At 59.6% G+C, this 56,447-nt stretch carries 54 protein-coding genes (1 of these 54 cut by a window edge); 26 read left to right on the top strand and 28 right to left on the bottom strand.

Features of this window, described 5'->3' with window-relative positions:
• Positions 1–154 carry the 5' end (the start) of a hypothetical protein gene (locus AC3WMT_RS17100; RefSeq protein WP_103305486.1) on the bottom strand. It extends 560 nt beyond the left edge of the window, so only the first 154 of its 714 coding nucleotides appear in the window; its start codon is at positions 152–154; its stop codon lies beyond the left edge, outside the window.
• A gap of 501 nt (positions 155–655) precedes the next feature.
• Here AC3WMT_RS17100 and AC3WMT_RS17095 point away from each other — a divergent pair.
• On the top strand, positions 656–1,282 hold the full coding sequence (locus tag AC3WMT_RS17095) for a response regulator transcription factor (RefSeq protein ID WP_007916656.1): 627 nt from the start codon (positions 656–658) through the stop codon (positions 1,280–1,282).
• 89 nt (positions 1,283–1,371) lie between these two features.
• Here the strand turns inward: AC3WMT_RS17095 and AC3WMT_RS17090 are convergent, their stop codons facing one another.
• The 8 genes from AC3WMT_RS17090 to metG all read right to left on the bottom strand — a co-directional run bounded on the left by AC3WMT_RS17090 (position 1,372) and on the right by metG (position 8,402).
• Entirely contained in the window at positions 1,372–1,551 is a 180-nt protein-coding gene (locus AC3WMT_RS17090) for a PA3496 family putative envelope integrity protein (RefSeq protein ID WP_103305487.1), read from the bottom strand.
• A 107-nt stretch (positions 1,552–1,658) separates the two neighbouring features.
• On the bottom strand, positions 1,659–2,297 hold the full coding sequence (gene nth, locus AC3WMT_RS17085) for an endonuclease III (RefSeq protein ID WP_103305488.1): 639 nt from the start codon (positions 2,295–2,297) through the stop codon (positions 1,659–1,661).
• A complete protein-coding gene (locus AC3WMT_RS17080; protein ID WP_103305489.1) occupies positions 2,294–2,875 on the bottom strand; it encodes an Rnf-Nqr domain containing protein in 582 nt (193 codons plus the stop codon). The genes nth and AC3WMT_RS17080 overlap by 4 nt, the downstream gene beginning before the upstream one ends.
• On the bottom strand, positions 2,872–3,477 hold the full coding sequence (locus tag AC3WMT_RS17075) for an RnfABCDGE type electron transport complex subunit G (RefSeq protein WP_103305490.1): 606 nt from the start codon (positions 3,475–3,477) through the stop codon (positions 2,872–2,874). Before AC3WMT_RS17075 ends, AC3WMT_RS17080 begins: the two co-directional genes overlap by 4 nt.
• Positions 3,474–4,457, bottom strand: coding sequence for an RnfABCDGE type electron transport complex subunit D (locus tag AC3WMT_RS17070; RefSeq protein ID WP_103305491.1), 984 nt, complete (start codon positions 4,455–4,457; stop codon positions 3,474–3,476). Before AC3WMT_RS17070 ends, AC3WMT_RS17075 begins: the two co-directional genes overlap by 4 nt.
• Positions 4,444–5,661, bottom strand: coding sequence for an electron transport complex subunit RsxB (gene rsxB / locus AC3WMT_RS17065; RefSeq protein ID WP_103305492.1), 1,218 nt, complete (start codon positions 5,659–5,661; stop codon positions 4,444–4,446). The genes AC3WMT_RS17070 and rsxB overlap by 14 nt, the downstream gene beginning before the upstream one ends.
• Positions 5,658–6,227 (bottom strand): Rnf-Nqr domain containing protein, encoded by a 570-nt coding sequence (locus tag AC3WMT_RS17060; RefSeq protein ID WP_103305493.1) that lies wholly within the window; start codon positions 6,225–6,227, stop codon positions 5,658–5,660. Before AC3WMT_RS17060 ends, rsxB begins: the two co-directional genes overlap by 4 nt.
• 123 nt (positions 6,228–6,350) lie before the next feature.
• A complete protein-coding gene (gene metG, locus AC3WMT_RS17055; RefSeq protein WP_103305494.1) occupies positions 6,351–8,402 on the bottom strand; it encodes a methionine--tRNA ligase in 2,052 nt (683 codons plus the stop codon).
• 366 nt (positions 8,403–8,768) lie between these two features.
• Here metG and apbC point away from each other — a divergent pair, with 366 nt between their 5' ends.
• Entirely contained in the window at positions 8,769–9,863 is a 1,095-nt protein-coding gene (apbC, locus tag AC3WMT_RS17050) for an iron-sulfur cluster carrier protein ApbC (protein ID WP_103305495.1), read from the top strand.
• Positions 9,864–9,994: 131 nt separating this feature from the next.
• Here the strand turns inward: apbC and AC3WMT_RS17045 are convergent, their stop codons facing one another.
• On the bottom strand, positions 9,995–10,753 hold the full coding sequence (locus AC3WMT_RS17045; protein ID WP_053123391.1) for an SDR family oxidoreductase: 759 nt from the start codon (positions 10,751–10,753) through the stop codon (positions 9,995–9,997).
• A gap of 160 nt (positions 10,754–10,913) precedes the next feature.
• On the opposite strand from AC3WMT_RS17045, the gene AC3WMT_RS17040 reads away from it, so the two are divergent.
• From AC3WMT_RS17040 to groL, 4 genes are all read left to right on the top strand, one after another.
• Positions 10,914–11,645 (top strand): HugZ family pyridoxamine 5'-phosphate oxidase, encoded by a 732-nt coding sequence (locus AC3WMT_RS17040; RefSeq protein WP_103305496.1) that lies wholly within the window; start codon positions 10,914–10,916, stop codon positions 11,643–11,645.
• 65 nt (positions 11,646–11,710) lie between these two features.
• Positions 11,711–12,187: an FxsA family protein gene (locus AC3WMT_RS17035; RefSeq protein ID WP_103305497.1), complete on the top strand. Its 477-nt coding sequence runs from the start codon at positions 11,711–11,713 to the stop codon at positions 12,185–12,187.
• A gap of 260 nt (positions 12,188–12,447) precedes the next feature.
• Positions 12,448–12,741, top strand: a complete 294-nt coding sequence (locus AC3WMT_RS17030; protein ID WP_003227685.1) for a co-chaperone GroES — start codon at positions 12,448–12,450, stop codon at positions 12,739–12,741.
• A gap of 49 nt (positions 12,742–12,790) precedes the next feature.
• Entirely contained in the window at positions 12,791–14,437 is a 1,647-nt protein-coding gene (groL, locus tag AC3WMT_RS17025) for a chaperonin GroEL (protein ID WP_103305498.1), read from the top strand.
• A 283-nt stretch (positions 14,438–14,720) separates the two neighbouring features.
• Here the strand turns inward: groL and AC3WMT_RS17020 are convergent, their stop codons facing one another.
• Positions 14,721–15,464, bottom strand: coding sequence for a phosphatase PAP2 family protein (locus AC3WMT_RS17020; RefSeq protein WP_103305499.1), 744 nt, complete (start codon positions 15,462–15,464; stop codon positions 14,721–14,723).
• Positions 15,465–15,684: 220 nt separating this feature from the next.
• Here AC3WMT_RS17020 and colR point away from each other — a divergent pair, with 220 nt between their 5' ends.
• The 5 genes from colR to AC3WMT_RS16995 all read left to right on the top strand — a co-directional run bounded on the left by colR (position 15,685) and on the right by AC3WMT_RS16995 (position 19,413).
• Positions 15,685–16,368: a two-component system response regulator ColR gene (gene colR / locus AC3WMT_RS17015; RefSeq protein WP_103305500.1), complete on the top strand. Its 684-nt coding sequence runs from the start codon at positions 15,685–15,687 to the stop codon at positions 16,366–16,368.
• On the top strand, positions 16,358–17,641 hold the full coding sequence (locus AC3WMT_RS17010; protein ID WP_103305501.1) for a sensor histidine kinase: 1,284 nt from the start codon (positions 16,358–16,360) through the stop codon (positions 17,639–17,641). Before colR ends, AC3WMT_RS17010 begins: the two co-directional genes overlap by 11 nt.
• Before the next feature lie 152 nt (positions 17,642–17,793).
• Positions 17,794–18,462, top strand: coding sequence for a class I SAM-dependent methyltransferase (locus AC3WMT_RS17005; RefSeq protein ID WP_103305502.1), 669 nt, complete (start codon positions 17,794–17,796; stop codon positions 18,460–18,462).
• 4 nt (positions 18,463–18,466) lie between these two features.
• The gene (locus tag AC3WMT_RS17000; RefSeq protein ID WP_103305503.1) at positions 18,467–19,183 is read left to right on the top strand and encodes a lipopolysaccharide kinase InaA family protein; all 717 of its coding nucleotides are present in this window, start codon (positions 18,467–18,469) and stop codon (positions 19,181–19,183) included.
• 2 nt (positions 19,184–19,185) lie between these two features.
• Positions 19,186–19,413, top strand: coding sequence for a hypothetical protein (locus AC3WMT_RS16995; protein ID WP_034153490.1), 228 nt, complete (start codon positions 19,186–19,188; stop codon positions 19,411–19,413).
• 165 nt (positions 19,414–19,578) lie between these two features.
• On the opposite strand, the gene AC3WMT_RS16990 is transcribed toward AC3WMT_RS16995, so the two are convergent.
• The 10 genes from AC3WMT_RS16990 to AC3WMT_RS16945 form a co-directional block, all read right to left on the bottom strand.
• Positions 19,579–22,614, bottom strand: coding sequence for a multidrug efflux RND transporter permease subunit (locus AC3WMT_RS16990; RefSeq protein WP_103305504.1), 3,036 nt, complete (start codon positions 22,612–22,614; stop codon positions 19,579–19,581).
• Positions 22,615–22,627: 13 nt separating this feature from the next.
• Positions 22,628–23,776 (bottom strand): efflux RND transporter periplasmic adaptor subunit, encoded by a 1,149-nt coding sequence (locus AC3WMT_RS16985; protein WP_103305505.1) that lies wholly within the window; start codon positions 23,774–23,776, stop codon positions 22,628–22,630.
• Between the two features lie 283 nt (positions 23,777–24,059).
• On the bottom strand, positions 24,060–25,160 hold the full coding sequence (locus AC3WMT_RS16980) for a DUF1513 domain-containing protein (RefSeq protein ID WP_103305506.1): 1,101 nt from the start codon (positions 25,158–25,160) through the stop codon (positions 24,060–24,062).
• 14 nt (positions 25,161–25,174) lie between these two features.
• Positions 25,175–26,239, bottom strand: coding sequence for an imelysin family protein (locus AC3WMT_RS16975; RefSeq protein ID WP_103305507.1), 1,065 nt, complete (start codon positions 26,237–26,239; stop codon positions 25,175–25,177).
• Between the two features lie 26 nt (positions 26,240–26,265).
• Positions 26,266–27,693, bottom strand: a complete 1,428-nt coding sequence (locus tag AC3WMT_RS16970) for a di-heme oxidoreductase family protein (protein WP_103305508.1) — start codon at positions 27,691–27,693, stop codon at positions 26,266–26,268.
• Positions 27,694–27,985: 292 nt separating this feature from the next.
• On the bottom strand, positions 27,986–29,332 hold the full coding sequence (locus tag AC3WMT_RS16965; protein ID WP_103305509.1) for an imelysin family protein: 1,347 nt from the start codon (positions 29,330–29,332) through the stop codon (positions 27,986–27,988).
• Positions 29,333–29,554: 222 nt separating this feature from the next.
• On the bottom strand, positions 29,555–31,606 hold the full coding sequence (locus tag AC3WMT_RS16960; RefSeq protein ID WP_103305510.1) for a putative bifunctional diguanylate cyclase/phosphodiesterase: 2,052 nt from the start codon (positions 31,604–31,606) through the stop codon (positions 29,555–29,557).
• Positions 31,607–31,983: 377 nt separating this feature from the next.
• On the bottom strand, positions 31,984–32,580 hold the full coding sequence (locus tag AC3WMT_RS16955; protein WP_103305511.1) for a superoxide dismutase: 597 nt from the start codon (positions 32,578–32,580) through the stop codon (positions 31,984–31,986).
• A 176-nt stretch (positions 32,581–32,756) separates the two neighbouring features.
• Positions 32,757–33,359, bottom strand: coding sequence for a LysE/ArgO family amino acid transporter (locus tag AC3WMT_RS16950; RefSeq protein ID WP_103305512.1), 603 nt, complete (start codon positions 33,357–33,359; stop codon positions 32,757–32,759).
• A 5-nt stretch (positions 33,360–33,364) separates the two neighbouring features.
• Entirely contained in the window at positions 33,365–33,766 is a 402-nt protein-coding gene (locus tag AC3WMT_RS16945; RefSeq protein WP_103305513.1) for an ACT domain-containing protein, read from the bottom strand.
• Positions 33,767–33,862: 96 nt separating this feature from the next.
• On the opposite strand from AC3WMT_RS16945, the gene AC3WMT_RS16940 reads away from it, so the two are divergent.
• The 4 genes from AC3WMT_RS16940 (at position 33,863) to AC3WMT_RS16925 (ending at position 37,790) form a co-directional block, all read left to right on the top strand.
• Positions 33,863–34,756 carry a LysR family transcriptional regulator ArgP gene (locus tag AC3WMT_RS16940; protein ID WP_103305514.1) on the top strand — a complete coding sequence of 298 codons (894 nt, stop codon included), beginning with the start codon at positions 33,863–33,865 and terminating at the stop codon, positions 34,754–34,756.
• A 54-nt stretch (positions 34,757–34,810) separates the two neighbouring features.
• Positions 34,811–35,803 carry an NAD-dependent epimerase/dehydratase family protein gene (locus AC3WMT_RS16935; RefSeq protein WP_103305515.1) on the top strand — a complete coding sequence of 331 codons (993 nt, stop codon included), beginning with the start codon at positions 34,811–34,813 and terminating at the stop codon, positions 35,801–35,803.
• Between the two features lie 126 nt (positions 35,804–35,929).
• A complete protein-coding gene (locus AC3WMT_RS16930) occupies positions 35,930–36,784 on the top strand; it encodes an ATPase (RefSeq protein WP_103305516.1) in 855 nt (284 codons plus the stop codon).
• A 157-nt stretch (positions 36,785–36,941) separates the two neighbouring features.
• Entirely contained in the window at positions 36,942–37,790 is an 849-nt protein-coding gene (locus AC3WMT_RS16925; RefSeq protein WP_103305517.1) for a cache domain-containing protein, read from the top strand.
• Positions 37,791–37,911: 121 nt separating this feature from the next.
• Here AC3WMT_RS16925 and AC3WMT_RS16920 read toward each other — a convergent pair whose 3' ends face one another.
• Positions 37,912–39,429: an MDR family MFS transporter gene (locus tag AC3WMT_RS16920; protein WP_103305518.1), complete on the bottom strand. Its 1,518-nt coding sequence runs from the start codon at positions 39,427–39,429 to the stop codon at positions 37,912–37,914.
• Between the two features lie 79 nt (positions 39,430–39,508).
• Complete coding sequence (gene pobA, locus AC3WMT_RS16915) at positions 39,509–40,702, bottom strand: 4-hydroxybenzoate 3-monooxygenase (RefSeq protein ID WP_103305519.1); 1,194 nt, start codon at positions 40,700–40,702, stop codon at positions 39,509–39,511.
• Between the two features lie 178 nt (positions 40,703–40,880).
• Between pobA and AC3WMT_RS16910 the strand changes: the two genes are divergently transcribed.
• Positions 40,881–41,765, top strand: a complete 885-nt coding sequence (locus tag AC3WMT_RS16910) for a helix-turn-helix domain-containing protein (protein ID WP_103305520.1) — start codon at positions 40,881–40,883, stop codon at positions 41,763–41,765.
• A gap of 133 nt (positions 41,766–41,898) precedes the next feature.
• Here AC3WMT_RS16910 and AC3WMT_RS16905 read toward each other — a convergent pair whose 3' ends face one another.
• Complete coding sequence (locus AC3WMT_RS16905; protein WP_007912636.1) at positions 41,899–42,075, bottom strand: hypothetical protein; 177 nt, start codon at positions 42,073–42,075, stop codon at positions 41,899–41,901.
• A 221-nt stretch (positions 42,076–42,296) separates the two neighbouring features.
• Positions 42,297–43,202 (bottom strand): LysR family transcriptional regulator, encoded by a 906-nt coding sequence (locus AC3WMT_RS16900; RefSeq protein ID WP_218276682.1) that lies wholly within the window; start codon positions 43,200–43,202, stop codon positions 42,297–42,299.
• 114 nt (positions 43,203–43,316) lie between these two features.
• Here AC3WMT_RS16900 and AC3WMT_RS16895 point away from each other — a divergent pair, with 114 nt between their 5' ends.
• Together AC3WMT_RS16895 and AC3WMT_RS16890 are read left to right on the top strand one after the other, a co-directional pair.
• Positions 43,317–44,195: an MBL fold metallo-hydrolase gene (locus AC3WMT_RS16895; protein ID WP_103305522.1), complete on the top strand. Its 879-nt coding sequence runs from the start codon at positions 43,317–43,319 to the stop codon at positions 44,193–44,195.
• Between the two features lie 45 nt (positions 44,196–44,240).
• The gene (locus AC3WMT_RS16890; RefSeq protein WP_103305523.1) at positions 44,241–44,855 is read left to right on the top strand and encodes an NAD(P)-dependent oxidoreductase; all 615 of its coding nucleotides are present in this window, start codon (positions 44,241–44,243) and stop codon (positions 44,853–44,855) included.
• Between the two features lie 195 nt (positions 44,856–45,050).
• Here AC3WMT_RS16890 and AC3WMT_RS16885 read toward each other — a convergent pair whose 3' ends face one another.
• Positions 45,051–45,932 (bottom strand): LysR substrate-binding domain-containing protein, encoded by an 882-nt coding sequence (locus AC3WMT_RS16885; RefSeq protein ID WP_103305524.1) that lies wholly within the window; start codon positions 45,930–45,932, stop codon positions 45,051–45,053.
• Positions 45,933–46,160: 228 nt separating this feature from the next.
• On the opposite strand from AC3WMT_RS16885, the gene AC3WMT_RS16880 reads away from it, so the two are divergent.
• From AC3WMT_RS16880 to AC3WMT_RS16855, 6 genes are all read left to right on the top strand, one after another.
• Positions 46,161–47,798 (top strand): 5-guanidino-2-oxopentanoate decarboxylase, encoded by a 1,638-nt coding sequence (locus tag AC3WMT_RS16880; RefSeq protein ID WP_103305535.1) that lies wholly within the window; start codon positions 46,161–46,163, stop codon positions 47,796–47,798.
• Positions 47,795–49,246 carry an aldehyde dehydrogenase family protein gene (locus AC3WMT_RS16875; protein ID WP_103305525.1) on the top strand — a complete coding sequence of 484 codons (1,452 nt, stop codon included), beginning with the start codon at positions 47,795–47,797 and terminating at the stop codon, positions 49,244–49,246. The genes AC3WMT_RS16880 and AC3WMT_RS16875 overlap by 4 nt, the downstream gene beginning before the upstream one ends.
• 218 nt (positions 49,247–49,464) lie before the next feature.
• Positions 49,465–50,568 (top strand): ABC transporter substrate-binding protein, encoded by a 1,104-nt coding sequence (locus tag AC3WMT_RS16870; RefSeq protein ID WP_103305526.1) that lies wholly within the window; start codon positions 49,465–49,467, stop codon positions 50,566–50,568.
• Positions 50,569–50,752: 184 nt separating this feature from the next.
• On the top strand, positions 50,753–51,661 hold the full coding sequence (locus AC3WMT_RS16865; RefSeq protein WP_103305527.1) for an ABC transporter permease: 909 nt from the start codon (positions 50,753–50,755) through the stop codon (positions 51,659–51,661).
• Complete coding sequence (locus tag AC3WMT_RS16860) at positions 51,658–52,506, top strand: ABC transporter permease (RefSeq protein ID WP_103305528.1); 849 nt, start codon at positions 51,658–51,660, stop codon at positions 52,504–52,506. Before AC3WMT_RS16865 ends, AC3WMT_RS16860 begins: the two co-directional genes overlap by 4 nt.
• 13 nt (positions 52,507–52,519) lie before the next feature.
• Entirely contained in the window at positions 52,520–53,575 is a 1,056-nt protein-coding gene (locus AC3WMT_RS16855; RefSeq protein WP_103305529.1) for an ABC transporter ATP-binding protein, read from the top strand.
• A gap of 151 nt (positions 53,576–53,726) precedes the next feature.
• Here AC3WMT_RS16855 and AC3WMT_RS16850 read toward each other — a convergent pair whose 3' ends face one another.
• A complete protein-coding gene (locus AC3WMT_RS16850; RefSeq protein WP_103305530.1) occupies positions 53,727–54,656 on the bottom strand; it encodes an AraC family transcriptional regulator in 930 nt (309 codons plus the stop codon).
• A 338-nt stretch (positions 54,657–54,994) separates the two neighbouring features.
• On the opposite strand from AC3WMT_RS16850, the gene AC3WMT_RS16845 reads away from it, so the two are divergent.
• Positions 54,995–55,348: a putative quinol monooxygenase gene (locus AC3WMT_RS16845; RefSeq protein WP_103305531.1), complete on the top strand. Its 354-nt coding sequence runs from the start codon at positions 54,995–54,997 to the stop codon at positions 55,346–55,348.
• 43 nt (positions 55,349–55,391) lie between these two features.
• Positions 55,392–55,634 (top strand): hypothetical protein, encoded by a 243-nt coding sequence (locus AC3WMT_RS16840; RefSeq protein WP_103305532.1) that lies wholly within the window; start codon positions 55,392–55,394, stop codon positions 55,632–55,634.
• Positions 55,635–55,638: 4 nt separating this feature from the next.
• Here AC3WMT_RS16840 and AC3WMT_RS16835 read toward each other — a convergent pair whose 3' ends face one another.
• Positions 55,639–56,268 (bottom strand): flavin reductase family protein, encoded by a 630-nt coding sequence (locus AC3WMT_RS16835; protein ID WP_095121359.1) that lies wholly within the window; start codon positions 56,266–56,268, stop codon positions 55,639–55,641.
• Positions 56,269–56,447: the final 179 nt, after the last annotated feature.

The following is a 56,447-nucleotide window of genomic DNA, read 5'->3' as shown; positions in this document are numbered from 1 at the left end:
AATAGAACGGAAAGCTGATCAGGAACCATACATAGATGGCGCGATCCTCACTGTTGAGGAACGGCAAGGATATCGCTGCAGATGCTTCTGAGATGCCAGCAAATATAGCGATTACCGTCATTGGATTGGTGATTTTGTTTTTTATCTTTAACATGCTTGTGCTCTTGTGTTTGGTTTTTCTCATAGATGGGTTGTTCATGTTTTGTGAGATTGTGATAGTTGAGAGAGTGTTGTTGTATTTATAGCAAAAGTGTTTGATTGAGTATAAATATCTTGTTTCAAGTGTTTGTGGGGGGTGGAGGTGCATGAAAGTTGTGAAAGAGAGTGTTATTGCTTGATGTTTCCAGTTTGCACACGTGATCATTCTTGTTAGGTATATGTCGTCCATCCGTAATGGAGTCGGAGTGTGGAATGGCCGCTGCATGGCACAAGGGTCGTAATCTGTTACAAGTTAAAGTGGGGAATGTAACGAGGGAGTTAGTGCGTTACAGCGTCGGATTTATAGAGTGAAAAGGATTTTTTGTAGGAATTATCTTCAATGGTTGTAGGGAATGTCTTTCGATGCAAGTGCATGAGAGCCCCGACATGCCACTGCGCAAGTGACTGGGATATGGTGCGTGTTCTAAAAATTCGAACAGCGAAACTGGACTTGCCCATGAATAAAGTGCTGATCGTGGATGACCATCCCGTCATTCGTCTTGCGGTACGTATGCTGATGGAACGTCATGGCTACGAAGTCATTGCAGAAACTGATAACGGTGTGGATGCATTGCAACTTGCGCGCGAGCAGATGCCGGATATTGTAATTCTGGATATTGGAATCCCCAAACTTGATGGACTGGAAGTTATTGCGCGTCTGACCTCGACCGCCATGCCAATTAAAGTTCTGGTACTGACCTCCCAGGCACCTGGACATTTTTCAATGCGCTGCATGCAATCGGGAGCGGCGGGATATGTGTGTAAACAACAGGACCTGACTGAATTGCTTAGCGCAATCAAGGCCGTTTTGTCCGGCTACAGTTACTTTCCAAATCAGGCGTTGCATACAGTGCGTACCAGTCTGGGTAATGCCAGTGAAGCAGACATGGTGGATCGTCTGTCCGGGCGCGAAATGATGGTGTTGCAACAATTGGCGCGAGGCAAGACCAACAAGGAAATCGCCGACGGCATGTTTCTGAGCAACAAAACCGTGAGTACCTACAAGACCCGCTTATTGCTGAAACTCAATGCGCGTTCACTGGTTGATTTGATCGAGCTGGCGCAACGCAATGGACTCGTCTGAATGTTTTATCAGCTGACGGGGTCATGGGCCGATCGAGTTCAGCTAGCCGCAGAAAGTGAAAAGCCTCCGTTTCGGGAGGCTTTCAAGCATCAGAGATCAAAATCGTAATCGGCCAATTGCCTTTGCAGTCGGCGCTCCTCCAGCAGGTTATCGATTGTGCGACGTTTGCTGAGGTTGGTTTTGGCCACCTCGACAACCGGTTCCGGGTCATCGGTCTCAGTGGGGGTGAAATCGTCTTCTACGTCCAATCGCTCTTTTTCGGTACTCATAAAGCTGACTCCCGGCTAAGACTGCCTTTGGCGCTCCTTATATCGGTAATGTAGCGACGGGTAAAAAAGATTTTTTCAATCGATCAATCAATAAACCTAATGCTTGATCAATCGTCCGATGTTTTGGCTTTGTACTCGCACAAATCTTCGATCCTGCAGCTGCCGCACCGTGGCTTGCGTGCCAGGCACACATAGCGTCCGTGAAGAATCAGCCAGTGGTGGGAATCGAGCAGAAATTCCTTGGGGACGAACTTCATCAGTTTCATTTCCACTTCGACAACATTCTTGCCGGGAGCGATACCGGTGCGGTTGCTGACGCGGAAAATGTGGGTGTCGACGGCCATGGTCAGTTGGCGGAAAGCCGTGTTGAGCACCACGTTGGCAGTCTTTCGGCCCACGCCCGGCAAGGCTTCGAGCTCCTCACGCGTTTGCGGTACTTCACTGCCGTGGCGCTCGATCAGTAAGCGGCAAGTTTCGATGACGTTCTTGGCTTTGCTGTTGTAAAGGCCGATGGTCTTGATGTATTCGGACAGACCTTCGACGCCCAGCGCATGTATCGCCGCCGGGGTGTTGGCTACCGGGAACAGCTTCGCCGTTGCCTTGTTGACGCCCACGTCGGTCGATTGCGCCGAAAGGATCACGGCAATCAGCAGTTCGAAAGGCGAGGAGTAGGCCAGTTCGGTTTTCGGCTCGGGATTGTCTTCATGCAGTCGGCGAAAGATCTCAAGACGTTTTGCGGCATTCATGGGCGATGCGTTTCCTTGGAAATAGAGTTCGAGCGGGTCCACGCCTGTCGGGCGGCCAGCAACAGCCCCAACAGAATCAGCGCGCCCGGAACCAGAGTTGCCAGATGCAACCCTTCACTGAATAAAACAAGACCTTGCCGATGTTCGACGATGCCTCGGCCGAGGGTCCCCTGGCCGGCGAGCTCTCGCAACAAGGCGAGGATCAGCATCAAGGCACCAAACAGACCCGTGAGTTTGAAGCGCTCGATTCGCGTCTGTCGGAAGAATCCATTGTGTTCCAGTGCTACGCACTGCAAAGCGATCAGGCCGGCATAAAGCCCCAAGGCCTGATGCCATGGTAAAAACCAGCGTTGCGCGAGAATCTCGGCGCAACTGGTCAATGCAGCTGCGAGCAGCAAGCTGGCGAGTAAAGTGTTTGTCCCCGTCAGGCGCGACCGCAGCGGGCGCATGCACATGCCGTAAGCACCCACGACCAGGACGAACATCAGTACCGTTACCAGTGCGCTGGCCAATGAGCCGGTGGTGCCCAGCAGCAACATCAGCATCAATGAGTTCGCCAGCGTCGCCGACCGGTTCATGGTTCGTTCCCCAGTAATGGCACACGATGCTCATCGAAGTAGCGCAGTGCATCATGGATTGCATTGATCACCGCGCGAGACGTAATGGTCGCGCCAGCCATCTGATCAAACTGCCCCTGATCCTTTTTCAGCGCCCAACCGGAATCCGTCGGTTGATTGCTCGATTTGCCGGTAAATACCTGCAACCACGTATTCGGCCAGTCGCCCAAATGTCCGCCCAGTGCCGGGGTTTCTGTCTGCTTGAGGGTTTTCACACCGAGCAATTTTCCTTCAGCATCGATGGCGATCAGCAACTCGATGCTGCCCGCATAGCCCTCGGTCTGGCTGCGCAGCAACACCGCGACTGACTGGCCAGCCTTGATCGCGCGATAGCCGCCGGTCAGTGTGCTGTGGCTCAAGGCGACGTTTGCCAGGACCAGCGGCTGTTCCAGCGGTTGATTGTCATAGGTCTCTGCCGCGAGCACGTCGAGCAGTTTGCGGCTGTCGAACAGACGTTGCGCAGCGGCAATCTGCGGTGCATTACTGCGTTGTAAAAAGTACGTCGCACCGACGCCGACGACGGCCAACAGCAGCAGCGTGAGCGCGCTTGTCATCCGATTCATGGGCTCACCTGTGCTTGTCGACTGGCGGCAAACCGTTCCAGCGCCGGCACGCAGAGATTCATCAGCAACACCGCAAACGCGACACCGTCCGGATACCCGCCACAGGTGCGAATCAGATAAGTCAGCAAGCCGACACCGACGCCAAACAGTAAGCGGGCGAGAGGACTTTTGGCGCCGGACACCGGTTCAGTAATGATGAAGAATGCGCCAAGCATGGTGGCGCCACTGAGCAGGTGAAACAGCGGCGAGCCGTGTGAGTCCGAGCCCGAGCCGTTCCAGCACAACAGACTGACCACAAACAGGCTGGCGAGCATGCCAACCGGCGCATGCCAGCCGAACACTCGTCGTTGCAGCAGGAACAGCCCGCCCGCGAGAAATGCCAGGTTCACCCATTCCACACCCTGGCCGCCGAAGCGCCCGAATGCCGGACTGGCGGCGAACAACTCATCGATGGTCAGACTTTTATTGATGCGCAGACTGTCCAGCGCTGTGGCCTGAACCCAGGCGTCCGGCGCCTGAGCGGGATTGAACACCTGCTGCACCGCGTCGAACAGCGCCAGGCCGTGAGCCGGCCAATGTGTCATCGGCTGTGGAAACATCACGATGATCAAGGCAAATCCGAGCATGGCCGGGTTGAACGGATTTTTACCCACGCCGCCATACAGGTGCTTGCCAAACAACAGACCGAAGGCGATTGCGGTCACCGTCAGCCACCATGGGCAATACGCTGGCAACGCGACGGCCAGCAGTGTCGCGCTGACCAGCGCACTGCCGTCGCTCAGCGTCGGCTGTAACGATTGGCGGCGCAGACGCATGACGCACGCCTCAACGATCAACGCGGTGCTGACCGACAGAATCAAATTGATCAACACGCCCCAGCCGTACAGCGCGAACAAGGCCAGCAGCCCCGGCAGCGTAGCGAGCAGTACCTGTTTCATCGCCTGTTGCAGGCGATCGTCCGGCGCCTCAAGGGGCGACATGGTCTTGCACCTGGCGCTCGGCGTCTTGCAGGCGGGCGCGGGCCTTGTCGAGGGTTTCGGCGGGCGTGTCGGCGCGACGTTCGAGTTTGTTGAAGTCGGCGCGGGCGTAGGCCAATTCGGTTTTCAACTGACGAAGCTGGGCGTCGATCGGGCGTTTTTCCACTCGTACAAGGTCAGGCACAGGCTGATCACTTGAGTTTTCGGCGGCGTGAAGGGCTTGCTCGGCTTCACGCAGTGATTGCTCCAGCGCCGTAATTTGCTCGGGTGGCGCTTCGGCAGTCTGGGCTTTTTTCAGCTCGGCGCGCCGCATGGCCAACTGGATCTTTGCTCTTTTCAGGTCGGCGTCCTTCGCCGGGACTGGCGCGACCGGAGCGGCGGGTGTGGCGGGTGTGGCGCTTTCGAGTTTCGCCAGGGCCTGCTCGGCTGCTTCGAATTGTTGCTGCAGCACGATCAATTGCGACTGCTGCTCAAAGGTCGGCGGATGGCCGAAGGCTTTCAGCGATTTGTGCAATTGCGCGCGGCTCATCGCGACGTCAATCTTGGCTTTCTTCAGCGCAGCATCAGCCGTGGCGGCTTTTTGCGCGCGCACACGCTCCAACGCAGCCTGCACGGGGTCGAGCGTTGTTACCTCAGATTGCGTGGCTTTTTTCGCCCTGGCCTCACGTTCAGCCTGTTTCTGCTGTTCTTCTCGTTGCAGGCGCGCGTTACGGCGTTCGAAACGCTGGCGAGCATGGTCGCGTTTGACGGCGCGCGCGCGTTGTTCTTCAAGACTGAATGCCAGCCCGCCCACCACCGGCAATGTGCCGAGCGGCAGTGGATGCATTTCGATGCAATCCACCGGGCACGGCGCCACGCACAGGTCGCAACCGGTGCACTCGTCGATGATCACCGTGTGCATCAATTTCGCCGCACCGACGATGGCGTCGATCGGGCAGGCCTGGATGCACTTGGTGCAACCGATGCATTCGGCTTCGCGGATGTAGGCGACTTGCGGCGGTGCCGAACCCCGGCTGATGTCCAGTTCCAGCACCGGCACTTTCAGCAACTCGGCCAATGCCGCCACCGTTTCGTCACCGCCCGGCGGGCATTTGTTGATCGGCTCGCCGGCGGCGATGCCTTCGGCGTAGGGTTTGCATCCGGGGTGGCCGCACTTGCCGCATTGGGTCTGCGGCAGCAGGGCATCGATGCGTTGAATCAGACTCATGTTTTGATCAGTCCACTGAATCCGAGAAAAATCACTGCGATCAATCCGGCGCCGATCAGGTCGATCGGCAAGCCGCGAAAGGGCAGAGGAATGTCGTTGCCGGCCGTGCGCTCGCGCAAATCGCTGAACAGGCACAGGACCAGCCAGAAGCCCAGCCCCGCGCCAAGGCTCAATGCCGTTGCAGGCAGCAGCCCTTGATCGTTTTGCGCATTGATCAGCGCCAGCCCGAGTATGCCGGCATTGCCCAGCAACAGCGGCCACAAACCCTCGAACGGCCAGTCGGGCAGCCCGCGAGCCAGCGCTTTCAGCAGCGGTGCGATCAACAGCACGCTCAACGGCAGAAAAACGAATAGACGCAGGGCTTGCAGTTGCAATGGCAACAGCAGCCAGTGCCAGATGGCCTGACTGATTACGCCTACGATCAGCATCAGGCACAACGTCGCCAGCCCTAGCGCATGCACCTGACGGCGACTGCCCGCCAGCAGCGGATCGACGCCCAGCGGCCAGTGCAACACGAAGTTGTTGATCAGCGCGGCACTGAAAAGCGTAAGCACAAGTTCGGTCATGGTTCTGCCGGCGAAACGGGCGGGTGTCTCTTAAGGTTAGGCATTATCCGGCAGGGTGGGCCAGATATGAAAAATCCCACCGGCATGCAGGGCACGTCGGTGGGATCGATTGGTCGCCGCGTCTTACTTGATGCGTTGACCCGGCTTGGCGCCGCTGTCCGGGCTCAGCAGGTAGATTTCTTCACCGCCAGGACCTGCCGCCATCACCATGCCTTCGGAAATACCGAACTTCATTTTCCGTGGCTTGAGGTTGGCGATCATCATGGTCAGGCGACCATCGAGTTTGGACGGGTCCGGATAAGCGCTCTTGATCCCGGAGAACACGTTGCGTTGCTCGTCACCGATGTCCAGCGTCAGGCGCAACAGCTTGTCAGCACCTTCCACGTGTTCGGCCTTGACGATCAGTGCAACGCGCAGATCAATCGCGGCAAAGGCGTCGAAGTCGATTTCCGGCGACAGCGGATCCTTGACCAGTTCGCCGTTGCCTGCCGGTGCGGCTGCGCCAGTGTCGGTCTGGCTGGCGGTCAGGTCTTCTTTCGAGGCGTCGGTCATGGCTTGCACTTTTACCGGGTCGATGCGGGTCATCAACGGCTTGAATTCGTTGAGCTGGTGGTTGGCCAGCAGGGTGGTGTGGTCGTTCCAGGTCAGCGGTGCGACGTTGAGGAACGCCTCGGCATCGGCAGCCAGCAGCGGCAGCACCGGTTTGAGGAAGATCACCAGTTGGCGGAACAGGTTGATACCGGTGGCGCAGATCGCCTGGACTTCATCCTGCTTGCCTTCCTGCTTGTTCAACGACCATGGCGCCTTGTCGGCGATCCACGCGTTGGCGCGGTCGGCCAGAGCCATGGTTTCGCGCATGGCACGGGCGAAGTCGCGGGCTTCATAGGCGTCGGCAATGCTTGGTGCGGCGGCGAGGAAAGCCTCGGTCAGCTCTGGCGCGGCATTGTTGTCGACCAGCAGGCCGGCGTTACCTTTCTGAATGAAACCGGCGCAACGGCTGGCGATGTTGACGACTTTGCCGACCAGGTCGGAGTTGACCTTCTGCACGAAATCTTCGAGGTTCAGGTCGAGGTCATCGACGCCACGGCCCAGTTTGGCCGCGTAGTAGTAGCGCAAGTATTCCGGCGACAGGTGATCCAGGTACGTGCGCGCCTTGATAAAGGTGCCACGGGACTTGGACATCTTCTGGCCGTTGACGGTCAGGTAGCCGTGAACGTTGATCCCGGTTGGCTTGCGGTAACCCGCGCCTTCGAGCATCGCCGGCCAGAACAGGGCGTGGAAGTTGACGATGTCCTTGCCGATGAAGTGGTACAGCTCGGCGGTGGAGTCCTTGCCCCAGAACGCGTCGAAGTCCAGCTCCGGCGTGCGATCGCAAAGGTTCTTGAAGCTGGCCATGTAGCCGATCGGCGCATCCAGCCATACGTAGAAATACTTGCCCGGCTCGTCCGGGATCTCGAAGCCGAAGTACGGCGCATCGCGGGAGATGTCCCACTGTTGCAGGCCGGCGTCCAGCCATTCGGCGATCTTGTTGGCGACGGCGTCTTGCAGGGTGCCGCTGCGGGTCCAGGTTTGCAGCATCTGCTGGAAATCCGGCAGCTTGAAGAAGAAGTGCTGGGAATCCTTGAGCACCGGTGTGGCGCCAGAGATCGCCGACTTCGGATCCTTCAAATCAGTTGGCGCGTAGGTCGCGCCGCATTTTTCGCAGTTGTCGCCGTACTGGTCTTCGGTGCCGCATTTCGGGCAGGTGCCCTTGATGAAGCGGTCGGCCAGGAACATTTTCTTTTCCGGGTCGAAATACTGGGTGATCGAGCGCTGGGCAATGTGCCCGGCATCACGCAGCTTGATATAGATCTGGCTCGACAGCTCACGGTTTTCTTCGGCGTGAGTGGAGTGGAAATTGTCGAAGTCGACCAGGAACTCGGCAAAGTCGGCGCTGTGTTCAGCCTGCACGTTGGCGATCAGTTGTTCCGGGGTGATGCCTTCTTTTTCCGCGCGCAGCATGATCGCCGAACCGTGGGCGTCGTCGGCGCAGACATAAATGCATTGATTGCCGCGATGCTTCTGGAAGCGCACCCACATATCGGTCTGGATATATTCCAGCATATGGCCAAGGTGAATCGAACCGTTGGCGTAGGGCAGGGCGCTGGTGACGAGGATCTTGCGTGGTTCGGACATGTGGGGCTTCGCTACTTGATGAAACGGAGGTCGGCCACTATAAAGCGCTGGCGCATATTTTTCACCCTGTGCACCTGTTTCCGGATACGCCAGTCACTTAATTTTCAGCCTATGAAACCTTTCTATATGAATGGGCCCCTGTGGCGAGGGGATTTATCCCCGATGGGTGGCGAAGCCGCCCCAAAACCAGACAACTCGGTAAATCAGGCAAACCGCGTTCAATGGTTTCACGACTGCTGCGCAGCCGGTCGGGGATAAATCCCCTCGCCACAAAGGTTTTCCAGCTCGAGCAATCTGTTCGCCTCAAATCAATGTCCAGCGTACGATACCCGCCATCTTTTCCCAGTCTTGTTATCGGAGTTGCCCATGAGTGCCGTCACTCGCGCAGCGGTGGAAGCCGTCCTCAGCCAATACACTGACCCTTACCTGAATCAGGACCCGGTCAGCGCCGGCTGCGTGAAGAACATCGAAATCATCGGTGATCGCGTCAATGTTCAGCTGGAAATCGGTTACGCCGCCGGTCTGTTCAAAAGCGGCTGGGCGCAATTGCTGCAATTGGCCATCGAAAACCTCGATGGCGTTGTGATCGCCAAGGTTGAAGTCAACAGCGTGATTGCCGCGCACAAGGCCCAGGCGCAGATTCCGGGGCTGGCCAACGTCAAGAACGTGGTCGCGGTCGCCTCAGGCAAGGGCGGCGTGGGCAAATCGACCACGGCGGCCAACCTCGCGCTGGCACTGGCTCGTGAAGGCGCCAAAGTCGGGATTCTCGACGCCGATATCTACGGTCCGAGCCAGGGCATCATGTTCGGCATCCCCGAGCGTACCCGCCCTGAGGTCAAGGATCAGAAGTGGTTCGTGCCACTCAAGGCCCACGGCGTGGAAGTCATGTCGATGGCCTTCCTGACCGACGACAACACGCCGATGGTCTGGCGTGGTCCGATGGTTTCCGGCGCGCTGCTGCAACTGGTCACGCAAACCGCGTGGGGCGACCTCGATTATCTGGTCATCGACATGCCGCCAGGCACCGGCGACATCCAGCTGACCCTGGCGCAGAAAGTCCCGGTGGCCGGTGCCGTGATCGTCACTACCCCGCAGGATCTGGCACTGCTCGATGCGCGCAAAGGCGTGGAAATGTTCCGCAAGGTCAACATTCCAGTGCTGGGCGTGGTGGAAAACATGGCCGTGCACATCTGCTCGAACTGCGGCCATGCCGAGCATCTGTTCGGTGAGGGCGGTGGCGAGAAGCTGGCGACCCAATATGGCGTCGAACTGCTGGCGTCGCTGCCGTTGTCGATGTTGATCCGCGAACAGGCCGATGGCGGCAAACCGACGGTGATCGCCGAACCGGACAGCCAGATTGCCATGGTCTATCAGGAACTGGCCCGCCATGTCGGCGCGCGGATTGTGTTGCAGGAAGCGGCAACGCCGGCCATGCCGAACATCACCATCAGCGACGATTGATCCATCAGCAACACCGGTAATCCTGTAGGAGTGAGCCTGCTCGCGATAGCGGTCGATCATTCAACACTTCTGTTGAATGTTAATCCGCTATCGCGAGCGGGCTCACTCCTACAGTTGTTTTGCGGTGGATGTTAGATGCGCAACCCGCCATCCATCTCCAGAATCCGCCCGGTGTAGTAGTCGTTCTCAAAGATGTACGCCGCCGAATGGGCGATCTCTTCCGGTTTGCCCATGCGCTTGAGCGGAATACCCGACGTCATTTTCTCCAGCGCTTCCGGCTTCATCCCAAGGGTCATCTCGGTCTCGATGAAGCCCGGCGCAATGCCCGCCACGCGAATGCCATAACGCGCCAGCTCTTTTGCCCAGGTCACGGTCGCCGCCGCTACACCGGCCTTGGCGGCGGAGTAGTTGGTCTGGCCGACGTTGCCCGCGCGGGAGATCGACGAGATGTTGATGATCGCGCCGCTGTTCTTCAGCTCGACCATTTTTGCCGCCACTTCACGGGTGCACAGGAACACGCCGGTCAGGTTGACGTCGATCACCGCCTGCCACTGGGCCAGGCTCATCTTGGTCATTTCGCCGTCCTTGACCTTGAGCAGCAGGCCATCGCGCAGGATCCCGGCGTTGTTGATCAAACCGTGGATCGCGCCGAAATCTGCCGCCACTTGGGCGACCATGTGCTCGACCTGTTCTTCATTGGCGACGTTGCATAGATAGCTGCGCGCCTCGACACCTTTGGCTTTGCAGGCGGCAACCGCGTCGTCGAGTTTTTCCTGGTTCAGATCGACCAGTGCCAGCTTCGCGCCTTTACCGGCGAAATACTCGGCCATGGAGCGGCCCAAACCCTGGCAACCGCCGGTGATAATGATTACTTTGTCGTTGAGTTGCATTCGCATGCCCCGATAGCAGGTCAGAGTGGTTTTCCTTGGAGAGCCTCTCGATCTGCGCCCGATGTGGCCTGGCTGCACATGAGAGTTGCCCGAAGGTGAGCGGAACTTATCCCGCACGCCTGTCCGTTTTTTCGACGGATTCTATTTAAGGAGTCATAAATTGAGCGTTGAAGTGGCCAAGAATGCCCGAGAATTGCTTCTCAAGGAATACCGCGGAGTGCTGTCGACCCACTCCAAATCGATGCCCGGTTTTCCCTTTGGCTCCGTCGTGCCTTATTGCCTGGACGAGCAGGGCCGGCCGCTGATCCTGATCAGCCGCATCGCCCAGCACACCCATAATCTGCAAAAAGACCCGAAATGCTCGATGCTGGTGGGTGAGCGCGAGGCCGATGACGTGCAAGCCGTTGGTCGCCTGACCTATCTGGCCGAAGCCGAAAAACTCGAAGACGCCGCTGCCATTGAAGCCGCCGCCGAGCGCTACTACCGCTATTTCCCGGATTCACAGAACTACCACAAGGCCCACGATTTCGATTTCTGGGTGTTGAAGCCTGTGCGTCATCGCTACATTGGCGGTTTCGGCGCGATCCACTGGATCGATCAGTTGACCCTGGCCAATCCATTCGCCGGCAAAGCTGAAATCAGCATGGTCGAGCACATGAACAGCGACCATGCCAAAGCCATCGCGCATTACGTCGACCTGGCCGGCCTGCCGAAAACCGTACCGGCGCAACTGGCCGGGATCGACACTGAAGGTATGCACCTGCGCATCGGTCAGGCGCTCTACTGGTTGCCGTTTCAAGCGCCTTGTCATACGCCGATACAAGTGCGCGAAGCCTTGGTTTCTCTGGCTCACGCCGAGGTTTGGCCAAAAAAGACAGTGGCCGACGCTTGAATTCACGAAAGGGCGACGTCATCTAAGGCTTACTGCAAGGTATTTCTTGCGTTGAGGAAATTTTGATGCGCCCTTTTTTGTTGCTCTTTCTGCTGTTTCCGGTGCTGGAGCTCTTCGTATTCGTCAAAGTGGCAGGGGCTATCGGGTTTTTCCCGGCCCTGCTGCTGATCATTCTCGGCTCGATGTTCGGTGTGTTCGTGCTGCGCGTCGCCGGTCTGGCCACGGCACTGCGTGCCCGGGAAAGCCTGAACCGCGGCGAGCTGCCTGCGCAAACCATGCTTGAAGGCCTGATGCTGGCACTGGCGGGTGGCTTGCTGATCCTGCCGGGATTCATCAGCGATGTGGTCGGTCTGGTGATGTTGCTGCCGTTCACCCGTCGTCTGCTGGCGAACAAGATGCGCCAGCGCGCCGAAGATCAGGCCATGCGCCAGCGTGCATTCGCCGACGACCTGCAACCCCGTGGCGGTCCTGCACCGCGCCAGCCTCTGGGCCGCGAGGGTGATGTGATCGAAGGTGAGTTCGAACATCGCGACAGCAAATAACCTGTTCAATGACACGGCACCTTCGGGTGCCGTGTTCGTTTATGGGCTGCTTTTGTGATCAACATTCGCGAAAAAATTTTAGCCTCGCCCTTGTAATAAGCTTATGCGCCCCTATGTAACGGTCACCGAAAGGTTTCCGACATTCGAGTCGGACAGACTTCCGCGGTTCGCTCGACGAATCGCAACCGGCGCAGGCCGGATTTGTTAAACCCGCCGGGACTACACCGGCCGATGAAAACCACAATTAGGAGAGATCGACAATGAAGCTTCGTCCTCTGCATGACCGCGTCGTTATCCGTCGCAGCGAAGAAGAAAAGAAAACCGCTGGCGGTATCGTCCTGCCAGGTTCGGCTGCTGAAAAAGCCAACCACGGTGTGATTGTCGCTGCAGGCCCAGGCAAGACTCTGGAAAACGGTGAAGTGCGTGCGCTGGCCGTTAAAGTCGGCGACAAGGTTGTGTTCGGTCCTTACTCCGGCAGCAACACTGTGAAAGTCGACGGCGAAGACCTGCTGGTAATGGCTGAGAACGAGATTCTCGCCGTACTGGAAGGCTGATTTCCCGCTCATTTTCCCGCTACTACAAAGTATTTAAGGAATATCGATCATGGCTGCTAAAGAAGTTAAATTCGGCGATTCCGCCCGCAAGAAAATGCTCACCGGTGTCAACGTCCTGGCTGACGCAGTAAAAGCGACCCTGGGCCCGAAAGGCCGTAACGTGATCATCGAGAAGAGCTTCGGCGCTCCGACCATCACCAAGGACGGCGTTTCCGTCGCCAAAGAAATCGAACTCGAAGATCGCTTCGAAAACATGGGCGCGCAGCTGGTCAAAGACGTTGCCTCCCGTGCCAACGATGACGCCGGTGACGGTACTACCACTGCTACCGTTCTGGCTCAGTCGATCGTCAACGAAGGCCTGAAAGCCGTCGCTGCCGGCATGAACCCGATGGACCTGAAGCGCGGCATCGACAAGGCGACCATCGCCATTGTCAAAGAGCTGAAAAACCTGTCCAAGCCATGCGCTGACACCAAGGCAATCGCTCAGGTCGGCACCATCTCCGCCAACTCCGACAACTCCATCGGCGACATCATTGCCGAAGCCATGGAAAAAGTCGGTAAAGAAGGCGTGATCACCGTTGAAGAAGGCACTGGCCTGGAAAACGAACTGTCGGTTGTCGAAGGCATGCAGTTCGACCGTGGCTACCTGTCCCCGTACTTCGTCAACAAGCCGGAAACCATGGTTGCCGAGCTGGACAGCCCGCTGATCCTGCTGGTCGACAAAAAGATCTCGAACATCCGCGAAATGCTGCCAGTACTGGAAGCCGTTGCCAAAGCCGGCCGTCCACTGCTGATCGTATCGGAAGACGTTGAAGGCGAAGCCCTGGCGACTCTGGTCGTGAACAACATGCGTGGCATCGTTAAAGTCGCAGCCGTCAAGGCTCCAGGCTTCGGCGACCGTCGCAAGGCCATGCTGCAGGACATCGCTGTTCTGACCGGCGGTACCGTTATCTCCGAAGAGATCGGCCTGAGCCTGGAAAGCGCCACCCTGGAAAACCTGGGCAGCGCCAAGCGTGTGACCATCTCCAAGGAAAACACCATCATCGTTGACGGTGCTGGCGTAGAAACCGACATCCAGGCGCGTATCGCTCAGATCCGTGCTCAGGTTGCCGAAACTTCGTCCGACTACGATCGTGAAAAACTGCAAGAGCGTCTGGCCAAACTGTCCGGCGGTGTTGCAGTGATCAAGGTTGGCGCTGGTTCCGAAGTCGAAATGAAAGAGAAGAAAGCCCGCGTTGAAGACGCCCTGCACGCAACCCGTGCAGCCGTTGAAGAAGGCGTGGTACCTGGCGGCGGCGTAGCGCTGATCCGTGCTCTGGAAGCTATCCTGGATCTGAAAGGCGACAACGCCGATCAGGACGTGGGTATCGCTGTTCTGCGTCGTGCTGTTGAAGCACCGATGCGTCAGATCGCTTCCAACTCCGGCGACGAGCCAAGCGTTGTGGTCAACGAAGTCAAGAACGGCAAAGGTAACTTCGGTTACAACGCTGCGACTGGCGAGTACGGCGACATGATCGAAATGGGCATCCTGGACCCAACCAAGGTGACCCGTTCGGCTCTGCAAGCTGCTTCGTCGATCGGCGGTCTGATCCTGACCACCGAAGCTGCGATTGCCGACGCACCGAAGAAAGACGGTGGCGCTGGTGGTGGCATGCCAGACATGGGCGGCATGGGTGGCATGGGCGGCATGATGTAAGCCAGCCTTACCCCCGTAACGCAAAACCCCGCTGGCGAAAGCCAGCGGGGTTTTTTATTGCCTTCGAATTGATGCTGCTCAAGACCGAGGTGCGGCCATCGCTGGCAAGCCAGGCTCCCACAGGGATTGCCGGTGATCACAGATGTTGTGGGCAGCAGTGAATCCTGTGGGAGACCGAAGTGCGGCCATCGCTGGCAAGCCTGGCTTTCACAGGGATTGCCAGTGATCACAGATGGGCAGCAGTGAATCCTGTGGGAGCTGGCTTGCCAGCGATAGCGTCAGCTCAGACGCTGACTGGTTGTGCTTTTACCACCGCCTCAGCCTTCACCGCCGGGCGATACAACACCCAGTAATACGACCCCAGACAAATCAGCCAGCAGAAAATCGCCGTCCACACGTTGTGCGAAAAGAAGTGCGCACCCTGCATCATCCGGCTGATCGAAAACACCGAACCCAACGCAAACGCAAAAACAAACGCCTGTCGCGCCAGACGCGGACGGCGATCACGCAGCACGAAAAACAGCGCAAACAACGTGAAGCCGGTCGCGGCATGACCTCCAGGCCAGCAACGGCCGGGCTTGTCGGTAGGCGGGCGATGATCGAGCAGTTTGCTGTAGGTCTCATGGCCGCCGAACTGCTCAAGGCTCCATGGGCATTGCACCGCAGTCACGGCTTTGACCGGTGTAACGAACGAAGTCGCCAGCCCCAGCGACAGCACCAGGCAGCCGAGTTCGCGCTTGAACGGTTTGAGCCGGTCGATGAAGAACGCACCGATGAAACCGAGGATGGCGAACACCGAGAACGCAATCACCACCTGCTTGGCGCGGTCATGCAGGATGTCCTCCAGGAAGAAACTGTGGCGACCGATGAAGTCGCCCGCGACTGGGTCGTAAAACAGCCTGGCCAGATCCATGTCCAGATCGGTCAGTTCAAGCAGTACCAGAATGACCGCCGCGACGGCGGGAATGCCCAGGCACAACCAGAAGTTCAGCGGCCTTGAAACGGGACGGGCAGAGGTCGACGCCATGGGTAATTCCTTGGTCGGTAAGTGTGTTCGAAGAGCGTAAATGCGCGGAGTCTGCGCGCGATGGCGTCGCCGATTTGTTAACCGAAAGTGAAAAAAACGTTGGTTGGCGCAATGAACATCTTTATCGATAAACAACCCTACACACGCCTAGCCCTGAGCCACACTTGGCCGTAAGCTGCGCGGGCCATGACGGCCGTTACTGTGTACGGAAGAGGTGCCCATGCGAATTCTATTGGTCGAAGACAACCGCGATATCCTGGCCAATCTGGCCGATTACCTGGGGCTCAAGGGCTACACCGTCGATTGCGCCCAGGACGGTCTGTCGGGCCTGCATCTGGCGGCCACCGAGCATTACGACCTGATCGTGCTCGACATCATGTTGCCTGGTATTGATGGCTACACGCTGTGCAAACGCCTGCGCGAAGATGCCCGCCGCGACACCCCGGTGATCATGCTCACCGCCCGCGATCAGCTCGACGATCGCCTGCAGGGCTTCAAGTCCGGGGCTGACGATTATCTGATCAAGCCATTTGCCTTGTCCGAGCTGGCCGCGCGCATCGAAGCGGTGATGCGTCGTGCCCAGGGCGGTGGTCGACGTGCCTTGCAGGTCGGCGATCTGAGCTACGACCTCGATACCCTGGAAGTGACCCGCGAAGGCAAGCTGTTGAAACTAAACCCGGTCGGCCTGAAGTTGCTGGCGGTGTTGATGCAGAAGAGCCCACACGTGCTGCGCCGGGAAATTCTCGAAGAAGCGCTGTGGGGCGATGACTGCCCGGACAGCGACAGCCTGCGCAGCCACGTTCACCAATTGCGCCAAGTGATCGACAAACCGTTCGCCAAACCATTGCTGCACACCGTGCACGGCGTCGGTTATCGCCTGGCCGAGGGTCGTGATGGAGTTTAAGCAAAGCCTTTCCCAGCGGATCATCATTGCCTTTGCATTGATGAGCGCACTGGTGGCCGGGGCGTTCGCGATGGGCATCGTCGCAACGGTGCACCTGGTCGAGGAAAAACTGATTTCGGCAGGGCTGGGTGGCGATTTGCAGCGCCTGTTGCTGATGGACAATGTCTCCGACTGGAGCCATCGTCCGGAGCCCGATCAGTTGTTCTATTTCAGCGGCGGGCCCGGTGATTTCGAACTGCCGAAAGATTTGCGTCACCTCGATTCCGGATTCCACGAAGTCTTCCGCGAACAATTGTCGTATCACGCGATGGTCGAGATCGTCGACGGTCGGCGCTACGTGTTGCTGCAGGATCAAAGCGATTTCGAAGAGCGCGAGCGTGTGCTGTTTGCCGTGGTGCTGGTGGGCTTTGTGCTCAGTCTGGCGTTGGCGGTGTTCCTCGGCTGGGTGCTCGCGCGCAAAGTGATGGCGCCGGTGGTGCGGTTGGCACGGCAGGTGCGTCATCGCGATCAGTTACTGGGGCTGGCGCCACCGCTGGCACCGGATTATGCGGCTGACGAAGTCGGCGAACTGGCGGTGGCGTTTGACGCCACGCTGGGGCGATTGCGTCAGGCCCTGACTCGCGAGCGCTTGTTTACCAGCGACGTCAGCCACGAGTTGCGCACTCCGCTGATGGTGTTGGCCAGCTCCTGCGAGTTGCTGCTCGAGAATCCCGCGATCGATCAACGCGGTCGCTCGCAGGTCGAGCGCATTGCTCGCGCCAGTGAGGAAATGCGTGAGCTGGTGCAGACCTTCCTGATGTTGGCCCGCGCCCAACGCGAGGACTCCGGGGCATCGCCGCAACAGAATCTTGCGCAAGTGGCGGACAGCCTGCTGTGCGTATGGCGCGAACCGATCGAAAGCAAAGGCCTGACCTTGCAGTTCGAGCCCGGCAACCCTCCCGCCGACTGTTACAACGCCACGTTGCTGACGGCGGTGATGGGCAACCTGCTGCGTAATGCCTGCCATTACACCGAGCAGGGGTTCATTCGTCTGACGCTGACGGGCAATGGCTTTGTGGTCGAGGATTCGGGCGTGGGGATTCCCGAGGAGAAACGCGAGGCCATGTTCGAGCCTTTCGTGCGTGGCAGTGAAAAGCGCGGAGAAGGTCTGGGCCTCGGCTTGTCTCTTGTGCAGCGCATCTGCGAGAACCAGGGCTGGACGGTCAGCTTGAGCACGATGAAGCCCAATGGCTGCCGCTTCGAGGTCGATCTTGGCAATATCGGGCGCAAATAGTGGCTCCATGCTACTCCCGCCAACCTGTCTAAATCCTGTATAACGCTGTAATACTTTGCCGGTTTACCTGACATTTTTTTCACAACCGGATGACCTGACGCTGACACGCCGCTGCTTAAGGTGGCGTCATCAGTAACTCAGGAGTCCTGGTGATGGCCGGCCCGATCAAGCTCGATTTTTCAGAAAAGTACGACGATCAACATGCGCAGAAGTACCTGCGCAAACACAAAGAAAGTCTTGGCCGTCGCCTGTCCCACTGGCGTGACGAGCAGTTGGCCCGCAAGGCTCTGACACTCGCCGGTGAACCTGGTCTGGTGCTGGATCTACCCTGCGGTGCCGGACGCTTCTGGCCATTGCTGGCGGAAAAGCACAACCGGGTGATCATCGGTGCGGATAACTCCGAGTCGATGATCAAGACGGCACTGCAAGCTCAACCGGCCGACGTGGTGAAACGGGTACAACCCTTGCACACCTCAGCGTTCGACATCGCTTTGCCGGATAACGCCGTCGACAGCATTTTTTGCATGCGGCTGCTGCATCACATTGGTGAAGCCGAGCACCGCCGGGCGATTTTGCGCGAATTCGAGCGCGTCACCCGCGACAGCGTGATCGTTTCTTTGTGGGTCGACGGCAATTTCAAGGCCTGGAAGCGCAAACGAGCTGAGCAGGATCGTCCCAACCGCGACTACCAGAATCGCTTTGTGTTACCGGTTGCTACGGTTGAAAAAGAATTTGAACAGGCGGGTTTCCGCATTCAGGAACAACTGGACTTTATTCCGCTCTATGCGATGTGGCGGGTTTACGTATTACGCAAGAGGTAACAGGATGGCAGTGCAATTTGCAGCAGAAACGGAAGTCGCTCCCCAGGATCGCTTCGACTACTACTGGAGTCAGCGCGGTGAGTGGGTGGAAGAACCGAATGTTCGCCGTGGTGGTGAAAGTGGCGTGCAAAGGATCGTCGGCCGGGATGGCCAATTGCTCTATGCCAAACGCCAGACTGGACATATTTACCGTAGCTGGCTGCATCCGTTCGGCCGCCCGACCGTGCTGCGCGAACTCGATGCGCTGACCGGCGTCAGCAAACTCGGTGTGCGAGTGCCGCAAATCGTTTTCTGCGGCGCTCAGCCCGATCCGCAGCACAAGTGGCGGGCATTGTTGGTGACCAAGTCCCTGGACGGTTTCCAGGAACTGGAACACTGGCTGGCTGCTGCCGGTGGCCGCGATCAGTGCGGCGATGCGATCTATGAGCGTGTGCTCAAGGATCTCGCCGAAAACCTGGCGCGTATGCACAAGGGTCGCTGGCAACACAGCTGCATCTACATCAAACACGTTTTCGTACGGGTGACGGGCGAGGGCGAATCGGCAAAAGTTGAAGTGGCATTGATTGATCTGGAGAAATGCCGCCAGCGCCTGACCGCTTATCGCGCCGCCTCCCATGACATGAAACAACTGCGCCGCCATTCGTCGTTCCGCGACGCGGACTGGAAGAAACTCGTCTATTTTTACGAGACGGCGTTTGGCAGCGCTATCAAAGGTTTATAGCGATGAAACTCGAAATTGCACGAGGTTTGTTCCTGGTAGGGGCCTTGGCAGTTGCTTCACTGGCGGTGGCTGCCTGGGAGCAGCCCCGCATGCAGGTTGTTGGCGCGTCTGTAGACGATGCTCACTGCGCGGTACCACGGGTGGCGAAAGCCTCCGTGGCGACCAAACCCGACCATGATTTGTTGCTGTTCATGTTCGGACTTTCGCAAGGGATGAGGCCGCAAAGTTGAACCGATTGAAGCCCACATAAAAGGCCTCGCAGATGCGAGGCCTTTTTTTATCCTTGGGCAACGCAGATCTCTATGTAGGAGTGAGCCTGCTCGCGATAGCGGTGTGTCAGTCAATACCAGGGGGCCTGACACACCGCCTTCGCGAGCAGGCTCGCTCCTACAGGGTTATGCGGTTGGTTTGGGATCCGGTTTCGCCAGCAGGGTGTAGATGCACGGCAGCACAAACAGCGTAAACAACGTGCCGATCGACATCCCCGTCGCAATCACCGTACCGATATCAAACCGGCTCACCGCTCCCGCGCCGGTCGCCAGAATCAGCGGCACCATGCCGAACACCATTGCCGCCGTGGTCATCAGCACCGGCCGCAGACGAATCGCGGCGGCTTCTTCCACCGCCTCACGCGCGCTCAGGCCTTTGTCCTTGCGTAACTGATTGGCAAATTCGACGATCAGGATCCCGTGCTTACTGATCAAGCCGATCAGCGTCACCAGCCCGACCTGGGTGTAGATGTTCATGCTCGACCAGCCGAGGAACAGCGGAATCAATGCGCCACAGATCGACAGTGGCACTGTCACCAGAATCACCAGCGGATCGCGGAAGCTCTCGAACTGCGCCGCCAGCACCAGAAAAATGATTGCCAGCGCCAAGGCAAACGTCACCCACAGGGCACTGCCTTCCTGCACGAATTGCCGTGACGCGCCGCCGTAATCGAACGCAAAACCGGCTGGCGCCTCTTCCCGGGCGATCTGCAATACCGTATCGATCGCTTCACCCATGCTCACCAACGGGAAGCCGGAGATCTTCGCCGCATTGAGTTGCTGGAATTGGTTGAGCTGGCGCGGACGTGCGCGGTCGCTGACCTTGATCAGCGTCGACAGGGGCAGCAACTCACCCTGGGTGTTCTTGACGTAGTAATTGTTCAGCCAGCCCGGGTTGTCGCGATACGGCCGTTCAACCTGGGCGATGACCTTGTAGCTGCGCCCTTCGATGGTGAAACGATTGATTTCCGCCTCGCCCAGCAGAGTGGCGAGAGTGCCACCGAGGTCCTGCATCGACACGCCCATCTGCGCGGCTTTGGCGCGGTCGATGTCGACCACCACTTCCGGTTTGTCGAACGCCAGATCGAGGTCGACGAAAGCGAACTTGCCCGACTCCATGGCGCGCTTCTTGATCCGGTCGGCCACTTGCAGCAGCAGTTCATAATCGTTGGCAGTGTTGACCACGAATTCGAACGGCAAACCTTCACCGGTACCGGGCAGGGAAGGCAGGTTGAATCCAAAAATCTGCAAGCCCGGGATGGCGCCCAGTTTGCCTTGCACCTCGGGCAGAATTTGCATCTGCGTACGGCTGCGCTCGTTCCATGGCTTGAGCAGGAAGCCGCCGATCCCCGCCTGCACACCGTTGTAGCCGTTGATCTGGAACGAGGAGTAGTACTCCGGAAACTCCTTGAAGATCTTGATGAACTCGTCGGTGTAGGTGCTCAGGTAATCGAGGTTGGTTGGCTGCGGGGCGGTGGCCATCATGAAAATGATGCCCTGGTCTTCGTCCGGCGCCAGTTCCGATTTGGTGAACTTGAGGAACACCGGAATCAGGCACAGCACGATCACGGCGAACACCAGCACCACCGGCCGGGTGTTCAGCGTGCCGTGCAGCATGCTTTGGTAACGGCGTTTGAGGCCGTCAAAGATGCGGTCGAGGCGATGCGCCAGCCCGCTGGGGTTTTCCTCGTGCCGCAGCAAAAAGGCGCACATCATCGGCGACAGTGTCAGCGCGACGACCCCGGAAATCACCACCGCGCCGGCCAGGGTCAGGGCGAATTCCTTGAACAGCGCACCGGTCAGCCCGGTGAGGAAGCCGATTGGTGCGTAAACGGCTGCCAGGGTGATAGTCATCGACACCACCGGCATGGCGATTTCCCGAGCGCCCTCGAGTGCCGCGTCGAACGGCGTCTTGCCTTCCTCGATATGCCGGTGGATGTTCTCCACCACGACAATCGCATCGTCCACCACCAGACCGATTGCCAACACCATCGCCAGCAAGGTCAGCAGGTTGATCGAGTAGCCCATCATCTGCATGAAGAACATCACGCCGATCATCGACAGCGGAATGGTCACCACCGGGATCACCACCGAACGCAGCGCGCCGAGGAACAGGAACACCACGACGATGACGATCAGCACCGCTTCGAACAGGGTTTTCACCACTTCGTCGATGGACGCCTGAATGAACAGTGTGGCGTCGTAGGCGATCTCGCTTTTCAGGTTCGGTGGCAGTTGAGCTTCCAGCTCCGGCATCAGCTTGCGCACTTCCTTGATCACATCAAGCGGGTTGGCCCCCGGCGTAGCCTTGATGCCGATGTACACCGAGGGCGTGCCGCCGAACGAGCTGATCGAATCGTAGTTTTCCGCACCCATTTCCACCCGTGCGACATCGCTGAGCAGCACGCGACTGTCGCCACTGACCTTGAGCGGAATCGCGGCGAAAGCCTCGGCGGATTTCAGTTCGGTGTTGGCGTTGATGCTGGTGACCACGTACTCGCCTTTCACTTCGCCGGCGGCGGAGAGGAAGTTGTACTGGCGCACCGCGTTGGTCACGTCGCTGGCGCTGAGGCCGAAACCGGCGAGTTTCACCGGGTCGAGCCAGAGGCGCATGGCGAACACCTGATTGCCGAGAATCTCCGCCTCGGCCATGCCCGGCAGGGTCGCCAGTTTTGGCTGGATCACCCGCGACAGGTAGTCGGTGATCTGCGGGTTGCTCAAGTCCTTGCTGAAGAAACTGATGTACATCAGCGCCGAGGCGTCGGCGGATTCCTTGCTCAGTACCGGGTCTTCGGCGTCCTGCGGCAGTTTGTTCTTCACCTCGTTGGCCTTGGCCAGCAACTCGGTGAACAGACGGTCGGTGTTGGAGCCGATGCGTGCGTAGATCGAGATCACCGAGAAGTTCTGCCGACTGACCGAGGTCATGTAGTCGATGCCTTCGGCACTGGCCAGGCTCTGTTGCATCGGCTGGGTGATGTAGCCCTGAATGGTCTCGGCGTTGGCCCCGGGGTACGCCGTGGTCACGGTGATCAGGGCGTTTTCCATTTGCGGATACTGGCGCAGCGGCAACTTGCTCCAGGCCTGAAAGCCCAGCAGCACAATCAGCAGGCTGACCACGGTGGCGAGCACCGGGCGGCGGATGAACGGATCAGTAAAAGCCATGGGGATTCCTTGATCAGTCGGCGCGGGGCGGACTGTTCTGCTCGCCGAGGGTCTTGTCGTCGCTGATGGCAATGTGTGCGCCGTTGTCCAGTTTGATCTGGCCGGCCGTCACCACTTGTTCGCCGCTCTGTACGCCCTTGTTGATCATCACCAGGCCATCGCGGCGTTCACCGGTTTCGATGAAGCGCCGCTCGGCGATCAGCACCGGTTGGCCCTTGTCGTCTTTTTCGACGCTGCCATCCTCGGCTTTTTTCTGCCCGACCACGTACAGCGAATTGCCGTAGAGGGTGTAAGTGATCGCGCTTTCCGGCACCACGACGTGGGTCTGCGGATCCGGCAGCAATACTTCGAGGCTGGCAAACATGCCCGGCAGCAGTTTGCCGTCGGGGTTGGCCAGGGTGGCGCGGACGAGGATATTGCGCGTGGTGCTTTCGACGATAGGGTTGATCGCGCTGATTTTGCCCGGGAAGTTCTGGCCGGGGTAAGCGCCGGCCGAGACGTTCACCGGTTGGCCGATCGCGAGTTTCGGCACCGACTGCTCGGGCAGGTAGAAGTCGGCGTAGAGGCTGCTCAGGTCCTGCAATGTGGCAATTTTGGTGCCGCTCGCGAGGTAGTCGCCGACGTCGACCTGACGGATGCCGATGGTGCCGCTGAACGGGGCGAGGATGCGTTTTTTCGCCAGTGAGGCATTGAGCTGATTGACCGTGGCCTTGTTCTTTTGCAGAACAGCGGAGAGCCGGTCGTATTCGCCTTTGGAGATCGCGCGGCTGTCGACCAGTTGGCTGCCCCGGCCGAAGTCCAGTTGCGCCAGACCAAGGTCAGCCTTGGCGGTTTCCAGCAGGGCGGTTTCAACGGCGCTGTCGAGTTGCAGCAACGGTTGCCCGGCTTTGACCTTCTGCCCTGATTCGAACTTGAGCTCGGTGACGGTGCCGGCGACTTCCAGGCTCAGCTCGACGCCTTGCAACGCCTTGAGCGTGCCGACCGTGGGCAAACGCATCTGCCACGGGCGCTCGGTGGCGTTGGCCACGGCGACGCTGATCGGCGGTTTCGGCTTGGAGAAGCCCTGGATCATCGTATAGATCGAAAAGGCTTTGTACCCGCCCAGAACCAGGACGATCAGCAACACAACACCCAACATGATCAGCATGCGGCGACGCAGCATATTTCCAGTTCCTTGGATAAATCAGGTGAGACAGGCGGGCACATTACTCCGAGTTCAGGGGGGATTCCAACTGGCAGTTATTACAGGTGAGGACGGAGTGAAGAAGTCTGAACACAAAACCTGTGGTGAGGGGATTCATCCCCGATGGGCGGCGAAGCCACCTCAAAACCTGCAACCGCGGTCTGTCAATTGAACCGGGTGCGATGGTTTTGCGACTGTTGCGCAGCCGATCGGGGATAAATCCCCTCGCCACAGGTTATGAGTCGTACTCAGAACAGGTGGGTTATGCGATCAAGTGCAGATGGTTGTCCCAGAGCCCCGCCGGCAGTTCCAGCGGCTTGGCCAGCAGCTCATCCTGGCGGCAATCGTAATACCGGCAGCGGCCCTGACCGGAGGTCACGACAAAACCGTCCTTCACCGCACCAACGCCCGCGCAATCGGCCAGCGGTGCATCGAGGCGTACTTCGCCGCTGTCCAGATCCCAGATGAAAAAACGGTTGCCACGCGGCGCAGTCAGCGCCACCAGACGCAAATCGCTGTGTACCGCGACGCTGGCGGTGTAATGCCCCATCGACTGTAACTGATGGTCCGGCACCGGGAACGCCACGAATGGCTGCCCCGGACGCTTGATCGCCAGCAACTCCGAACGTTCGTGAGACGCGCCCATGAATTGCTGACCGGCGACGATGGTGCCGTCACTGGCGATCCCCAGATGCCGCACGCTGTTCATCTGCTGGGCGAGGGTTTCCTTGCTCAGCAAGGTGCCGTCGCGCTGCATCAGCACCAGGCTTGGCTCCATGGCGTTGAGGTTCATGTCGACGCGGCTTTCCGCCTCGGTCCGAATCCCGCCGTTGGCCACCACCAGGGTTTCGCCATCGGGCATCCACGACACTTGGTGCGGGCCGAGGCCATGGGTGGAAATCTCGCCGCTGTGCACCAGCCGCTCGCCTTCAAATTTGTACACCCCGAGCAAGCCACGACCCGGATCGGTCGTGTCGTTTTCGGTGGCGTAGAGGTACTCGCCATCCTTGTGAATCACCGCGTGGCCGTAGAAATGCCGGTTCGGCTGCGACGTCACGGTCTGCAACAACGTGCCGTCACGCAGGTCGATCAGGTAGCTCTCGGTGCCCGGCCGGCGGGCGACGAACAACGCAATCGGCAGCGTCGGGTGGTTGATGATGTCGTGGCAACGCTGGCCGACTTGCGTGGCGAACAGCCGCGTGCCGTCGAGCCGATAACCGACGGCGTAATGCTTGCCATCGGTGTCATCGCGAGCCGAGAGCAACAGCGGGCTCTGATCCTTGCGCTTGAACAGCGTCCAGCCGCCCAGTGTCACTGCTCCCAGCAGCAAACTACCTAAAGTCAGAGCCTGGCGTCGCAGCATGGCACTTGCCCTCATCAGTCACCGTCGTTGGCGTTGAAGCCCAGTTGAATGCCCAGCGCCTTGGCCAGTTCGCCTTCGTGCAGGCGATGGACGACGTTGAGGCTGTCGTAGATATCGTTGAGTTGCTGGCGACCGGCGTCGTCCTCGAGCATTTCGCCGAGCGAACGCTGGGTGCTGTCGAACAGTTTCAGCGAGGCGGCATAAGCGGCGTCGATCTTGTCCGCCAGTGGTTTTTGCTCGGCTGGCAACAGACCGCGCAGGCCTTTGTTGTCGACGCCTTCCCAAACGGTTTTGGCGGCGGCGAGGCTGGCTTCCAGCGCGGTCAGCGACGACTGGCTACGCCATGCATCGGCCTGGAACGGTTGTGGCACACCCTTGCTCTGGCGGCCCATTGGCGTGCCGAGCTTTTTCTTCAGGGTGTCGAGCGCGGTAACTTGCACACGCAGCAGATCGGCGATCGCTTCATGGGAGTCGGCGTAGCGCTGGTTCGGGAATTTGCTCATCTGCGCGAGCATGCCGTCGCTGTTGTTCCAGCTCTGCAGAATCTCTTCGGCCAGTTGCTTCTGACGTTCGCCGATGGCGATCAGCAGCGGGCAGTACTTGGCTTTCTGTTCGGCGTTGGCGACATCAGGCTTGGCGTCGAACAGGATGTATTCGTAAGCCGACAGGCCCTGAACCACTACGCTGGATTTGGCCAGGGCGGCAGCATCGATCTGCGGCTGGGCGACGACCAGTTGCTCGACCTGACGGCCGACGAGGTTTTTCTTGTCCGGCCAGAACTGCACCTGCCACGAACGGTTGCCCTCGGCCAGCGGGCCGATCAGCAATGGTTGCAGCTCGGCCCAGGCTTTCTGCGCGTGCAGGAAGTCGGCGCGAGCGGTTTCCAGGCTCTCTTTGCCCTGGCAGTAGGCGAGGGCGCTGACCGCCAGTTGCTTGTCGGCTTCGACCCAACGGGTGTAGGTCGGCAGGATCACCGATTTGGCGATGGCCGCCGAGGTGACTGCTTGCGGGTCCTGTGGCGAGCAAGCACCGAGGGCAAGCGCGGCAAGGCTGGTGAACAACAACTTGGGACGGAACATGTCGGGCTCCCGATTCTTTTAAGTGTTTAAAGTGAGTTCAGAAACGCCAGCAGCGCGGCACGCTGCTCGGCATTGAAAGCTAAAACCTGTTGCTGCGCAGCTGCAGCTTCGCCGCCGTGCCAGAGCACCGCTTCGAGCAGATTGCGTGCGCGGCCGTCATGCAAAAACTGGGTGTGGCCACTGACCGCTTGGGTCAGGCCGATCCCCCACAACGGCGGGGTGCGCCAGTCGCGGCCGGAGGCCTGGAATTCCGTGCGGTTGTCGGCCAGACCGTCGCCCATGTCGTGCAGCAGCAAATCGCTGTACGGGCGAATCACTTGATTGGCCAGTTCAGGTTCGGCCGCGTTGGCAGCGGTGGTGTATTTCGGTGTGTGGCAGGACTGGCAACCCGCCTGGAAGAACAGGTTCTTGCCGGCCAGCACCTGCTCATCGTTGACGCCGCGACGCGCGGGGACGGCGAGGTTGCGGCTGTAGAACAGCACCAGACGCAGAATGTTGTCGCTGACTTCCGGCTCGCCGTCCGGGCCATTGCCGTTCGGCGCCTGTTTGCAGGCGGTTTGCGCGTCGGTGCAGTCATCGAACGGTCTCAGACTGGTGGTGAGGCCCATATCACCGGAAAACGCGTGAACATTTTGTTGATTGAGGTTCGGTTGTCCGGCTTTCCAGCCAAACCGGCCGATCACGGTTTTCTGTAATTCGTCATCCCAAACGCGGTTCGGCCGGCCATTGATGCCGTTTTTTTCTTTGGCCTGCGCGGTGGCATTGGCGAGGATCGCCTCTTCCGGAATCGCTTCGAGCAGGCCGAGGCCGATCATTGGCGGGGCGACGCGGGCCGAGAAACGCGTGTCCGGGTGCATCGGGCCGTAGCCGAGCTGGGTGATCTGTAACAGCGGTTTGCGCAGTTCGACTTCGCTGCCGTCCTTGAAGCGCACGGGCACTGGCGTGTAGTCGACGCGCACCTTGCCTTCCGGAGCAACGCCGGGCACGGCCATGTCCTGGAACTGGCCACCGTAGACCGGCTCCGGCACCACGCCGACCTGCTCGATCAGCCTGGCGAACTGCGGCGCATCGGGAATCGACAGGCGCACCAGCATCGACACCGCGTTGGTCGCGCCGGTTTCTGGCGGATGACCGCGACCGTCCTTGATGTGGCAGTTCTGGCAGGCGTTGGTGTTGAACAGCGGGCCGAGGCCATCGCGGGCGGTGGTGGTCGACGGCGCGATCACCCACGGGCTGCGGAAAAAGCTGTTGCCGACGCTGAAGTCCACCCGCCGCGACGGCGGCAGGTTGGCCGAGGGCAGGGAGAATGCGTTCTGATCGGTCTTGCGCACGGTCGCCGCGCCCCCCGAGCGTGCTTCACCGGGCTCGGCCTTGGTGAAACGCGGGGCGTCATCGCAGGCACTCAGGCTCAGGGCCAGAAACAGTGCGGACAAGCGAAGAGGCAGCGAGGGCATCAGACATCCTGCGGACGGGCAAATTTGAAGGCGCAAAGTCTAACAGGGCCGGGGGCATTGAATAAGAGGAATTATCGTTTGCTTGATTTGCGGCAGGGTTTCACTCGAGACCGAGGCGCAGCCATCGCTGGCAAGCCAGCTCCCACAGGATTTGTGTTGTACCCGGAGTGTGTGAACGCCGCGAAAACTGTGGGAGCTGGCTTGCCAGCGATGAGGCCATCAGCATCACCGCAAAAAGCAGGTATGAAAAAGGCGACCCGAAGGTCGCCTTTTTTTGACGCGGACGCTGTGATCAGAACTCGTGATCAGCGTTATCCGGGTTCAGGTCGCTGATGCCCAGTTTGCCGGCAGCGGCTTCGATCGAACCGGTCTGCTTGACCAGCGAGGCGATGGCGTCGCGAACGATCTGATTGCCCGCCGTGTTGCCGGCAGCGATCAACTGGTCGTAGTGCTCACCCTTGTTGGCGTGATCGACCATGACCTGGATCTTCGCTTCGGTGGCGGCCAGATCGGCTTTCAGTGCGGTGTCGGCAGCCGGATCGGCCTTGGCCACCAGCGACGACAGGCTGGCGCCGGTCAGTTTGGTGCCATCAACACGGGTGTACTCGCCCAGGTAAACGTTACGAATGCCTTTGGCATCGTAGAAGTGCGAGTTGTGGGTGTTGTCGCTGAAGCAATCCTGTTCGTCTTCAGGGGAGTTGGCTTCCAGGGAAACCTTCATGCGCTCGCCCGCCAGTTCGCCCAAAGACAGGCTGCCCATGCCGAAGAGCATTTTGCGCAGACCGGTTTCAGCCGGCTCGGCTTCCAGGGTGGCGCGATAGTTGTCAGCCACGTTCGGCTTCCAGTTACCGACCATTTCTTCCAGGTCGCTGACCAGCAGTTGAGTCACGGACTTCAGGTAGGCACGACGACGGTCGTTATGGCCGCCAGTGGCGCCGGCACCTTCCAGGTAGTCGGAAGCAGGACGGTTGCCAGCGCCAGGGCCGGTGCCGTTCAGATCCTGGCCCCACAGGAGGAACTCGATGGCGTGGTAGCCGGTGGCGACGTTGGCTTCGGAACCGCCCAGCTCGTTGAGGCTGGCGAGTTTTTCCGGAGTGATGTCTTTAACATCGACCTTGTCTTCGCCGACCTGTACTTCGGTGTTGGCGATGATGTTGGCAGTGGCGCCCGGGTTGCCCAGTGCGTGCTCGTAGGATTTGTCGACGTAGTCGATCAGACCCTCGTCCAGTGGCCAGGCGTTAACCTGACCTTCCCAATCGTCGATGATGGTGTTGCCGAAGCGGAACACTTCGCTCTGCAGGTAAGGCACGCGAGCGGCAACCCAGGCAGCCTTGGCGGCTTTCAGGGTGTCAGCGTTCGGCTTGGCGAGGAACGCGTCGACGGCAGTTTGCAGGGTTTTCGCGGTGGATTCGGCATCGCTGTAAACGGCGAAGACCATGTCGGCGTAGTGTGCAACCACAGCCTTGGCAGCGGCTTCGTCGACTTTACCGGCAGCGGCTGGCGCGGCCGCTGGAGCAGCGGTGCTGGCGGCTGGAGTCGGCGTGGCCGGGGCGGCAGCCTTGTCTTTGCCTTCGCCGCAACCGGCGAGGGAAATAGCGATGGCCAGCAGACTGGCGGTAGCCAGAGGCATACGAATCATGGCGAACATCCTGCTTCGGTAATTGAATGGACTCACGCGGGGGGTGCGCAAAACTGCGACATAATGCAAATCTTTCGCATTATGTGTAAAGGGTAGTGCTTGGAAATATTTCCTATTCGCACACCAGGATCAAAAGATCTCAGCCCTTGGCAGCTTCTGCAGGGGGGCGCATTTCAAATGTGGGAGCTGTCGAGTGAAACGAGGCTGCGATCTTTTGATCTTCTAAAGAATGGCCGCATTACTGCGCTGCGCCTGCTTGAGATAAACGCTCAACTCCCGCGCCGGCAGTGGTTTGCTGTAGTGGTAACCCTGACCTTCGTGGCAACCTTCGGAGATGATGTAGCTCTCCTGTTCAGCGGTTTCCACGCCCTCGGCAATCACCTGCATGCCGAGGCTTTTGCCCAGTTGGATGATCGCGCGAACGATGGTCGCATCGTCGTCGTCATCGAGCAGATCCTGGACGAAGCTCTTGTCGATCTTGATCTTGTCCAGCGGCAGGCTTTTCAGATAACTGAGCGATGAATAACCGGTGCCGAAATCGTCGATGGCGATCAGTGCACCTGAGCGGCGCAGGCTCAGTAAATGCTGGGCGGCGGTGCTGATGTCTTCCATCAGGCCGGTTTCGGTGACTTCCAGTTCCAGGCTGCGCGGCGGCAGGCGATACATCTGCAGCAGGTTGTTGACCACCCGTGGCAGCTCGGCGTGGTGCAGTTGCACGGTAGACAGATTGACCGCCATGCGCAGATCGACGAAGCCCTGATCGTGCCACTCGCGTAACTGCTTGCAGGCCTGATCGAGCACCCATTCGCCGATGGCGATGATCGTGCCGTTCTGCTCGGCCAGTGGAATGAACAGATCGGGCGGCACCAGACCGTGTTCCGGGTGCTGCCAGCGAATCAGCGCCTCAACCCCGACCACGCGATGGTCGCGGTAGCTGATCTGCGGTTGATAAACCAGGTAGAACTGATCGCGCACCAGTGCATCACGCAGGTCTTTTTCCAGTTCGCGACGGCGGCGCATCTCGCTGTCGACGCTGGCGATGTAGAACTGATAGCGATTGCGTGAGCGGGTCTTGGCCAGCGTCATGGTCTGCTCGGCTTTCTGCAACAGCTTCTCGGTGCTGTCGCCATCCTCCGGGAACAGGGTGATGCCGATGGTCGCGCGCAGACGGATTTCCTGATGGTCGAGGGCGAACGGCGCCTCCAGGTCGTCGAGAATGCTCTGCGCCAGTTCCGCCGCTTCGTAAGGCTGTTCGATATCGGCCTGCACCAGCGCGAACTGGTCGCCGCCGAGCCGGGCGAGGGCGCCGAGGCGGCCGCTATGGGCACGCAGTCGATCAGCCAGGGCCAGCAATAACTGGTCACCGGTCTGGTAGCTGAATTGCTCGTTGATGCCTTTGAAATCGTCCAGCCCTACACACAACACCGCGACCCGGCGCTGCAATTTGCCGGCGTCGACCAGAATCTTGTCCAGTTGCTGCTGCAATTGCTGGCGGTTCGGCAGGCCGGTGAGGAAATCGTATTGAGCCATGCGCAGCAGGCTGTTTTCCGCTTCGTGGCGCAGATGGGTATTGCGTTCGATGGATTCGAGCAACTGGTTGGCGGTGTTGATCCAGATACCCAGTTCGTTCTTTTCGTGGCCCTTGAGCTGCGGAATCTTGTGTTCGCTGGGGCGATCCGGATTGATCTCGGTAAGGTGTTCGATAATCCGCGACAGCGGTTTGGTCAGCAGCCAGTGATAGACCAGATACAACACCAGCCCCATCGCCAGTGCACGCAAAACGCCGGAAATGAAAATGATCACCGAGCTGACGATAAAACTCTCGCCATAGGTGGCGGTATCGAGGGTGATGCTCAGGTCGCCGTAATACTCGCTGTAGGGGCCGCGACCCACCAACTGCGTGGTGAAGGTGCGTTCCTGGCCGAGGATCAGATCGGTCAGCCAGCGGCTGTTGGAATGCTGCAGGTCGCGGGATTTCTGCGCGAGCATGGCTTCGTTGGGGTGACCGATAGAGGCCTGGCGCACCGCGTCGTCCTGAAACAGACCTTCGATCACTTGCATGCCCATCTCACGGTCCAGGCTGTAGACGGCCTGAGTGGAGGGGTCACGGAACATGTCGAGGATGCGCTCAGCGTCGTTGGCCACGGCCTGACGAGTTTTATAGGCGTCGAAAACAATTTGCGCGCAGCTCAAGACCACGCCGACGATCAATGCCGACAGGAGCACGACCCGGAGCAACTTCACCGACAAGCTGTTCTTGAGTTCCAGCTTCAAAGGGTTATTCCTTGTTCCGTGCGGGTAGCGTCAGTTTGCCATGAGTATTGGCAATCCCGTGTTGGCAGTCAAAGGGACAATCAGACCCCGGAGCATTCGCTGGTGGCCTTGGCCAGAATGCTGCTGTCTGGAGTATTAGCCCTATTTGTACTATGTCGGTAGTTTCGGTCCTCAACTTGAGCGCGGCGAGACAAATTTTCCTCTGTTTGATGTTAGCCCTCTGCGCTGCACCGGCAAGCAGTCGGTGCCAGCTTTCATCGTGAGAAAAACGCTATTCCCTACAGGATCTGCCGCGGCCCGAGCCTGCGGCAGCCCCTACAGAAATCAAAGGCATAAAAAAACCCGGCATCAGCCGGGTTTTTTGTCTGGCGCGCAGCTTAAGCGGTGAAGGTTTTGCCTTCGAACTGCTCAGCAACGAACTTCCAGTTGACCAGGCTCCAGAACGCTTCGACATACTTTGGACGGACGTTGCGGTAGTCGATGTAGTAAGCGTGTTCCCAGACGTCGCAGGTCAGCAGCGGGGTGTCGCCGCTGGTCAGCGGGTTGCCGGCGCCGATGGTGCTGGCCAGAGCCAGGGAACCGTCAGCCTTTTTCACCAGCCAGCCCCAGCCGGAACCGAAGGTGCCGATCGAAGTTTTGCTGAACTCTTCCTTGAACTTGTCGAACGAACCGAAAGCCGCGTTGATGGCTTCAGCCAGCGCGCCGGTTGGTTGACCGCCGGCGTTTGGCGCCAGGCAGTTCCAGTAGAAAGTGTGGTTCCAGACCTGAGCGGCGTTGTTGAAGATGCCGCCCGAGGAAGTCTTGACGATTTCTTCCAGGGTCTTGCCTTCGAACTCGGTGCCTGGCACCAGGTTGTTCAGGTTCACGACGTAGGTGTTGTGGTGCTTGTCGTGGTGATATTCCAGGGTTTCCTTGGAAATGTGCGGCTGCAGGGCATCGTGTGCGTAAGGCAGCGGCGGCAATTCGAAAGCCATGATGATTCTCCTAATCAGGTCTGTTGCGGTGAGCGCAAGGCCGATCACGGGCGGCCAGAAATGCACCGGCGAGTTTTTACTCTTTGCGGCGCAGGGTTCGGATCATAGCACCGGGGTTGCGGCTTAACCACGCAACAACTGTGTGGGATAGAGGTTCCAGAGCTGTTTGGAATAAATCATGATGCCAATATCAACTGACCCGCCACTGTAAACATCATCAGTGCGACCACCAGATCAAGAATCCGCCAGGTACTCGGCCGAGCCAGCCACGGAGCCAGCCATGCCGCGCCCAGCGCCAGGGTGAAAAACCACAACAGCGACGCACTCGCCGCGCCCACTACATAAGCGCCCGGCACCGATTGCTGGGCGCCGAGCGAGCCGATCAGCAAAACCGTATCCAGATAAACGTGCGGATTGAGCAGTGTCACTGCCAGCGCACTGAGCATCACTGCCCGCAATGAGCGCACGGTCTGGTTCTCGCCCTGATTCATACTCTGTTTCGAGCACGCCCGGCGCAGCGCCTGGCTGCCGTACCAGATCAGGAACACCGCGCCACCCCAACGTGCGACCGCGAGTAAGGTCGGGTTCTGCGCCAGTACGGTCGCCAGGCCGAACACCCCGGCCGCGACGAGCAACGCATCGCAGGCCACACACAGCGCAGCGACCGGCAAGTGATGCTCACGCCGCAGACTTTGTGCCAGGACAAACGCGTTCTGGGTGCCGATCGCCATGATCAACCCGAGCGCCACTAACAGACCATTCATATAGCTTTGCCACATAACGGTTACTCCGCGTTGGCTGCGAGATCACGCAGCACTTGCATGGCGCGTTCGGCGTCGGCCTGACCGACGAATAGATGGTCGTGGTAGTAACCGGCGATCACGTTGCAACTGATCCCGGCCTTGCCCAGTGCGGTGGCGAACGCCGCCGTCAGACCGACGGCTTCCAGCGCCGAATGCACGTTCAGCGTGATCCACGCGGCGACGTAGTCGAAACTGAAACCGGCCTTTTCAGCGTGGGAACGTTCGAGAATCACTGTCAGGCCTTCCTGTTCGCGAAAATTGCCAACAATCTCCAGATCATTGGGCATCCGCCCGTCGCGCAGGGTGCAGAACACGTATTCGCCGGCATTGAGCTGCGGACTCATGCTGCGCAGCAAAGTGCTGAGTGAGGTTTCGCCAGCCATTGGGGTAGTCCTTGATAAAGAGTGCTTGCTGGCTATTCTCCGGCTCAACGCGGTATAAGAAAAACCAATAGTGCTGATCGCTCATTAGGAAAACTGATGTTCGACTACAAATTGCTTTCCGCTCTGGCCGCCGTTGTCGAGCAGGCCGGATTCGAACGTGCCGCGCAGGTGCTGGGCCTGTCGCAATCGGCGATCTCGCAGCGGATCAAACTGCTGGAAGCGCGGGTCGGCCAACCGGTGCTGGTGCGCGGCACGCCACCGTCGCCGACGGACATTGGCCGGCGCCTGCTCAACCACGTTCAACAGGTGCGCCTGCTTGAGCGCGATCTGCAAACCCTCGTGCCGGCATTGGACGAAGAAGGATTGCCGGAACGCCTGCGCATTGCCCTCAATGCCGACAGCCTCGCCACTTGGTGGGCCGAGGCGGTGGGCGATTTCTGTGCCGAACAACATTTGTTGCTGGATCTGATCGTCGAGGACCAGACCGTTGGCCTCAAGCGCATGCGCGCTGGTGAAGTGGCGGCGTGTCTGTGTGCCAGTGAGCGCCCGGTGGCGGGCGCCCGTAGCGTTTTGCTTGGCGCGATGCGCTATCGGGCGTTGGCCAGTCCGGCTTTTATCGAACGGCATTTTCCCGATGGCGTGCGTGCCGAGCAGTTACCGCGTACGCCGGCGCTGGTATTCGGCCCGGACGATTTCCTCCAGCATCGGTACCTCGCATCACTGGGTGTCGACGGCGGATTCGAGCACCATTTATGCCCGTCCTCCGAAGGCTTCATCCGCCTGACCGAGGCCGGACTCGGCTGGGGCCTGGTGCCGGAACTGCAAGTGCACGAGCAGTTGCAGCGCGGGGCGTTGCGCGAGTTGTTGCCAGATAAACCGATCGACGTGCCTTTGTACTGGCATCATTGGCGCAACGGCGGTCAGTTGCTGGGCTTGTTGACCGAGCAGTTGGTGCGGTCTTCAGCACGATGGCTGGTGCCGTTGAGCTGACGGGCAGCGTCAAGACACACGAATCAGGCAAAACGAAAGACATCGGAGCTTTACATGAAAATTCTGGTCACCGGCGCAAGCGGCTTCATTGGCGGACGCTTTGCGCGTTTCGCCCTGGAGCAGGGCCTGGACGTACGGGTCAACGGTCGCCGGGCCGAAAGTGTTGAACATCTGGTGCGCCGTGGCGCCGAATTTGTCTCCGGCGACCTGACAGATCCGGATCTGGTGCGCGAACTCTGCGCCGACGTCGAAGCCGTGGTGCACTGCGCGGGCGCAGTTGGCTTGTGGGGCCGTTATCAAGACTTCCATCAGGGCAACGTGCAGGTCACGGAAAACGTTGTCGAGGCTTGCCTGAAGCAGCGAGTGCGGCGTCTTGTGCACTTGTCGTCGCCGTCGATCTACTTCGATGGCCGTGACCACTTCAACCTGACCGAAGAACAAGTGCCCAAGCGCTTCAAGCATCACTATGCCGCGACCAAATATCTGGCCGAGCAAAAGGTCTTCGGCGCGCAGGAATTCGGTCTGGAAACCATCGCGCTGCGTCCGCGCTTCGTCACCGGTGCCGGCGACATGAGCATCTTCCCGCGTCTGCTCAACATGCAGCGCAAGGGGCGTCTGGCAATCATTGGCAACGGGTTGAACAAGGTCGATTTCACCAGCGTACACAACCTCAACGAAGCCATGCTCAGCAGTCTGCTGGCCGCCGGTTCCGCGCTCGGCAAGGCTTACAACATTAGCAACGGCGCGCCTGTGCCGTTGTGGGATGTGGTCAATTACGTGATGCGCAAAATGGAAGTCCCGCAGGTCACCAAGTACCGCTCCTATGGGCTGGCCTATAGCGTCGCGGCGCTCAACGAGGGTGCATGCAAGCTCTGGCCCGGACGTCCGGAGCCAACCCTGTCGCGTTTGGGCATGCAAGTGATGAAAAAAAATTTCACCCTCGACATCAGTCGTGCCAGGCATTATCTGGACTACGATCCGAAAGTCAGCCTGTGGACGGCCCTCGACGAGTTCTGTGGCTGGTGGAAGGCTCAGGACATTCGCTGAAACGCATTGCAACGATTCGGCCGGCCGGCAATGAACCGCACCGCAGGTTGAGGGTCAATCCCTGCGGCTGCGGCGGTTATACTTCGCAGCATTTAGCCATCACCGCGTTTCATAAAGGTTGCCTCAATGTCCATGCGTAATGATGCCCACGACGATTTCGATGATGTTCCGAGCTTGCGTGCCGACACCTTCGACGACGATGACATTCCGACCACCAGCCGCACCTCCGTGCACTCGCGCACGCCGCCTGTGGTCAAGGTCAAGGCCGCTAGCACCGGGCCGTTGTGGGCACTGGTTGGCGCGCTGTTCTTTGCGTTCATCGGTCTGGCCTGGTGGAGCTTCCAGCAGATTTCGCTGATGGAACAGCAACTGGTGGCGACCCAGGAAAGTTTTGCGCGCATCAGTGAGGAAGCGGCGGGGCGCCTGCAAGACATTTCCGGCAAGGTCGTGGCCAGCCAGAGCAATGTCACCAGCGATAGCGAAGCCTTGAAGCTGCAGATCAAGCAGCTGGAAGGCAAGTTGCTCGATCAGAGCAAGCAGCAGCAAGGCGTGGCCGGTCAGGCCAGCGATCTGGACAAGCGTCTGGCGCAGATGACCGCGCAGACCACCGAGCTGCAGACCGCCAATACCCAATTGCAGGCACAGGTCAAAGCCCTTGGCGCAGAACTGGCGACGGTGAAAAGTACGCCGGCTGATACCAGCAAGGTCGATGCGCAGCTCAAGGGCTTCGATGCCCAGTTCAAGAGCCTTGGCGCGGACATCGCGGCATTGAAGAAGCAGGGCAATCCGAGCGCGGCGATTGATCGTCTTGAGCAGGAAATCGTCGTCCTCAAAAGCGAACAGGACAACCGCCCGGCAGCGCCGCAGGGTGGCGGTAACACCGCCGAATTCGACGCTTTTCGCGCTCAGATGACCCGCAACATCAATACGCTTCAGGCGCAGATCCAGAACTTGCAACAGCAGATCAATGCCCGGCCTTAACCGAACAGCATTTTTGTGGAGTGGGTAAATCCCCTCACCACAGATAATCCCCTTTCACCACAGGGGACTGTGTCATTTCCAGAAACCTTCTGAATATCCATACATCACCCCAACCCGTCTACGCTCTTGAAACACCAACAGGAACGAGGGATGCGTCATGGGGTTTTTGCATAAGCTGGCCTGGGTCGGCGCGGTGCTGCTGATGTGTTTCGGCCAGGTCAACGCGGCGACAACGGAAAAGGATGACAGCAAGGCCGCCATCGCCCTGCTGGAAAAAGCGCTGGCCTACTACCACGACAACGGTGACAAGGCACTCGCCGCGTTCAGCCGCCAAGGCGAATTCGTCGACAAGGATCGATACGTGTTCGTGGTCGACACCAAAGGCGTGATGCTCGCCAGCGGCGGGCCATCGTCAGCCTTGATTGGCCGCGACGTCAGCGAAGTGCTGCCGGCGGATTTGCAGAAAGCGTTCAAGGACGCCCTGAAAGTGCCGGAAGGCAACGGCATTCAGCAGGCCGAATACCGCTGGCAGAACTGGGCCGACGGCAAGGTCGAACGCAAGCATGTGTTTTATCAGCGCATCGGCCAGCGGATTCTCGCCGTCGGTTATTACCTGCCACGAGCCTCGGCCGAGCAAGCCAAAGCGCTGCTCGACAAAGCCGCCACTGACCTGGGCAAAAACGAGAAAGGCACGCTGACGGCAATCAACTCGCTCAAGGGCGGCTACTTGCAGGACGACCTGTACGTGTTTGTCGTGGATCTCGATACCCAGCGCTACGTCGCCCACGGCACCAATCTGCGCCTGATCAACACCGACTTCAGCAAGATCAAGGACCCGGAAGGCAAACCGGTGGGCGAGCCGATTCTGGCGCTGATCGCCAAACAGGATGACGGCGAATACGAATACCGCTGGAAGAACCCGGTCACCGGCAAGATCGAGGACAAGCATGCCTACCTGAAGAAGGTCGGGCATTTCCTTGTGGCGGTGGGTTACTACAGTCCGTGAATGATCGGCCCTTGTAGGAGTGAGCCTGCTCGCGATGAGGGTGTGTCAGTCGACGTCATTGTTGTATGACACGCCCTCATCGCGAGCAGGCTCACTCCTACAGAGTTTCGTAGTGCTTGTTTTATTTGGCGCCGTGTTCGCGGCCGCGCAGCAGGTTGTTCGGCATCGCAATCGCCGCCGCCAGGCCCAGCAGCGACACCGCCGCACTGACCCACAGCAAATGCCGGAACGTTACCGCAAGCTCTGCGCGCAAGGCGTTTTGCGCCTCTCCCGGCGCGGCATTCAAACCATCCAGCAGCACATTGCCGGAATGGCCTTCGTTGATCAGCGAACTGCTCGCCAGATGGGCGAAACTCGAATCCTGCAACAACGCCAGCAACAGCGCCGACATCAATGCCACGCCCACCGCGCCGCCCAGTGAACGGAACAGATTGGTGGTGCTCGTCGCCACACCGATGTCGCGCTGTTCCACCGAGTTCTGCGTGCCGACCAGTGAAGTCGGGAACTGCATGCCACTGGCGATGCCGCTGAGCAGCATGAACAGACCGCTCATCAAGGTTGCTTCGGGCGGACTGAAGGCCATGCCGAGAATCGAGATCGGCATCAGGATCGCGCCGGTCAGAATCTGTGGTTTGTAACGGCCGGTCACCGAGGTGCGACGCCCGGCAAAAAAAGCACCGATCGGCAGGCCCATGGCCAACGGCAGCAAATGCAATGCAGCACTGTCGGCGCCTGCGCCGGTGACCGTTTGAAAGCGCAATGGCATCAGCACGATCAGCGAAATCGCCTGGAAACTGGTGAAGAAAATCGTGCACCAGCACAGCAAGGCATTGCGATTGGCGAACAGGTGCATCGGCAGCAACGGTTCGCGCGCACGCCGTTCATGCCAGACAAAAATCGCCAGCACCACTATCGCGCAAGCGAACAGCCCAAGCACTTCGCTGCTGCGCCACGAGTGGCCCTGACCGACCTCGGTGATGCCGAGCAACAACGCGGTCAGGCCGATGATCATCAGCACGGTGCCGAGGTAATCGATGATCGGTTTACGATTGGGAATCGGCAGCCCGCGCAGATTGCGATGGGCGACCCACCAGGCGCCGAGGCCCAGCGGCAGGTTGATCAGGAACACCCAGCGCCACGACAGGTATTCGGTCATGTAGCCGCCCAGCACCGGGCCGGCAACGCTCGCCATTGCATACATGCTGCTGAAGTAACCCTGATAGCGCCCGCGTTCGCGCGGCGGCACGATGTCGCCGATGATCGCCTGACTCACCGAAATCATCCCGCCTGCGCCGATGCCCTGAAGTATCCGCGCCAGCACCAGTTGCTCCATGTTCTGGGCCATGCCGCAGAACAGCGACGCCAGGGTAAACAGGCCCATGCCGAACAACATCAGTTTGCGTCGCCCGTACAAATCGCCGAGTTTGCCGTAGATCGGCACCGCCACAGTCATTGCCACCATGTACCCGGAAATCACCCAGGCCAGCAGGTTGACGTCTTTGAACTGAGCGGAAATGGCCGGCATCGATACGGCGACGATGGTCTGGTCCAGCGCGCCAAGAAAGATCGCCATCATCAGCGCGACCAGCACGCTGCGAATGGCCGGTTTGGGCGTTTCGGGGTGATTGAGATTGGTCACGGGCGAACCTGCGGGCATTGATTGACCCGCAAGGCGAGGGCGAGCGGGTAAGTGCTCGCCAGTGTAAGTCGGTAGCAGGCTATTCGATAGCCTCATAAGGAAGTCCGACGTAATTTTCTGCAATGGTTTTTCGACCCGCTTCTGAACTGACAAAGTAGTCCAGTTCCGAGGCACTGATGCGTTGGCTGAACGCATCGTGGTCATCGAAGCGATGCAGCATCGAGGTCATCCACCAGGAAAACCGCTCGGCTTTCCACACCCGGCGCAGGCAGATCTCGGAGTATTTCTCCAGCAGATCGGTGCGACCGTCGCGGTAAGTCTTCAATAGAATATTGAACAACGTGCTGACGTCGCTGGCGGCCAGATTCAAACCCTTGGCGCCGGTGGGAGGGACGATATGCGCCGCGTCACCGACCAGAAACATTCGCCCGTATTGCATCGGCTCGACGACAAAGCTACGCAGCGGCGCGATGCTTTTTTCGATGGACGGGCCGGTGACCAGTTTCTCCGCCAGCTCCGCAGGCAGGCGCGTTTTCAGCTCATCCCAGAAGCGCTGATCACTCCAGTCGTCCACGTTTTCATCCGCAGGCACTTGTAGGTAGTAACGGGTGCGAACCGCCGAACGCATGCTGCACAGGGCGAAGCCGCGTTCGTGGCGGGCATAGACCAACTCGTCATGCACCGGCGGGGTGTCGGCCAGAATCCCCAGCCAGCCAAACGGATAAACCCGCTCGAAGACCTTCAGGCAGTCATCAGGAATCGACTGCCGAGCGACGCCATGGAAGCCGTCGCAACCGGCGATGTAATCGCAATCGACGCGCCAGGTTTCACCGTTCCTTTCAAACGTGACAAAGGCTTCGTCGCTTTTCATGCCGTGGGGAACGACATTGCTCACTTCATAAAACGACAGCGCTCCAGCCTCCCGACGAGCGGCCATGAGGTCGCGGGTGACTTCGGTCTGGCCGTAGATCATCACGGTCTTGCCGCCGGTCAATGCCTGCAGATCGATGTGTACCTGACGCCCGTCCAGCGCCAGATCGAAACCGCCATGCACCAGTCCTTCGGCGTCCATCCGCTGACCCACGCCTGCCTGACGCAACAGCTCTACCATGCCCTGTTCAAGCACGCCGGCACGGATTCGGCCGAGGACATAATCGGGGGTCTGACGTTCGAGGATGAGGGTGTCGATGCCAGCGTTGTGCAGCAACTGGCCGAGGAGTAATCCGGACGGGCCGGCGCCAATGATGGCGACTTGGGTTTTCAGCGTTTTCATTGTTTTTATGGCTCGCAAGCTTCACGCGACCAGAGCCGGTGAATATTTTTTATGGATCGAGTGCTTGCATTTTTCCCTTGCGGGTTTGTCAATTGAAGGTGAAAACTGAGCCGATACCTGTACATTCTGCCAATCGGTGCGATTATCGCCCGCAAGACAAGAGGCCTGGATTGAAGTGATGAACAAGCCCGAGCTGCCTTCGATTCCGGTGTTCAAGCTCTACGGTGAAAGCCTGGACTGGCCGACCCCTGACTTGCTGCACTGTGAAACCATTTCCTCACGCAGTCGCGAACATCAATGGGAAATCAAACCCCACCGCCATGCTGATCTGTGTCAGCTGCTCTTCGTTTTCAAAGGTCAGGCAGAGCTTGAGATCGAAGGCCAGCGCACGCAACTGCACACCCCTGCGATTCAAGTCCTGCCACCGCTGTCGGTGCATGGCTTTCGTTTTTCCGAAGACGTCGAAGGGTTCGTCGTCACGCTGGCAACGCCGCTGATCAATCACCTGCAGGCGCAACTGGGCGATGCCGTGCACGCGCTGGCCCGAGCCGAAAGCTATCCGGCGGGCAAGGACGGCGATTACTTGAACAGCCTGTTTACGGCGTTGCAGGCCGAGTACAACGGCCATCAACCGGCGCGGGAAATGCTCATGCATTCGCTGGTCAGCGTGATCATGGTCTGGGTCAGTCGTCAGGCCATCGTGCGCCATAACGCCAGCCAGCGACCACAGCGCCAGCGCGAGTACCTCAACGGGTTTATTCAACTGGTGGAAGAGACTTATCGCCAGCATGTGAAGGTCGAGGATCTCGCGCATCGGCTGGGGATTTCGGTGTCGCACCTCAACGGCACCTGCCGTGAACTGGCGGGGCAACCGGCGTTGCAGATCATGCACGAGCGTCAGCTGCTGGAAGCCAAGCGCTTGCTGACGTACACCAGCATGACCATTTACGAGATGTCGGAATTGCTGGGGTTTTCCGATCCGACCAACTTCACGCGCCTGTTCCGGCGCAGGGTGGGGATATCACCGAAGGCTTTCCGCGACCGGCTGAAGGCCGAGCAGTAATTTCATAACCACCACAAAAACCTGTGAAAGCTGGCTTGCCAGCGATAGCGCTGGCCCAGTCACCTTCAATGGTGAATGTCAGACCGCAATCGCTGGCAAGCCAGCTCCCACAGGTAATGAGTCAGCCTCAGCCTCAGCGCAATGCGTTCAGCGTGGCATTGTGCGGAATGCAGCGCTCGAAGTTGCAGCTCGCATACTCGCGCGGCAGCTGTCGCAGTTGTTCGACCCGCCAGGCGGCGGTGCCGTACAGCGCCAGCGTGGCGGCGCAGGTGATGAAAATCGCGACGTACCTTCTTGTTTTGATGTTCATGGCGTTCGACCTCTGAACGTATACCTACCGGTATTACTTTCAGCATAGGTCAGCGGCGGCGAGTTGCCAGCGAGTGTGCTTGAGCTTGTAACCGGGCATTCAGCACGCTGATAGCCCCCCCTGTAGGAGTGAGCCTGCTCGCGATAGCGGAGTGTCAGGTAACCTCTATCCGACTGACACACCGCTATCGCGAGCAGGCTCACTCCTACAGGGGATCGGATTTACAGATCAACGTCCCATTGCGGATGCTCTGGAAAGCGCTCTACCAGAAAATCCAGCATGCTGCGCAGCGCCGCCGGCATGTGTTTGCGCGAGGCATAGACCGCGTAGATATTCATCTGTCGCGGCTCAGCCTGCGGCAGCAAGCGAATCAACTCTCCTGAATGAATATGCACCCCGGCCTGATACGTCGGCAGCATCGCCACGCCCGCGCCGGCCAGCGTCGCGCGCAATAAGGTGCTGGCCTCGTTGGCGCTGATATTGCCCTGCACCGGCACCGAAACGGGCTCGCCGTCCTCCTCGAAATGCCACAGGCTTTTGCCGAAATATGAGTGAGTCAGGCAATTGTGCCGACTCAGTTCTTCAACTCGCTGCGGCGCCGGATGCTCTCGCAGATAGGCCGGGGAGGCGCACACCACCGAGCGGCACACGGTCAGGCGCCGGGCGATCAGGTTCGGGTCCAGGTCATTGCTGGTGCGGATCGCCAGGTCGATCCGCTCATCCACCAGATTCACCGTTCGATCGAGCATTTGCATGTCGATACTCACGCCTGGCTGGCGCTTGACGTAAGCCGCCATCGCATCGGCCAGTTGCGCCTGGCCGAACGAGGTGCTGACGCTGATCCGCAGGAGTCCGCGCGGCGCATCGTGGGGTTCGCTGACGGCGGCCTGCATATCGGTCGACAGTTCAATCATCTGCCGGCAACGTGGCAGGATTTCACTGCCGGCTGCAGTCAGGCTCAATTTGCGCGTGGTGCGGTGCATCAGGCGCGCGCCGACCCAGTCCTCCAGCTCCGCCAGATAACGCGACACCACCGGGCGTGAGAGATCCAGATGATCGGCCGCCGCCGACTGGCTGCCCAGGTCCACCACCGTGACAAACACCCGCATTGCTTGGAGACGATCCATGATTTGCCCGCTTTCAGAAACAAACTATGTTCAAGCATCGCATTTTTTGTACTGAGTCAGGCAACTAAGCTCTGTCCCATCGCCAGACATGGCATTCGGACACCGGAGCAACAGATGATCGGTTTCACCACACTCAAACGCGTTCTACTCGCCACCGCTTCCCTTGGCTTTGCCGCGCATGCCGCCGCTGCCAACCTGACCCTGGATGTCTACAACCCGGGCACCAACGCCATCTTTCCGGTGACCTCGGTACTGGTCAGCGGCGCAAAAGACGCGATCCTCGTCGATGCGCAATTCGGCAAATCCCAGGCCGAGCAGGTGGTGGAAAAGATCCGCGCCAGCGGTAAGCACCTGACCACCATTTACATCAGCCACGGTGATCCGGATTACTACTTCGGCCTCGACACCCTGACCAAAGCCTTCCCCGACGCCAAGGTACTGGCCTCGCAACCGACCGTGGATCACATCACCAAAACCGTCGCAGGCAAACTGGCGTTCTGGGGTCCGAAAATGGGCGCCGACGTGCCAGCGAAAACCATCGTGCCGGGCGTACTCAAGGGCGACAGCCTGATGCTCGAAGGGCAGAAATTGCAGGTGGTCGGCCTTGACGGCAAACAACCGGATCGCAGCTTCGTGTGGATTCCATCGCTCAAGGCTGTGGTCGGTGGCGTGGTTGTCGCCGAGAACATCCATGTCTGGATGGCCGATACCCAGACCGCGCAATCCCACGCCGACTGGTTGCAAACCCTGCACTCGATCGAAACCCTCAAGCCGAAAACCGTGGTGCCGGGGCATTACCTGGGTGAAAGCAGCCGCTCGCTGGCCAGCGTGAAATTCACCGCCGACTACATTAAGGCTTTCGATCAGGAAACGGCCAAGGCCAAAGACTCCGCTGCGCTGATCGCGGCAATGAAAAAGCGCTACCCGACACTGGGCGAGGAGAGCTCGCTGGAGCTGAGCGCGAAAGTCGCCAAGGGCGAAATGCAGTGGTAAGCCGAATCTGAAAACGCAGCACTCTCAAGCCAACTGGAGAATGTCATGAGCAAGATCGCAATCATTGGTGCCACCGGCCGTGCCGGTAGCCAACTGCTGGAAGAAGCCCTGCGTCGCGGCCATAGCGTTACTGCTATCGCCCGCGATACTTCGAAGATCGGCGCCCGTGCCGGCGTGGTCAGCAAGAATGTCGATGTGCTGGATGCGGCGGCGCTGCAAGACGCGGTGGCCGGTCACGATGTGGTGATTACCGCTGCGCATTTCGCTACCGTCCCTGCTGCCGCGATTGTCGGGCCGGTGAAGCAGGCGGGTGTGAATCGTCTGTTGGTGGTGGGCGGTGCCGGTTCGCTGTTGCTTCCGGACGATACGCGAGTGATCGACAGCGCAGGCTTCCCGGCGGAGTACAAAGCAGAGGCCAGTGCGGGTGCGGCGTTTCTTGAGGCGTTGCGTCAGGAGCAGGAGCTGGACTGGACCTTTCTGTCGCCGTCGGCGGAGTTTGTCGAAGGGGAGCGCAGCGGCAAGTTCCGCGTTGGCCAGGATCACTTGCTGGTGAGCGCTGAAGGGCGCAGCTGGATCACCTTTGCCGATTACGCGATTGCGCTGATCGACGAAGTGGAAACGCCGAAGCATTCGCGTCAGCGGTTTACTGTCGGGTACTGAGTGAATCCTTGCCCCTCACCCCAGCCCTCTCCCGAGGGAGAGGGAGCCAACCGAGGTGTATTGCTTCATACATCGACCTGAAAAACCGAGTCGATTATGGATTCAACACAGTAATTTCACGTCGGCGTATTTCTATAACATCCCCCAATCAGTCCCCTCTCCCTCGGGGAGAGGGCTAGGGTGAGGGGAAAAGCCTCAGCGCAAATGGGCCTGCTCAACCAGCCAGATCATCAATTCTTCCAGCTGCGGCGATGGCTCGGTTCCCGCAGGCACCACCACGTAATACGCCAACCCCGTCTTCACCTTCAGCTCAAACGGCATCACCAGTCGTCCGGCACGCAAGTCATCGCCGATCAACGACCAGTCGCCGATCGCCACTCCTGTCCCGTGCGACGCCATCGACATCGCCTGATCCAGCGTCTCGAAATGTTGGCCCATGTTCACGTTATTGAGCTGCAACTCCGCCGCCGTCAGCCACACCTTCCAGTCCTTCGTGTCGGCAGTCGGATGTAGCAACAAGTGCTGTTGCAGATCGGCCAGCTCGGACAACGCTGGCGGGCCTTTCAACAATGCCGGTGAACAGACCGGGGTCAGTTGTTCATCGAACAGATGCAGCGCGGTCGCCGAGTTATCCGGTGGCGTTCCATAAATCACCGCCGCATCGAATTGCTCGCGTTGAAAGTCGACGCCATGCGCCAGTGTGGTGGTCAGTTTGACCGGCACATCCGGGCGCTCTTTCTGCCACTGCAGCAGGCGCGGCACCAGCCAGCGCATCACACAGCTCGGCGCCTTGAGTTGCAGGGTTTCGCGTTTGAGGCCGATCTGCTCGGTGGCTTCGCTGATCAGGCCGAACACCTTCTCCACCCGTGGCAGCCATTCGCGTCCTTCGGCCGTCAGTTCCAGACCTCGGGCCAGGCGAATGAACAGCTCATACCCCAGATGATCTTCCAGCCCGGCAATCTGCCGGCTCACGGCGCCCTGGGTGATGTGCAACTGCTCGGCGGCCCGGGTGAAGTTGCAGCACTGCGCGGTGATCAGAAACGTATGCAGGGCGGGCAGGGGTGGCAGTCGTTTCATGTGGATCCAAGGTATGACGTGAGGACATGGCTAGTATGACTTTTAATCGATTGTTGCGGCTACCTGCCCACCGTTCAATGAGCCCATTGAAGGGCCCTTTGTAGGAGTGAGCCTGCTCGCGATAGCGGTGTGTCAGTCACCGTAATGTTGAATGCGAAGACGCCATCGGGAGCAGGCTCACTCCTACACAAAGGCCTTGTGTCTCAAATGAACAAGAAGGGCAATGACATGGCGACGTGTGGCGAAGTACTGGTCAAGTTACTCGAAGGTTACGGGGTCGAGCAGGTGTTCGGGATTCCCGGCGTGCACACCGTGGAGCTGTATCGCGGGCTGGCCCGTTCGAGCATCAACCACGTCACCCCACGGCATGAGCAGGGCGCCGGTTTCATGGCTGACGGCTACGCCCGCACCAGCGGCAAACCGGGGGTGTGCTTCATCATCACCGGGCCGGGCATGACCAATATCACCACGGCGATGGGCCAGGCCTACGCCGACTCGATCCCGATGCTGGTGATCTCCAGCGTACAGACCCGCAACCAGTTGGGCGGCGGCCGTGGCAAGCTCCACGAGCTGCCGAACCAGAGCGCATTGGTCGGCGGCGTTGCTGCGTTTTCCCACACGCTGATGTCGGCGTCGGAGTTACCGGGCGTTCTCGCTCGCGCATTCGCTTTGTTCCAGGCCGGGCGCCCGCGTCCGGTGCACATCGAGATCCCGCTGGACGTGTTGGTGGAAGAGGCCGATGACTTGCTCGCAAGCGTCCCGGTCAACATCGACCGCGCCGGTGCCGCACCGGCTGCCGTCAGCCGCATGAGCGAGTTGCTGGCCGGCGCCCAGCGTCCGCTTATTCTTGCCGGTGGCGGTGCCATCGATGCCGCTGCCGAACTCACCGAACTGGCCGAACTGCTCGATGCTCCGGTGGCGCTGACCATCAACGCCAAAGGCATGCTGCCGTCCAGCCATCCACTGCTGATCGGCTCGACGCAAAGCCTGCTCGCCACTCGCGCACTGGTCGCCGATGCCGACGTGGTGCTGGCGATTGGCACCGAACTGGCCGAGACCGATTACGACGTCACCTTTGCCGGCGGTTTCGAGATTCCCGGCAAGTTGCTGCGCATCGACATCGACGCCGACCAGACCGTGCGCAACTATCCGCCGCACGTCGCTCTGGTTGCCGACTCGCGCAACGCTGCACAGGCGCTGCTCAGTGCGCTGGCACATCAGCCGTTGGCCGAGCGTCGCAACGATTGGGGCCAGGTGCGTGCCGCGCGGCTGCGTGATGATCTGGCCGCGACCTGGGACGCACCGACGCTGGCGCAGACCCGCTTCCTCGAGACCGTCCTGCACGAGTTGCCCGACGCCGTGTTTGTCGGCGACTCCACGCAACCGGTGTACACCGGCAACCTCACGTTCAACCCGGAGCGGCCGCGCCGCTGGTTCAACTCGTCCACCGGTTACGGCACCCTCGGTTACGCCTTGCCGGCGGCCATCGGCGCGTGGCTCGGCGGCAGCATCGAGGGCGGCACTCGTCCGCCAGTGGTGTGCCTGATCGGCGACGGTGGTTTGCAATTCACCCTGCCGGAACTGGCCAGCGCCGTGGAGGCGCGCACCCCGGTGATCGTCCTGCTGTGGAATAACCAGGGCTACGAAGAAATTAAAAAGTACATGGTCAACCGCGCCATCGAGCCGGTCGGCGTCGACATCTACACCCCGGACTTCATTGGGGTGGCCAAGGCGCTGGGCTGCGCTGCCGAAGCGATCAGCTCGGTGGAGCAACTGCGCGGCGCGCTGCGTGCGGCGACGGATCGTCAAGGCCCGACGCTGATTGAAATCGACCAGAACCAGTGGATGCAGGCGGTGAACAAATGATCAGTTTCCCAATCACCCTCGATGGTCTCTACATCAACGGCCAATGGTCTGCTGGCCGCGAGCATTTGCGGGTGATCAACCCGGCCACTGAAGCGCTGCTGACCACGGTCAATGGCGGTGACGAACAGGCCGTTCAGCGAGCCGTGACCGCTGCCTCTGACGCGTTCAAGACCTGGTCACAAACCACCGGCACCGAACGCGCTGTGATCCTGCGCAACATCGCCAACGGCGTGCGCAACGGACGTGATCACTTGATGAAGTTGCAGTCGAGCAACAATGGCAAACCGCAATTCGAAGCGGCCATCGACGTCGATGACGTGATTGCCACCTTCGAGTACTACGCCGGGTTGGCCGAAGGCCTCGATGCAAAACTCGACAGCAACGTGGCGCTGCCCAGCGACGATTTCAGTGCGCGTCTGCGTCGCGAGCCGTGCGGTGTGGTCGGGCTGATCGTGCCGTGGAATTTCCCGATGGTCACCACCGCGTGGAAACTCGCGCCGGCCCTGGCCGCCGGTTGCTGCGTGGTGCTCAAACCGTCGGAAGTCACGCCGCTGCCGGAGCTGGAACTGGCGGCGATCATTGCCGAGTCCGGTCTGCCCAAAGGCGTGTTCAACGTTGTTTGTGGTACCGGTCTGGCGGTGGGCGCGCCGCTGTCCGCCGATCCGCGCATCGCCAAAATCTCTTTCACCGGCAGCAACTCTGTTGGCGTTCAGGTGATGCAGCGTGCGGCGGAAACCGTGAAGGGCGTGAGCCTCGAACTGGGTGGAAAATCGTCGTTGCTGGTGCTGGAAGATGCCGACCTGGATCTGGCCGTGGAGCTGGCCTGCGGCGGCGGTTTCTTCAACGCCGGACAGATGTGCTCGGCCACCAGCCGCGTGCTGGTCGCTGAAGAGCTGGAAGAGCAATTCCTCAGCCGTCTGCAAAAGCGTGCCCAGGCGATTCGCGTGGCTGACCCGTTCGACCCCGACGTGGAGATGGGCGCACTGGTCAACCAGGCGCAATACCAGCGCGTGCTCGGCCACATCGACCGTGGTCTGAGCGCCGGAGCGAAGCTGTTGTGTGGCGGTAATCGTCCGGCGCATTTGCCTCGCGGCTATTTTTTGCAGCCGACCGTGTTCACCGACGTGCCCCTCGACAGTGCGCTGTGGTGCGAAGAGATTTTCGGCCCGGTGCTGTGCGTGCGCAGTTTCCGCAACGAAGCCGAAGCGATCGCGCTGGCCAACGACAGCCAGTTCGGTCTGGTCGCCAGTGTGGTGACGCGTAACGCCGAGACCGCTGACCGTGTCGCCAACGCCCTGCAGGCGGGGCTGGTGTGGCTCAACGCGCCGCAAGTGATCTTCCCGCAGACGGCGTGGGGCGGCTACAAGCAGAGCAGCATCGGCCGCGAATTGGGGCCGTGGGGCCTGGCCGCGTTTCAGGAAATCAAACACGTGATCCGGGCGCTCTGAAACGCCCGAAAAAGGTGAGCGTATGCCTCGCAACGAGGCATGCGTTGGCGTCATGGCTTCAATGAGTTTTTATCGATAGTCAGGTGTTTTGCACGACCTCAGGATGAACCCGTCGGCAGCGCTAAAGCCCTAGTAATACGGGGCCTGGCGCGGATCCGGCCGCGCGGATGCAACGGTTGCGACCAACCTCATACTTAAAAAAACAAAGGGAGTCCGTCATGGGCGAGCATGATCTGAACAGGCGTCAATTCATTAAAACCGTTGGCGTGGCGTCGGTGGCGGCAGCCGCCATGAGCATGCCCTTCATCCGGGCGAGCGCCAGCGACACGCGTTTCGCCGGCAAGACCCTGCGTTTACTGACCTGGTCGGATGACACCGGCCTCGCTGCACTGCGTAACATCGCTGCAACCTTCGAAGCCAAAACCGGCGCCAAGGTTATCGCCGACCGTACCGGCAGCACCTCGGAAATGGTCGCCAAACTCAAGGCCGGCGGTGACCGTCCGCAATACGACATCATCACCCTGGCGGGCGTCGGCGCCGAAGGCCTGGCCGCTGCCGGACTGCTGGAAAAACCCGATCTCAACCGCATTCCCAATCTGGTCGACGTACCGGAAAAATACCGCACCGGCGCCAATGGTCACGGCATCGGTTACCTGCTGTGGTGCAACAGTCTGGTCTACAGCACCCGCACCCTCAAACAGGCGCCGGACAGTTACGCCGCGCTGTGGGACGCCGATCTGGCACCGAACATTTTCCTCCCGCCGCCGAACTGGACCGAGGCCATGGACCTGATCATCATCGCCGCGAAACTGGCTGGCGGTGACGAGCACAATATCGAGCCGGGCTTCAAGAAACTCGCTGAACTCAAGGACCGCGTGGTGACGTTGGGCGAGAACCCGAACCAGATCGCCGAACTGTTCCGCACCGGTTCGCTGGACATGGGCGGGCTGTACGCCCCGGCGTTTTTCCCCAAACAGATCCGCGATCCGAACTATGGCCTCGGCGCCACGTTCGGCATGAAGGAAGGTTTCTACACCGACCTGATGCTCTCGGTGATGCCGAAAAATCGTCCGGGCGACACTGATCTGGCCTACGCCTTTATCGACCACTCTCTCGACCCGCTGGTGCAGGGCAAGATGGCCGAAGACATCTTCAACGGACCGGTCAACGCCAAGGCGATCATCTCCGCCGAAGCGCGCAAGAGCCCGTTCATTCTCACGCCCGAGCAGATTGCCGAGAAGGCGATCATGCACGACAACGCCTTCCTGGCCACCGTGCATGACCAATGGATTCGTCGCTATACGGAAATCTTTTCTTCCTGATCCGAATACAAACCTTCAGAACACCGCAAATCCCTGTGGGAGCTGGCTTGCCAGCGATGACGGCCTTCCTGTCGACATAATGTCACTGACAGATTGCTATCGCTGGCAAGCCAGCTCCCACAGGGGGCACGGTGCTTTGGAGACCTGTGTTTGTCAGTTGTTTTCCATTGACGAGATCATTGCTATGGAACATCAATCCCTGACCCAACCGGTCGGCGCCGCTGACGTGCGCCCGGCGCGCGGTATTTCGCCGACGGCGCGGGCGTGGCTTTTCCTCACGCCGTCGATGCTGTTTCTCGGCGTGCTGATCGCCGCCAGCCTGCTGGTGTTGCGCATGAGCGTCGGCACCAAAGGCGCGGAATGGAGCGGGTTCAGCCTCGCCAGTTACGCGCAATTGCTCGAACCCTATTACCTGAAATCCTTGCTGCTGACCTTGCGTCTGGCGCTGATCAGCGCGGTGATCGCCGTGGTGCTGGCGATCCCGGTGGCGTACACCATGTCGCGTTTGACGTCGCCGTTTCTGCGGCGGATTTTCCTCGCCGCCGTGCTGCTGCCGTTGCTGGTCAATCTGTTGCTGCAAAGCTACGGCTGGCTGGTGATTCTCGGCCCCGGCGGCATGCTCAATCAGGCGCTGATGGGGCTGGGCCTGATCAAGCGCCCGATCATGTTGCTGTACAACCAGAACGGAGTTTTGATGGGCCTGGTGCAGACCGCGTTTCCGCTGGCCGTGCTGCCGATCGCCAGCGCCATGCGCGGCGTCGCACGTTCATACGAAGAGGCCGCCGCGACCCTCGGCGCCAGTCGTTTCCAAGTGTTCCGTCAGGTGGTTTTACCGATGAGCCTGCCGGGGATCATCACTGGCGCGACGCTGGTGTTCGCCTATAACGCCAGCAGTTTTGTCGTGCCGTTGCTGCTCGGTGGCCGGCGCGTGCCGATGCTCGCGGTGATGGTGCATGACCAGATCGCGCCGCTGATGAACTGGCCCGCCGCGTCGGCGGCCGGGGTGGTGCTGATCGTCACCACGCTCGCGATCATGACTCTGTCCGAATACATCACCGGCCGCCGTCGGCGCCTGCTGGAGGCTTCGCAATGAGTGCCCTGACCAAGAAGCGCATGGCGCTGCTGCCGGGCGATACCGGCAAGTTTGCCGGGATCCTTTCCGGGTTCATTTTGCTGCTGGCGGTGTTGCCGATCCTGACCATGATCGTGATGTCGTTCAGCGGTGCGTCGAACCTCGACTTCCCACCGAGCAGCTATAGCCTGCAATGGTACAAAGCGGCGTGGCACACCTTTGTGTCGCCTGACGCCAGTGATGTGTTGAGCCTCGGTCAGGCGATGACCACCAGCCTGCTGGTGTCGTGCCTGACAATGGTCTTCGCCACGCTGATCGCGGTGCCGGCGGCGTATGCGCTGACCCGCTGCGAGTTCCGTGGCAAAGCCGTGGCGCTGCAATTGATGTCGCTGCCGCTGGTGTTCCCGATGGTGGTGTTGGGCCTGGCGTTGCTGCTGGTGTTCGACAGCCTGCCGTTCCACCTGACCACGTCGCGGCTGGTGATTGCCCACGTGATTCTGGCGCTGCCGTTCGTGGTGAAAAACTGCACGGCGGCGATGCTGTCCATCGGCAGTGAAGTCGAAGAAGCCGCGCGCATGCTCGGCGCCTCGCCATTGCGGGCGATTGTCGATGTGGTGGTGCCGTTGATGAAGTCGGGAATTCTGGCGGGCATGCTGCTGGCGTTCATCGTCTCGTTCAACGAATTCACCGTGACCTATTTCCTCTACACCATCGACGTCATGACCGTGCCGATCTGGATGTACAGCCGCACCGTGTCATCGCTCGACCCTACCGTGTTCTCGTTTGCCGTGCTGATCGTGCTGATCGACTTCGTCCTTATCTGGGCGCTGGAGAAGCTGGTGGGCGAGGGCGGCGTTTCCTTTTGATTTGAGGTGCAACATGACTGGTCTGATTCTGGAAAACGTCGAGAAATTCTACGGCTCGGCTTGCGCGGTACAAGACGTCAACCTGCATTTGCCGGAAGGCAAACTGGTGTGTTTCCTCGGCCCTTCGGGCTGCGGCAAAACCACTTTGCTGCGGATGATCGCCGGCCTTGAAACCCTCAGCGGCGGGGAAATTCGCCTGGACGGCGAAGACATCGGCCATACCCCGGCGCATCTGCGCAACTTCGGTATGGTGTTCCAGTCGCTGGCATTGTTCCCGCACATGACCGTCGGCGAGAACATCGCCTACCCGCTGAAACTGCGCGGGGTGAGCAAGGCCGATCAGCAGGCGCGGGTGGTGGAGTTACTGGAACTGATCCAGTTGCAGGCGATGATCGACCGGCCGGTGGCCAAGCTCTCCGGCGGTCAACGCCAACGCGTGGCGATTGCCCGGGCGATTGCTTCGCACCCGAAAATCCTCTTGCTCGACGAACCGCTGTCGGCGCTCGACGCCAAATTGCGCGAGTCGATGCAGGTGGAAATCCGCCAATTGCAACAACGCCTGAACATCACCACGATCATGGTTACCCACGATCAGCGTGAGGCCATGACCATGGCCGATATCGTCGTGGTATTGGGCGAGCACAAGGTGCAGCAGGTCGGTACGCCGATTGAAATCTATCGGCATCCGGCCAACGAATTCGTCGCCGACTTCATCGGTTCGGGCAACATCTTCCCGGCCACGGTGCTGGGCGACGGCAAGGTCAGCCTGCCGGGTGGTGACGCGCTGCAAGTGCCGATCTGCAGCAGCATTGTCGTGGGGCAGAAAGTGAAAATGCTGATCCGTCCGGAAGACCTGCAACTGTCCGCGCCGCAGGCAACGGCGGGCAATCGATTGCTTGGCAAAGTGACGTTTGTACGTGATATCGGCGCGACCATCGAGACCACGGTGGAGTGTTCAGGGGTGACGTTTACGGCGTTGAGTACGCCGTGTCAGGGGATTGGCTTGGGGATCGGGCATCCGGTGTCGGTGACGTTGCCGGCTGAGGCGTGTCGGGTACTCGGTGCCTGATTTTGGATTGAGGTTGTCTTGACTGGCCCCATCGCTGGCAAGCCAGCTCCCACAGGTTTTTCGGGTGAGCACAAATTCTGTGTTCAGCATAAAACCCTGTGGGAGCTGGCTTGCCAGCGATGGCGTCAGTCGACACAGCGCAATGTCGGTATCAGACCGATAGCCGCAGCCGCGCCAGATCCCTGAGCGGCGGCGCACCAAACAAGCGGCTGTACTCGCGGCTGAACTGCGAAGGACTTTCATACCCCACCCGATACCCCGCCGCCGACGCTTCCAGCCCTTCGGTCAACATCAAACGCCGCGCCTCTTGCAGGCGCAGTTGCTTCTGATATTGCAGCGGACTCATCGCCGTCATCGCCTTGAAGCGGTGATGCAAGGTCGACACGCTGAGGTTCACTTCCTTGGCCAGATCATCAATGCGCAGTGGCTGCTCGAAGTTGCCGTTGAGCCACTTGATCGCCTGGCTGATACGGTGACTCTGGCTGTTGGCAATCGCGATCTCATACAAACGATGGCCCTGCGGACTGCGCAGCAGGCGATAGAGAATCTCCCGGCGAATCAGCGGCGCGAGCATGGCGATGTCCTTCGGTGCATCGAGCAAACGCGCCAGACGCAGCACGGCATCGAGCATCGAACTGTCGATCTGTTCGACGTACAAACCCCGTCCAGTCGGCCGGGTCGGCACGCCCATGGGGCCGGCGTCGGCGATCAGTGCGGTGATTTCCGCCGGGTCGATATCCAGGCGTACCGCGAGGATCGGCTCCTGCGGCGAAACATTGACCACACGCCCACTCAACGGCATCGAAACCGATACCACCAGATAATTCAGCGGATCGTAATTGAAGTACTCATCGGCCAGACGCACTTCTTTGCGACCCTGCGCCATGATGCACAGCGCCGGTTGCGCGAGCACCGGGGCAAAGTCGTGGGATTGGGTGTGGCGCGACATGAACAGCGAGCCGATGGCGGTCTCATAGCTGCCATCGTCGGTGGTGTTGCGGCGGATGATTGCCGCCAGTTCCGCGCGCTGTTTTTCCATGTCGGCGTCGGGCGGGGCTTGAAAACGATCGAATGACGTCATGCACGGCATCCTCGGCAGGGGAGGTGGAATGGAGCAGAGCATATGTTTGTGCAAGCGAGAGCGGTAGACACATCCTGCGAAATGCTTGCCTGATTCTGCTTGGGCCTGGGTAGGTGGCCATCCATAGCAGGACGTAGAACGGCAAACTTGCTTGATACCCCGTGTGACAGCCATGTGACTGTGTTTTACAGGTTGTTACAGCGCTTGCGTGCAGTCTCGCAGGATTGTGCAATGCGGCGGCAGGAATCGACTAACGGCGTCGATCATCCGGCCCTTAACCTTGGATCCTGTCGCAGCCCGTCCCCCGGCTGCCACGCGACTCCCTGGGAGGGTTGAACATGTCCAAGCAGATTCCCGTCAGTCATATGGCCTTCGTTCGAGCGCGCGCCGGGCGTTCGGCGGAACTCGGTGTACGCCTCAGCGCGTTGATCGAACCGTCCCGTGCCGCCCCTGGTTGCCTGAACTTTGCCTTGCAGCATTCGCAGTGTGATCCCGAGTTGTGGCTGGTCTCCGGGTTCTGGAGCAATCAGCAGATGATGACCGCGTACTTCAACAGCCCGTCGATGGAAATCTTCGCCGAGCTGGTGCAGGACCTGGTGGTCAACAGTCTGGATTTCCACACGTTCAAGGATGTTTCGGCAGCGCAAGCCCTCGGTCAATGCCCGGCACCGGTACACAAACTCGCCGGTTGAGGGTTTAATGTCCGGCTTAATTGACTGAGCCAGGACTTGCGACATGGCACGTAAAGAGTTCGAACACTTCGAAGCAGTATCCGCAGTCGTCCCCGTCGAACTGGGTGGCAACAAGGGTTATCACGCGGCAATCGCGGTGAAAGCCCTGGTCGATGGCGGTGCACCGCGCTTTCACAAACTGCTGGGTGATCAGGTGTTCCCCGGCGCCATCGCTGCCGACGAGGCCGCGATCAATGAGCTGGATAAACTCAAGGGCGTCACTGACGACGCCGAGTTGATCTGGTAACGCGTTACTTCGTTGCGCCCGGACGCCACATCTTGAACAGGGCCTCAGGCCCCAGCTGGAAATAATCCGCCGGCCCGCCGCCGCGCAGAATCGGTTCTGCCGCGGCGGTGTCGTAGATGCCGTCCTTCAACAGCCACTTGGCGATATGCACGGCGACCACTTCGCCGAGGATCAGCCAGCTCGGCACCGTCTCGCCGTCGGCACGCTGCAACTGAATGATCTGCGTGACCTTGCACTCGAAGGACACCGGGCTTTCGGCGACCCGTGGCACTGAAATCACTTTCGACGCCACCGTGGTCAGTCCCGCCAACTCGAATTCGTTGACCTCAGGCGCGACCATCGCGCAGCTCTGGTTCATTTGTTCGGCGAGTGGGCGGGTGGCGAGGTTCCAGACGAATTCGCCGGTCTGCTCGATGTTGTTCAGGCTGTCTTTGCGCCCGACACTGGAGAAACCAATGATCGGCGGAATGTAGTTGAACGCATTGAAGAAACTGTACGGCGCCAGGTTCAACTGGCCATTGGCATCCTGCGAGGAAATCCAGCCGATGGGGCGTGGGCCGACGATGGCGTTGAACGGATCGTGGGGCAGGCCGTGGCCATTGGCGGGTTCGTAGAAGTGGATGTCATCGGGCATGGCTGGGGCTCTTGGAGATGGCTGGATCAGGTGGCCAATAGTGCAAGCACGATCAAACAATTTCCAGTCAGGCACTGATATTCCATCCAATCCAAACCCTGTGGGAGCTGGCTTGCCAGCGATGGCATTTTTTCAGCCGATGTAAATGTCGACTGACAGATCGCCATCGCTGGCAAGCC

The sequence above is a fragment of the Pseudomonas sp. FW305-7 genome (genome assembly GCF_058786735.1).
The sequence above is the reverse complement of the archived record's forward strand: the minus strand, read 5'-3'. Positions and strand labels throughout refer to the sequence as shown.

Excerpts from the sequence above, each read along its gene's own strand:
- AC3WMT_RS17095 (WP_007916656.1), top strand. The coding sequence starts at position 656 with ATGAATAAAGTGCTGATCGTGGATGACCATCCCGTCATTCGTCTTGCG.
- AC3WMT_RS17090 (WP_103305487.1), bottom strand. The coding sequence starts at position 1,551 with ATGAGTACCGAAAAAGAGCGATTGGACGTAGAAGACGATTTCACCCCC.
- nth (WP_103305488.1), bottom strand. The coding sequence starts at position 2,297 with ATGAATGCCGCAAAACGTCTTGAGATCTTTCGCCGACTGCATGAAGAC.
- AC3WMT_RS17080 (WP_103305489.1), bottom strand. The coding sequence starts at position 2,875 with ATGAACCGGTCGGCGACGCTGGCGAACTCATTGATGCTGATGTTGCTG.
- AC3WMT_RS17075 (WP_103305490.1), bottom strand. The coding sequence starts at position 3,477 with ATGAATCGGATGACAAGCGCGCTCACGCTGCTGCTGTTGGCCGTCGTC.
- AC3WMT_RS17070 (WP_103305491.1), bottom strand. The coding sequence starts at position 4,457 with ATGTCGCCCCTTGAGGCGCCGGACGATCGCCTGCAACAGGCGATGAAA.
- rsxB (WP_103305492.1), bottom strand. The coding sequence starts at position 5,661 with ATGAGTCTGATTCAACGCATCGATGCCCTGCTGCCGCAGACCCAATGC.
- AC3WMT_RS17060 (WP_103305493.1), bottom strand. The coding sequence starts at position 6,227 with ATGACCGAACTTGTGCTTACGCTTTTCAGTGCCGCGCTGATCAACAAC.
- metG (WP_103305494.1), bottom strand. The coding sequence starts at position 8,402 with ATGTCCGAACCACGCAAGATCCTCGTCACCAGCGCCCTGCCCTACGCC.
- apbC (WP_103305495.1), top strand. The coding sequence starts at position 8,769 with ATGAGTGCCGTCACTCGCGCAGCGGTGGAAGCCGTCCTCAGCCAATAC.
- AC3WMT_RS17045 (WP_053123391.1), bottom strand. The coding sequence starts at position 10,753 with ATGCAACTCAACGACAAAGTAATCATTATCACCGGCGGTTGCCAGGGT.
- AC3WMT_RS17035 (WP_103305497.1), top strand. The coding sequence starts at position 11,711 with ATGCGCCCTTTTTTGTTGCTCTTTCTGCTGTTTCCGGTGCTGGAGCTC.
- AC3WMT_RS17030 (WP_003227685.1), top strand. The coding sequence starts at position 12,448 with ATGAAGCTTCGTCCTCTGCATGACCGCGTCGTTATCCGTCGCAGCGAA.
- groL (WP_103305498.1), top strand. The coding sequence starts at position 12,791 with ATGGCTGCTAAAGAAGTTAAATTCGGCGATTCCGCCCGCAAGAAAATG.
- AC3WMT_RS17020 (WP_103305499.1), bottom strand. The coding sequence starts at position 15,464 with ATGGCGTCGACCTCTGCCCGTCCCGTTTCAAGGCCGCTGAACTTCTGG.
- colR (WP_103305500.1), top strand. The coding sequence starts at position 15,685 with ATGCGAATTCTATTGGTCGAAGACAACCGCGATATCCTGGCCAATCTG.
- AC3WMT_RS17010 (WP_103305501.1), top strand. The coding sequence starts at position 16,358 with ATGGAGTTTAAGCAAAGCCTTTCCCAGCGGATCATCATTGCCTTTGCA.
- AC3WMT_RS17005 (WP_103305502.1), top strand. The coding sequence starts at position 17,794 with ATGGCCGGCCCGATCAAGCTCGATTTTTCAGAAAAGTACGACGATCAA.
- AC3WMT_RS17000 (WP_103305503.1), top strand. The coding sequence starts at position 18,467 with ATGGCAGTGCAATTTGCAGCAGAAACGGAAGTCGCTCCCCAGGATCGC.
- AC3WMT_RS16995 (WP_034153490.1), top strand. The coding sequence starts at position 19,186 with ATGAAACTCGAAATTGCACGAGGTTTGTTCCTGGTAGGGGCCTTGGCA.
- AC3WMT_RS16990 (WP_103305504.1), bottom strand. The coding sequence starts at position 22,614 with ATGGCTTTTACTGATCCGTTCATCCGCCGCCCGGTGCTCGCCACCGTG.
- AC3WMT_RS16985 (WP_103305505.1), bottom strand. The coding sequence starts at position 23,776 with ATGCTGCGTCGCCGCATGCTGATCATGTTGGGTGTTGTGTTGCTGATC.
- AC3WMT_RS16980 (WP_103305506.1), bottom strand. The coding sequence starts at position 25,160 with ATGCTGCGACGCCAGGCTCTGACTTTAGGTAGTTTGCTGCTGGGAGCA.
- AC3WMT_RS16975 (WP_103305507.1), bottom strand. The coding sequence starts at position 26,239 with ATGTTCCGTCCCAAGTTGTTGTTCACCAGCCTTGCCGCGCTTGCCCTC.
- AC3WMT_RS16970 (WP_103305508.1), bottom strand. The coding sequence starts at position 27,693 with ATGCCCTCGCTGCCTCTTCGCTTGTCCGCACTGTTTCTGGCCCTGAGC.
- AC3WMT_RS16965 (WP_103305509.1), bottom strand. The coding sequence starts at position 29,332 with ATGATTCGTATGCCTCTGGCTACCGCCAGTCTGCTGGCCATCGCTATT.
- AC3WMT_RS16955 (WP_103305511.1), bottom strand. The coding sequence starts at position 32,580 with ATGGCTTTCGAATTGCCGCCGCTGCCTTACGCACACGATGCCCTGCAG.
- AC3WMT_RS16950 (WP_103305512.1), bottom strand. The coding sequence starts at position 33,359 with ATGTGGCAAAGCTATATGAATGGTCTGTTAGTGGCGCTCGGGTTGATC.
- AC3WMT_RS16945 (WP_103305513.1), bottom strand. The coding sequence starts at position 33,766 with ATGGCTGGCGAAACCTCACTCAGCACTTTGCTGCGCAGCATGAGTCCG.
- AC3WMT_RS16940 (WP_103305514.1), top strand. The coding sequence starts at position 33,863 with ATGTTCGACTACAAATTGCTTTCCGCTCTGGCCGCCGTTGTCGAGCAG.
- AC3WMT_RS16935 (WP_103305515.1), top strand. The coding sequence starts at position 34,811 with ATGAAAATTCTGGTCACCGGCGCAAGCGGCTTCATTGGCGGACGCTTT.
- AC3WMT_RS16930 (WP_103305516.1), top strand. The coding sequence starts at position 35,930 with ATGTCCATGCGTAATGATGCCCACGACGATTTCGATGATGTTCCGAGC.
- AC3WMT_RS16925 (WP_103305517.1), top strand. The coding sequence starts at position 36,942 with ATGGGGTTTTTGCATAAGCTGGCCTGGGTCGGCGCGGTGCTGCTGATG.
- pobA (WP_103305519.1), bottom strand. The coding sequence starts at position 40,702 with ATGAAAACGCTGAAAACCCAAGTCGCCATCATTGGCGCCGGCCCGTCC.
- AC3WMT_RS16910 (WP_103305520.1), top strand. The coding sequence starts at position 40,881 with ATGAACAAGCCCGAGCTGCCTTCGATTCCGGTGTTCAAGCTCTACGGT.
- AC3WMT_RS16905 (WP_007912636.1), bottom strand. The coding sequence starts at position 42,075 with ATGAACATCAAAACAAGAAGGTACGTCGCGATTTTCATCACCTGCGCC.
- AC3WMT_RS16900 (WP_218276682.1), bottom strand. The coding sequence starts at position 43,202 with ATGGATCGTCTCCAAGCAATGCGGGTGTTTGTCACGGTGGTGGACCTG.
- AC3WMT_RS16895 (WP_103305522.1), top strand. The coding sequence starts at position 43,317 with ATGATCGGTTTCACCACACTCAAACGCGTTCTACTCGCCACCGCTTCC.
- AC3WMT_RS16890 (WP_103305523.1), top strand. The coding sequence starts at position 44,241 with ATGAGCAAGATCGCAATCATTGGTGCCACCGGCCGTGCCGGTAGCCAA.
- AC3WMT_RS16885 (WP_103305524.1), bottom strand. The coding sequence starts at position 45,932 with ATGAAACGACTGCCACCCCTGCCCGCCCTGCATACGTTTCTGATCACC.
- AC3WMT_RS16880 (WP_103305535.1), top strand. The coding sequence starts at position 46,161 with ATGGCGACGTGTGGCGAAGTACTGGTCAAGTTACTCGAAGGTTACGGG.
- AC3WMT_RS16875 (WP_103305525.1), top strand. The coding sequence starts at position 47,795 with ATGATCAGTTTCCCAATCACCCTCGATGGTCTCTACATCAACGGCCAA.
- AC3WMT_RS16870 (WP_103305526.1), top strand. The coding sequence starts at position 49,465 with ATGGGCGAGCATGATCTGAACAGGCGTCAATTCATTAAAACCGTTGGC.
- AC3WMT_RS16865 (WP_103305527.1), top strand. The coding sequence starts at position 50,753 with ATGGAACATCAATCCCTGACCCAACCGGTCGGCGCCGCTGACGTGCGC.
- AC3WMT_RS16860 (WP_103305528.1), top strand. The coding sequence starts at position 51,658 with ATGAGTGCCCTGACCAAGAAGCGCATGGCGCTGCTGCCGGGCGATACC.
- AC3WMT_RS16855 (WP_103305529.1), top strand. The coding sequence starts at position 52,520 with ATGACTGGTCTGATTCTGGAAAACGTCGAGAAATTCTACGGCTCGGCT.
- AC3WMT_RS16850 (WP_103305530.1), bottom strand. The coding sequence starts at position 54,656 with ATGACGTCATTCGATCGTTTTCAAGCCCCGCCCGACGCCGACATGGAA.
- AC3WMT_RS16845 (WP_103305531.1), top strand. The coding sequence starts at position 54,995 with ATGTCCAAGCAGATTCCCGTCAGTCATATGGCCTTCGTTCGAGCGCGC.
- AC3WMT_RS16840 (WP_103305532.1), top strand. The coding sequence starts at position 55,392 with ATGGCACGTAAAGAGTTCGAACACTTCGAAGCAGTATCCGCAGTCGTC.
- AC3WMT_RS16835 (WP_095121359.1), bottom strand. The coding sequence starts at position 56,268 with ATGCCCGATGACATCCACTTCTACGAACCCGCCAATGGCCACGGCCTG.